The following is a 57,671-nucleotide window of genomic DNA, read 5'->3' as shown; positions in this document are numbered from 1 at the left end:
CATATTTCGACCGAAGGCCCGCTGGGACAAGCCGCACGCAAATATTGCCTGAAACGCGACCTGCCATTTTCAACGGCCTATCACACGCGGTTCCCCGAATATCTTTATGCCCGCACCAAATTGCCGCTATCAATTTCATATCGCGGCATGCGCCGGTTCCATGGCAAGTCACAATCGGTCATGGTGGCGACGGAAACCCTGCGGGATGAATTGGGGGAACGCGGGTTTAACAATCTTCATATCTGGTCCCGCGGGGTCGATCTTGACTTGTTCCGGCCACGCCCGGATGCCAGCTTTGGCGACTTTCCCAAACCGCATTGGCTGTTTGTCGGACGGGTGGCGGTGGAAAAGAATATCGGCCACTTCCTTGACCTTGATTTGCCGGGGACAAAATTTGTCGTCGGCGACGGCCCCCAATTGGCAGACTTGCGGTCAAAATATCCCAATGCGCAATTCCTTGGCAAAAAGATCGGCGAAGACCTTGCCATTGCCTTTGCATCGGCCGATGTTTTCGTCTTCCCCAGCAAGACCGACACCTTTGGCCTTGTTATCCTTGAAGCCTTGGCATCGGGCACCCCGGTTGCGGTCTTCCCGGTTCAGGGACCGGCTGATATTGTCCGGGGAACAAAGGCTGGCGCCATTGATGCCGACCTTCGCGAAGCCGCCCTTGCGGCCCTTGAACTTGACAGCAAGGATGCACGTGCCTTGGCCGAGCAATATAGCTGGCGCAACTCGGCCGCACAGTTTCTTCACAATCTTGCACCATTTTCCGGTGGATTTGACGGGATTGCGGTAAAACGCATGGCCGTTGATACCGTCGTAGCCCCGCACAATGCGCCTGAACCGGCACTTTCGCTGTCGATTAAACAACCCGCGGAATAAAACGGGCGAAAGAACCCGAAAGCCGAACCAAGATCACGCCCGGGGACAGAACCTAGGATCAGGCCCCGAGCCTGCTTCTAGTCTGTGGCCCGGGCCGCAATTGGCGGGGTACCCCGCCGCAGACTGCGGCGAAGGGTGCGATAGGCCAGCATCGCATTGATCGCATCCGTTCCCAGCCAGCGGCGAAATGGGGACAGCAGGATATATATCGGACGAATGATCCCGACAATATGCGTCAAGGGGGGCAATTGCGGTGCGTCACTGCCCGCTGCATCCAGATAGGTCGCCCAGCCGGACCGCAACAAATCAGGACGACGCTTAAAACCGCGCTGAATGGAAAACAAAAACAGCAAGACGTCACGGGCCTGCGCATCGGGCAAGGGCATCAAATCTTGGGGATCTTCTTCGAAATCGATGAAACCGATCATTTCGTCGTCGCGAATGGTCATGTTGCGCAAAAGCGGCGCGCCATGGGCAAACCCCGCCTTGTGAAGCGATGCCAGCGCAAGACCGGCCATACCAACCAATTGCGCGACACGGTTTTCATCCCCCGCCTTAACCGCATCTTCGATTACGGTTTGCAGGATGGCACCATTATCACCCGTCGCAATCCAATGATCTGTTTCCGCCACCAGATCAGGAACCAGAATTCCGGCACGCTTGAAGCGACACAGGGCTTTGGCTTCGTTGAACAACCCTTTTTCACCACCGGGTGATACGGTTGGACGCAACAACGCAACACCGGTCAGCGTCGCAGCAAGGCGTTGCAGGCGATGCCATCCCTTTGCCTTGGGAGGCACGGCTTGTTTGATCCAGATGCGACGATCCGACCAGCGCAACGGAAAGACCCGCGCACCGACACCTTGTGCAATCGTCTGCTCTACGAGCTTGTGCAGTTGCTCTGTCATTTTTTTATCTTATATGTCGTTTTTCGAGGTCTACTTTGCAGCAGACCCTATTAGTATTGGATATAACCTTGCTGCGGCTTGCCGCTCATGCCCGGGCATGCTAGCAACAGCCCGGAACGTTCAAGACATTCATGGCGTCATCCATATAGATAGTATCAATCTGATACAATTGGAAATGACGCCGCACGACCGGGAAGAATTCGTTGCCAAAAAATTCTCTAGACCACACGACAGAACATTGGGCCACTTGGCCTATGGTCAAGCGCATCGTGCAAGATGCGGTCGCACCCTATTTTGGCAAGATTGTTCTCGCCCTGATTTGCATGGCACTTATGGCCGCAGCAACCGGCGGCTATGCCTATTTGATGGATCCGGTGATAAACGAGGTCTTTGTCAAAAAAAATCCGGCGATGCTCGTACCTGTTGGCATGGCCGTTCTTGCGGCTTTTGCCGTGAAAGGCTTTGCGAACTACGGGCAATCCGTTTTGATGAGCTATGTTGGCGGTCGAATTTTAGCCGATATTCAGAACAAGCTTTATGAGCATGTCATCCGTCTTGATATTGGCTTTTTCCACAACACAAACACCGGCAAGCTGATCACGCGCTTTACCAGCGATATCAGCGCCATGCGTGCCGCCGTTTCAGTATCCCTGACGGGCTTTGGCAAGGACTTTCTAACCGCGATCGTCCTGATCGGTGTCATGTTCTATCAGGATTGGCAATTGGCGATCATTGCCTTCACGGTATTCCCGGCCGCGATCCTGCCAATCGCACGTCTGGGCAAACGCATGCGCAAGGTGTCTGCGAATACCCAACAACAGATTGGTGAATTTGCAACCCTTCTGGAACAGACCTTCCAAGGTGTCCGCCATGTCAAAGCCTATGGCATGGAGCCCTATGAATGTTCGCGGATGGAAAAGCTTGTCGAGACTGTTTTTGATCTCAGCTTCAAAGCACAAAAAGTAAGTGCCCGGTCATCCCCGATCATGGAAACACTGGGCGGAGCCGCAATTACGACCATTATCATCTATGGCGGTAGCCGGGTGATCGATGGGGCAAGTGATCCGGGGAGCTTCTTTTCGTTTATTACCGCTCTTCTCCTTGCCTATGAGCCGGTCAAACGCCTTGCGAATATCAACATCAACTTGCAGGCAGGCCTTGCGGCATCGCAACGCGTCTTCATGGTTCTGGATATCGAACCTGAAATTCGGGACGCAGATGACGCCACCGAACTTGAGATAAAGGGCGGTGCGATCCGTTTTGAAAATGTCGCATTTTCTTATAACGAGGAAATCACGGCCCTGCGCGCTGTCAACCTTGACATCGAAGCTGGCCAGACTGTTGCCCTTGTCGGTCCATCAGGTGCGGGCAAGTCGACCATCCTGAACCTGATCCCGCGCTTTTACGATATCAGTGCCGGTGCGATCACGATTGATGGTCAGGACATTCGCAATGTCACAATGGAAAGCCTGCGCAAGGCGACCGCATTGGTCAGTCAGGAAATCACCCTGTTTGACGACACTGTGCGCTCCAACATTGCCTATGGCCGATTCGGGGCAACAGATGCAGAAATCGAGGATGCGGCGCGTCATGCCGCCGCCCATGATTTTATCCTGCAACTTGAAAACGGCTATGACACCATTGTTGGCGAACATGGGGTCAAGCTTTCAGGTGGTCAGCGCCAGCGTATTGCGATTGCGCGTGCGATGTTAAAAAATGCACCGATCCTGTTGCTGGACGAAGCAACCTCAGCACTGGATACGGAATCAGAACGCCACATTCAGGGCGCTCTGACCGAATTGATGAAAGGCCGCACAACCCTTGTGATTGCCCATCGTCTTTCGACGATTATCGATGCGGACAAGATTTGCGTCATTCAGAATGGTCGCCTTTCCGAACAGGGAAGACACGACGAATTGCTGGCCCTTGGCGGGGCTTACGCCAACCTGTATAATTTGCAATTCGCCGATGAAGCATCGACGATAACGGATACAACAGCAGTCCGAGACTGACCGATTTGCGCTGGTATAAACGGATACTCAAAAGCGATCAAATGCGCGCCAGCCTGTGCTGGCTGGCAGCTAATTACATGCGTCTGGTGCATGCGTCTGGCCGCTGGCAGGTCAAAGGGAGCGATGTCCCGCGCCAGCTGATCAAGGATGGCAAACCCTTTATCGTCGCCTTTTGGCATCAGCGCCTGTTGATGATGCCCTATGCATGGCGATCAACGGTGGGGGATATCCCGTTTCGAATGCTGATTTCATCGCATCGCGATGGTCAGATCATTTCGCGAACCATTTCGCATTTTGATATCGAAACCATTGCCGGGTCGACCGGCAAGGGCAAAGGAGGGGCTGCGGCATTGCGCGCCATCCTGAGAACCCTGAAAGCTGGCAAAACCATCGGCATTACCCCGGATGGCCCGCGCGGACCACGCATGCGGGCCACCGACGGCATTGTCCAGGCTGCGCGCCTTGCCGAAGTCCCTATCCTGCCGCTGACCTATTCATCATCACGCCGCAAGATTTTTAACAGTTGGGATCTGTTTGTTCTGGGGTTGCCATTTTCCCGTGGAACCTTTCACTGGGGCGAACCGGTTTTCGTTGACCGCGATCTTGATGATGCCGGGATTGAGGCCAAACGCCTTGAAGTCGAAACGGCCCTGACGCAACTGACCCAAGACACAGACCGAAGCCTTGGCCTGCCCGTAATTGAACCGGCAGGTGCGGATGAAGGACCGAAACTTAAACGGTCAGAACGGCCGCCAGAGGATCGCAAGGCATGAGCCTGTTTTACGCTTATCGCGTGGCGACACGGCTTCTGGGTCCAGTCCTTGGTTTGTATCTTCTACGCCGCAAGAAACGCGGCAAAGAAGATGCCGGGCGCATTGGGGAACGATTTGGCCATCCAAGTGCATTACGCCCGAACGGCAAGCTTGTCTGGATTCATGGGGCAAGTGTTGGCGAATCACTTTCGGCCTTGCCGGTGATTGATGAAATCCGCAAACGGTTTCCCGATATATCCATTCTGGTGACGACCGGTACGGTCACCTCGGCCACCATGATGCATCAACGCCTGCCCAAGGGCGTGATCCACCAATTCATCCCGATTGACCGCCAAGTCTGTGTCGCGCGGTTTTTGCATCACTGGAAACCCGATGTGGCGCTTTGGCTTGAAAGCGATTTCTGGCCCAACATCCTGACCAAGGCAAAAAAGGCCGGTACGCGGCTAGCACTGGTCAATGGCCGGATTTCGTCACGCAGTTTCAAAAGCTATTTGCGGTTTCCGTCCTTTATCAAACCGGTGATTGCCGCTTTTGACCTGATCCTGACGCAGGGCAGCGAAGAAACCGACCGGTTTGTCGCGCTTGGTGCGGGCAATGTCCGTGCGGTTGGCAATCTGAAATTCGCCGCCCCGCCGTTACCGGTTGACCCCGATGCCTTGAACGAACTTTTGCAACAGATTGCAAATCGCCCGGTATGGCTTGGCGCCAGCACATTTGACGGCGAAGAAATGGCCTGTGCACAGGTTCATCAGGCGCTTGGCCTGCAACACAAGAACCTTTTGACGATTATTGTCCCGCGCCATCCTAATCGCGCCGACGCAATCGCAGAAGAACTCGCATCAACGGGATTACGCATCGCGCGCCGCAGTCTGGGACAAAAAATCACCGATGACATCGATGTCTATCTGGGCGATACGATGGGCGAGATGGGGCTTTATTACCGCCTGTCGCCGATCTGCCTGATTGGCAAATCGCTTTGCGCATCGGGTGGCGGACAAAACCCGCTGGAACCGGCCCGGCTTGGATGCGCCATCCTGCATGGCCCGGATATGAGCAATTTCGCCGACATCAGCCGCGAAATGTTAGCCGCCCATGCCTGCCGTCCGGTTAGCGATATTGACGATCTGGCACGTCAGGTCAGTTCACTTTTGGCACAGCCCGCAACCACGGCGGAACTGGCCAAAGCCGCCCGGACCTATGCCAATTCCAAGGCCGAAGTCCTTGACCGGACACTTGATGCCATCACGGTATTGCTCGACAAGGAGGCCGCCAATGCGCGCGCCTGATTTCTGGCAGACTGACGCGATGATGGCGCGCGCCCTCTCCCCCTTATCATGGCTTTGGCGTGCCGGGGCAGGCATTCGTGCCATGACAACCACCATGCGCCATCCGGGATGCAAGGTGTTCTGTGTCGGGAATTTCACCATCGGCGGGGCTGGGAAAACGCCAACCGCACAGGCTCTTTATCAGACCTTGCGCGACCTTGGCGTTGAAGCCCATTTCCTGAGCCGCGGTTATGGCGGCAAATTGGCAGGCCCCCACCAGGTTGATCCAACCAAGGATACCGCAAGCGATGTTGGGGACGAGCCATTATTGCTGGCGCAAAGCGGTCCGGCATGGATTTCACGCGATCGCGGTATCGGGGCCGAGGCCGCCTGTAACGCCGGGGCGCAGGCAATCATTTTGGATGACGGATTGCAAAACCCGTCGGTGATCAAGGATTGCAGCTTTGCCGTAATCGATAGCGGTTTTGGCATTGGCAATGGCCGGGTCATTCCGGCGGGGCCAATGCGCGAAACACTGGAACAGGGATTGGCAAAAATCCGGGCGATCATTTTGATTGGCGACGGCAATCCGGCATTTTTAGATACCCTCCCCGCATCAGTACCGATTTTACGCGCCCGTGTTGTTGCCCGTAATGGCCCGGCCTTTACCGGACGCCGGGTTGTGGCATTTGCCGGGATCGGCCGCCCGGCCAAATTTTATGACAGCTTGCGCGCGGTTGAGGCCAACATCGTTGAAACAGTCGATTTTGCCGACCATCATGTCTTTCACAAGGACGAGCTTGCGGCCCTTCGACACAAGGCAACATCACAAGATGCGGACCTTGTCACCACAGAAAAGGACCTGATGCGTTTGCCAAGTGCCGAGCGCGACGGCATAAGCGCGCTTGGTATCCGGTTGGAATTCGACGCCCCGGAACAGCTTGTAAACATAGTGAGTGCAGTATTATCCGATGGCTGAACGCAACACATTTTACAAGGCACGCCAGAAATACCTTTCCCATCCGATGCAGGGGATCGGGGCTTATTTTCTGTTTGGCGTTTTCCGGGTTCTGCCGATTGATCTGGCATCCGCCATCGGCGGCTGGCTGCTGCGCAAAATCGGGCCCAAGATTGGCCAGACCAAAAAAGCGCGCAATAACCTGATCAAGGCATTTCCGGAAAAATCACCGGAAGAAATCGAAGCCATCATTACCGATATGTGGGAAAATCTTGGCCGCAGTGTGGCTGAAATCCCGCATCTCCCCTATTTGAAATGCGGCACTCCGCGGCTTGAGGTTGTCGGCCTTGAAAATGGCCTTGCGACCAAGGATGACGACAAACCGGGATTGTTTTTCACCGGGCATATGGGCAATTGGGAAGTTTCGACCAAAATCAGTGACGCGCTTGATCTTGATATGATGACCATCTATCGCGCGCCGGATAACCCGTGGGTCGACAGGCTTTTCAAAAGCGTCCGCAAGGGATTTCGCGGTGAATTGGTCCCCAAAGGAGCGCCGGGAGCGCGCAAATACGCGGCCTTTTTGAAAAAGGGTGGCCATGCAGCCATGCTGGTTGATCAGAAACTTAACAACGGGATTGCAGTACCATTTTTTGGCCGGGATGCGATGACCGCACCGGCATTGGCACAATTTGCCTTGCGTTACGAATGCCCGGTCATTCCAGTACGGATTGAACGGCTTGACGGTGCGCATTTCCGCATGACGTTTTACCCCGATCTGAACATCACGAAAACCGATGATCCCAAGGCAGATAACCTGCGCGTTATGACCGAGGTCAACGCGATCATGGAAAGCTGGATCCGCGAACGTCCGGCACAATGGTTGTGGCTGCATAAACGCTGGCCGAGCTGATCATCATTTAGCTCCCTGGCGTTAACTGAATTGGAACGACCTTGCCCCAGACTGATGGGACAATATGATTTCCAGTGTGATTGTGAATACAATTGCCGTCGTGACCGCCATCTTCTGCAGGGAACAACCTTTTGCTGCGCTTCTTCGTCCCCGTTTTCGCCATCATCGCCGCATCGCTGTTTGCTGTCTGGCCATCATTTGCGCTGGAAGGGGACACCGGCAAGATCGAAAAAATTTCAAAACAAGTTCGCGTGCAAATTGCCGAACTTGATCAGCAATTGCAGGCATATCTTAGCGATGCGCTTGAACAGTTTGGCGACCGGCCGATTGAATGCGGTGGTAATATCGACAAGAAGTCGCTGTCTGATTGCATGCGGGAAGATTATGGCGATCTGGCACAACCCGCATTGTCGATTGTGCGCAACAACAAGGCTGACGACAACCCGATGGACGAACTGGCCGCAACCGAAGAACGGTTTGCCATGTTCAATGAGCGCCTGAACAAGATCAACGATCTGCTGTCACGCGCCGGTGCCAAACTTTATCGGACAAGTTTTGACATCACCCCGGAAATGGATCAGCTGCGCCGCCAGGTTATTGTCTATGTCGAACGCAAACAGGAATATAATTTACGCCTGAAACAGGCAATGTTGATCGGGGCTGTTGCCGTTGCGCTGATATTTATCTTTGCGCTGATATTTTTGCTTTTGCGCCGGGTTCGCGCCAATTGATCCGAAACAGAACTTTGTCCCAAGACAAATAACATTGATAAACCACGCAAAGCCCGTTACCGAATGACTTTGGAAATATCATCCAAGGAAAGCGCCATGACACAGGCCTATTGGCAGGACATTCTGGTCGCCCTGCGCCAGATCATCCGCGCCACAGATCTTCATTCCAAACGGATGATGAAGGTGTGCGGACTGACCATCCCGCAAGTCATGGTTTTACGCGCCATTGATGAATTACAGAACGTCACCGTCCGTCGGATTTCCAACCATGTATCGCTTAGTCAGGCGACCGTCACAACAATCCTGAACCGACTGGAACAGCGCAATCTGGCCGAACGACGACGCAGCACAACCGACAAGCGCGTGGTTAATACCGTTCTGACCGATACCGGTCGCGAAATCCTTCGGGCGGCGCCAACCATGTTGCATGAAGAATTCATTTCGCAGTTCGATGCCCTGCCCAATTGGGAAAAGACACAGCTTTTGTCATCCATGCAACGTGTCGCAACCATGATGAATGCCGAAAACATCGATGCTGCCCCGTTGCTTGATGTGCGGGCGGCCGATGAAATTCCGCGTCAATAAGCACCGATACCTACCCTGTACCGCCCAACGGGCTGCAGAAGGCAGCAGATATCAGAGGCAGAAAGCTCCAGCTACTGGCGCCAGAGGCGAAATCAATCTGGGGCAATCACGATCTGATGGCCATTGCGCCGGGCGTCGCCGACAGCACTGAATTTTTGTCCATCGGCACTGACCTTGGCGGCATGAACCCCGCCAAAAAACATGTCCTCGGCGTCCCAACGATGCTGGTCTTCAAGACCCAGCCCATCAAGCAACGCGGCATCAAAGCCCGGTTCAACCGATAGAAGATCGTCTTCGACATGCAGACGCGGCGCCGCCACTGCCCCATGCAGGGTCATGTCAAAAGCATCAATATTAAGCATCACCTGCATCATGGTCGATCGGATGCGGTTTGACCCGCCAGACCCCAGCGCAATCGCATCCCCATTCATCGCCAGATAAAGGGCTGGTGTCATCATTGATGTCATGCGAACCCCGCAGGGCCAGTGATGAAAACCATCAGGGGACAAATCAGCTTCGCCCAGCATATTATTCAACATGATCCCGGTTCCCGGCACCATCCGCCCGGAACTTGATCCGTTTGACAAGGTCGCGGATGCCAGATTGCCATCCCCATCAACCACCGAAATATGGGTGGTACCATTTTGGCTGAGCGGACGTTCACCAATCATGGTTCGATAAGATTCACAAAACTCGTCGGCAAGGATTGTCGGGCTGGCACCATATTCACTACGTACAAGGCCGGTCGCATGCAGAATACGTGAAATAGCTTCAAGATGGCGCAATGATCCGAATGCGCCCAATTCAACATCACGTGCCAGTTTAAGGCCAAATCCGACCAAAACCCCGCCCGATGCCGGTGGTGGATTTAAAACAAACCGGCCCTTGCGCCCGGCAATCAAGATCGGATCACGCAGCAGCACACGATAATCAGCCAGGTCCCGGCCGCTCAGATAGCCACCATATTCCCGGCATTCAGTAACAAGCGCATGGCCAAGATCACCGTGATAAAATCCATCCGCCCCAGTCCGCAGCAAATAGTCGATACTGTCAGCCAGATCGGGTTGGTGGTGCAGATCCCCCTCGTCCAGCAAGTCAAATCCATCTGCGTCCTGATGGCCGGGTTTGCCAAAGACCAAACGGCTATCGGCGGAAAAGGCTAAAAGCGGTGTCACGATCCCCATCACATAGCGTTGAAACGCATTCAGTTCGATGCCACCACGCGCCGCAACAAGGGCCGGTTCGCCAAGGGTCGCCATCGGCAACGTGCCAAGATCGTCATGAAGTTTGAACATCCCGGCGACAACGCCCGGTGTCGCAACCGAACCATATCCGCCGTGAAATTCCTGGGTGACGCCCCCGGCAAAGCTTGCAATGCAACTTTCAAATTCAAGTTCTTCGCGCGGGCGTTTGGCAAGCGGGGTTTCAACAAAGAAATCATAAAGTTGCGGCGGTTTTCCCGCCGGGCGGGTCATGACAAAACCGCCACCACCCAATGATGCCAAAACCGGTTCGGCAACACAGGCCGCCCACATCGCCGCAATCACGGCATCAAAAGCATTCCCGCCCGCGCCCAGCACATCCGCAGCCGCGCGTGCGGTAACATCATGTCCTGCGGCGACGGCCCCGTGCTTTTTCATCGCAAACGTTTCCTGTTGTTTCCCGATTGTCAGTTATTGGCCTTAATCACACTGGCGGCTTTTTCGGCGTCTTCCATTGGCGGCACCAAAAGGGCAGCATCGACCCGCGCATCGCCGACATTGATCCGCCAATCCAGATGCGGGCCGGTTGCGCGGCCACTTGCCCCGACTTTGGCAATAACATCGCCCTGATGCACAACATCGCCGACTTTAACGTCAATTTCCGACAGATGCAAAAAAGCCGAGACCATGCCAAGACCATGATCGATAAACAGGGTCGCCCCGGAAAAATACATATCGGGATGGGCAAGCGTGACAATGCCATCTGCCGGGGCAACAACCGGCGTCCCGGTCGGAACAGCAATATCAACCCCCCAATGCGGGGACCGCGGTTGACCGTTTAGAATACGTTGTGATCCGTAAACACCACTGATCCGGCCAAGAGCCGGCCAGATAAAACCATGGTCATAGAATTTCTGGGGAAACCGTTCAACGCGGGCTTCGCGGGCCTGTCGGGAATCATCCTTGATCCGCGCCATGACTTCCGGATCCGGCGTTACCATTTTGGGCGGCAGGCCGTCGATCCGCTGAATATCAAATTCGCGATCCCCGATGTCATAGGCGTATTCCTCGGCACTGCCATCCGGATTGTGCAAGATCAGTTTTGCCGGACCTTCGTAATCACGAGGAAAACCAAGAATAAAGGCGCCATCCGGGTTGATGGTATCAATCGCCTTACCATCAAGAAGGATGCTGGCCCCGGCATCAGCCTGACCAAAGACAATGCCGCCCTGAACGAATTGGCCCTGATAGCTCGGCTCGGCCGCCAGAGCCCCGAGAGACGAGGCCATTAAACCGGTTGCGGCCAAAAACGTGGTTAATCCCAAACGCATTACAGAAGGCTCCCTTGTCTGTCATCACCCTTTGGACGCGGGTCTTTTTTGCGCGCCGGTTTAGGATTGGTTTTGACAGATGATTTTGGCGGGGCCGTGGCAATCGCATCAGACGCTGCGTCAGACGAAACAGAAGTACTTTGATCTTGCGCTGGACTTCCAGACGGACCAGCGACACTTGGTGCTGATATACCGGCGGTCACATCGGCCCGGCCATCCTGCATTTCCAAAATGTAGTTATGCCCGGCAACCAAATCGCCCGCCGTGCCAATCAGGCCATCATCGGCCCCGCGCACAACCGCAAAGCCGCGTTTCAACACATTGCGATAGGAATAACTTTCAAGCAGCCGGTCATAGCGCACCAGCCCTTCGGTTTCGCGGGTCAGGACGTTTCCAACCGCCGCCGTCATACGCCGCCCAAGATCATCGATTTGTTTACGATCACGCGCGATATCACGTTTGGCATTTGCCGGGCGCAAGCCCGCAGCGGCCCTATCAAGCCGTGCCTTTTGCATCTGAATGGCGGATTTCACCGCACCATCCAGACGCAAACCGGCATTTTCCAGACGTCCGCGTTTTTCCGAAAGCTGTTCACGCGGACTAACAAGCCGTGCGGCGGTTTCGTTCAGGCGGGCACGGGCCTTTTGCATGACGCTGCTGGCCGCATGTGGCAGCCGGTCGGCCCAGTTATCAAGGGTCTGACTGCGTTCTTCGAGCATCCGTTTCGGATCACCAAGACCCCGTGCCAGACTTTCAAGCGCGGTTCGTTTTTCAACACCGAGACGACGCACCGCCTGGGTCAGGCGGAGCCCGTCTTCGTTCACCTGCGCGATCAAATCCATGCGTACCGGCACGACCTTTTCCGCCGCGCCGGTCGGGGTTGGCGCACGCAGGTCAGATACAAAATCAATCAGGGTGGTATCGGTTTCATGCCCCACCGCCGAGATCACCGGAATATCGGATTCCGCCACCGCACGGGCAATGATTTCTTCGTTAAAGGCCCAAAGGTCTTCAAGCGATCCGCCGCCACGTGCAACGATCAAAACATCCGGGCGCGGAATATTGCCATAGGGCAAAAGATCGTTAAAGCCGCGCACGGCATTGGCCACCTGTTCGGCGGCCCCGGTGCCCTGAACCACCACCGGCCATAACAGGACACGGCGCGGAAAACGTTCGCGCAGACGATGCATGATATCGCGGATCACGGCCCCGGTCGGCGAGGTGATGATTCCGATGACATCGGGCAGGAACGGGATCGGTTTTTTGCGGTCCGGGTCAAAAAGCCCCTCGGCGGCAAGTTTCTTTTTGCGGTCTTCCAGAAGTTTCAGCAGCGCACCTTCGCCTGCGACCTCCATTGTCTCGATCACGATCTGGTATTTTGATCGCCCGGGAAATGTAGTGATCCGCCCGGTAACGATAACTTCCATGCCGTCTTCGGGGGCCAGACCAAGTTTTGCCGCCTGCCCGCGCCAGCATACACCATCAAGCACGGCCTGATCGTCTTTCAGCGCCAAATACAAATGACCGCTGCCTGCGCGTTTTAAACCGGAAATTTCGCCGCGCACCCGGACAAAGGAAAACGCATCCTCGACCGTGCGCTTAAGCGCATTGGACAAATCGGAAACCGAAAATTCCGGCATATTGCCGGGTTTTTCCGAGGCTTCGGGCACGGGGGCGAACGGGTCGAACAAATCTTGCGTCATCAAGGGTACTTTATGCTAAAAGCCCGCTTAAATTATCAGGCACGGGATGACAGCAAGCCTAGTTCATCCCGGCTGGACCATCAAGCAGTCGGACAAGTAATCGAGGTTAAAAGTCATGAAGGTTCTGGTCGTTGGCGGTGGCGGACGTGAACATGCATTGTGTTGGGCGCTTGCAAAAAGCCCGCGCCTTACCAAACTTTGGTGCGCGCCGGGCAATGCGGGGATTGCCGATTCCGCGCAATGCGTTGCGATTGCCGACAGCGACATTGACGGCCTTGTGACATTTGCCCGCGAAAATCAGGTTGATCTGGTTGTTGTCGGACCCGAAGCACCGCTGGTCGCGGGCCTTGTTGACGCGCTTGACGCGGTTGGCATCAAATCGTTTGGCTGTTCCAAGGCTGCCGCCCAGCTTGAAGGTTCCAAGGGTTTCATGAAGGATATGGTGGCAAAGTTCGGCGTGCCGTCCGCTGCCTATGGCCGCTTCACCAAACCCGAAGATGCCCGTGCCTTTGTCGAAAAACACGGTGCGCCGATTGTGGTCAAAACCGACGGTCTGGCGGCAGGCAAGGGCGTTACCATTTGCCAAACAGTCGACGAGGCATTTGCCGCCATTGATGAATGCATGCTGGATGGCAAATTCGGGGCTGCCGGTGCGGAACTGGTGATCGAAGAATTCATGACCGGCGAAGAAGCATCGTTCTTTGCCATCTGTGACGGCGAAAACGTTATTCCCCTTGTTGCGGCCCAAGACCACAAAGCTGTTGGCGAAGGCGATACCGGCCCCAATACCGGTGGTATGGGGGCCTATTCCCCCGCCCCTGTATTCACCAAATCGGTTGAAGCCAAGGTTATGGAACAAATCATTGTGCCGACCGTCAAGGGCATGGCCGATGAAGGTCACCCATTCAAAGGCGTGTTGTTTGCCGGGTTGATGATTGATAATGCGGGCAACCCGAAACTGATCGAATACAACATTCGTTTCGGTGATCCGGAATGTCAGGTTTTGATGACACGCCTGAAATCAGACGTGCTTGATATCCTTGATGGGGCGGCGACAGGAACGCTTGATCGTGTCAAACCCGAATGGCATGACGAAACCGCAATGATCGTTGTCATGGCCGCCAAGGGATATCCGGGAAGTTACCAAAAAGGCACCGAGATCAAAAACGTTGCTGATGCCGATGCCATGGACAAAGTCAAAGTCCTGCATGCCGGGACCAAAATGGATGGTGACAAACTAACCGCAACCGGCGGGCGCGTTTTAGGGGTTACCGCGCGTGGCAGTTCGGTGACCGACGCACAAAAACGTGCCTATGCGGCAGTTGATGCAATTAACTGGCCGGATGGTTTTTGCCGCCGTGATATTGGCTGGCGTGCTGTTGCGCGCGAACAGGGCTGATCCCGTTCAACACCACCAAGATTACAAAAGACCGGGTTTACGCGACCCGGTCTTTTTTGTTGGCAACATTAATGCGGCGGGACCCGTGATATCGGACAAGGCAAAACCCGTCAGCGGTGTGTTCAATATTGGCATCAACACCAAAAACATCGCGCAGGTTTTCGGGTGTCAGGATATCCGCCGGACTTCCGATACCAACCAGTTCCCCATCACACATCATGGCAATCCGATCGCAATACATCGCCGCATGGTTTAAATCATGCAGGGCGGCAACCACGGTTACCGGCAACCGGTTAACCAGTTCAAGCAAGCCAAGCTGATGACGGATATCAAGATGGTTTGTCGGTTCATCAAGTAACAAGAATTTCGGTTCTTGTGCCAAAGCACGCGCAATGTGGATGCGCTGTTTTTCGCCCCCCGAAAGCGTATGCCAGAATCGGTCGGCAAGATGAGTCATATCAACATCGCCAAGGGCACGTTCAACAATCACATCATCACGATCCGACCATGGCGACAGCATGCTAAGGTACGGTGTTCTGCCCAAGGACACGGCTTCACGCGCCGTCAGGCGATCCGTTGTGTCGGCCTGTTGTTCGACAAAGCCGATCTGTTGGGCCAATTTCCGCCGACCATGTTTTTTCATATCCCGACCGGCCAGCATGGCACGCCCCCCAGCAGGGGCACGCACGCCCGATAAAACCGACATCAAACTGGTTTTCCCCGAACCGTTTGGCCCGATCAATCCCAGAAATTCGCCCGGTTCAACCCGGATCGAGACATTTTTAATGATCTTGCGATATCCCGCCGACCAGACAACATCCCGCAGTTCCAGCGTCATCGCAAAATCCTTCCATGACACAGGATCAAGGCAAAGGCCGGTGCCCCGACAAGGGCGGTAATCACCCCGATTGGCAAAACCTGCCCCGGTACAATCACCCGCGAAATGACATCGGCACAGACAAGGAACAAAGCCCCGATCAGGGCCGATAAAGGCAACACCAAACCATGGCGTGTGCCGACAAAAAAGCGGGCGGCATGCGGGATCACCAACCCGACAAAACCGATGGATCCGACAATACTGACCATCACCGCCGTCATCATGGCCGCCGATGCAATCAGCACGGCATAAACGCGCCGAACCGGTACCCCAAGGGATGCTGCCGATTCACGCCCAAAGGTAAAGGCATCAAGGGCGCGCGCATGCCAAAGGCAGATCAAAAGCCCGATAACCGCAACCGGCAGGGCAAGCCATACATCCGACCAGCGCACACCACTTAGATTGCCCAAAAGCCAGAACATGATGCCCCGCGCCTGTTCGGCACTGGCCGATTTGGTAACGATGAAGGATGTCAGGGCGTTAAACATCTGCGATCCGGCAATCCCGGCCAAAATGATCGCCCCGGTGCCGCGCCCGGCCTGCAAGGCCAAAAGCGCAACAAAGCCAAAGGCTGCCACCGCCCCGATAAAGGCACCAAGTGACAGCGACAACATCCCTGCCCCAAGGCCAAGGATCACGACACTGACCGCCCCGGTCGAAGCCCCGGCAGAGATCCCCAGCAAATAAGGGTCGGCAAGGCTGTTACGCAAAAGTGCCTGTAATACCGCCCCCGAAACAGCCAATGCCGCGCCGCAACTGGCCGCGACAATCGCGCGGCTTAGGCGATAGTTCCAAATAATACCAGCATCAATGACGTCAACCGAATACCCCGCATCCCAAAGATGATTGGCAATCGTATCCATCACGGTTTTGACCGGAATGGCGGTTTCACCGACCGATGCCGCAAAGGCAAGAACAATTGCCAGCAACAGCAGTGCGGCAAAAGCCGCACCACCGCGCATCAGAAATACCGGACTGGCAATAAGGCGCACGATCACTGTGCAGGCCCAAAGGACGTAATTGCCTTGGCCAGTGCTTCAATCCCGTCAATCGTACGGATGGTCGGGTTCATCGATTGCGCATCCATCACCACGATATGACCGGCTTTGACCGCCGCCATTTCGCGCACCACCGGATCGGTTTTCAAGAAATGCATTTTTAGTTCCCAGTCATCGGCCGGGAAACGGCGCCGGTCCATTTTACCGATTGCGATGATATCGGGATTGGCGCGCGCGATGGTTTCCCATCCGACGGTTGGCCATTCCTCGTTACTTTTGATCACATTATCCACACCCAGGATCGACATGATATAGCCCGGTGCCCCCTTGGCACCCGCGACATAGGGATCAACATCGATTTCGGCACTGGAAAACCAGAACAGGATCGACAGATCACGGCCTTGGATGGCGGTAACTTTTTCACGTGCGGCCTGTTCACGGATTTTCAACCGCGTGATCAGTTCCGCACCACGGGTTTCGACATCAAATATCTGCGAAAGATCATCAATCGTTTGATAAATCCGATCCATCGAAAAGGCATCAATCCGTGTGCCATCGCCGCCGGTTGTATTATCCTTGCCCTGACAATCGGCCGGTGCGGTATAGACGGGAATTGATAGCTCCGCAAACTGACCAAGGCTCCCGACCTTGCCATTCGGGCCGACATGCCATTGGAATTGTACCGTTACCAAATCGGGTTTTTGCCCGACGACACTTTCAAAACTGGGATCATTATCGGCCAGACGCGGGATGGTTTCATTGATTATCTGAAATTCTTCCTGAACCGGCCCCAGCCATACCGCTGTGCCAACCAGTTTTTCACGAAGCCCCAACAAGTACAGGATTTCGGTATTGCTTTGGCCGATGGATACGACCCGGTTTGGCGCGTGATCAAATGTCACGCTGTGACCGCAGTTTTCGATCGTTAACGGATAAGTAGTCGCCTTCGCGGGCGCGAAAAGTATTGTAATCCCGGCTGCAATCACCCCGGCAGCCAGAACAGAATTATAAAGTCTGGTCATGATGCGTCCTTTCACAGACAAACCAGTTAGCGCAAAACAACAAACCGATTTGGGGATCAGGGAAACATCCGACTGCGGGAATTACCTGTTATCGGGATCAGGGACAGGTTGTCCAACCGAAGAAAGGCTACCGCATATCCGAACATCTCCGGGGCACCCCGCCCGGTCAGTCGCTACGAATATCGGCAGGTCTCCTGGCTCACGGTTCAACGCATTTCCCGACCTTCCCAAGGCATTGGGAGCCTCAGTGGTATAGCTTTCGGGTAATGCTCACCGCCTACAGTTGCGGGGGCAGCTTCGGTTCACCAAATGCCCCAGACGGGGCAATCGGTTTCGAATTCCCTTTATCCGAATTTCGGATACCGATAATCAATTGATGTGACAGCTTGGCCTGTAAGGGTCAAGACAATTGCAACCGGATTACAATGATTGCAATTGTCTTAATATGCGTTTGTCGCTGCCATGCCATCAGAATCCAGCCGGCCCAGAATCGACGAAATATCGCGCATCGGCGGCGAACCAAACAAACGGGCGTATTCCCGGCTAAATTGCGACGGGCTTTCATAACCGACTTCATAGGCCGCGGTTGCCGCATCCTTCATTTCTGTCAGCATCATCTGGCGTGCCATGGTCAGGCGAAGACGTTTTTGATACTGAAGCGGGCTCATAGAGGTGACCTGCTTGAAATGATGATGGAAGGATGATGGGCTCATATTGGCCTTGGCGGCCAGATCATCGATCCGAAGCGGGGTTGCGAAATCATCCTTCATCTGGCGGATGATAGCGGAAATTCGCTGCATATTGCTGCCGCCCATACCAATCTGGGCGATCTTGCTGCCCTGAACACCGCGCAACAGTCGATAATGCAATTCGCGCAACAGCATCGGCGCCATAACCGCAATGTCATCCTTTTGATCGACAAGACGCATCAGGCGCAAAACCACATCCATCAACGCATCCCCCGCCTGATCGACATAAAGGCCCCGGTCACTGTCGGACCCGGCCCCGATATCAAGATCAATCTGGGTCACCAGATCGCTTAGCATCTGCCCGTCCAGTTCAAGTGATAAACTGCGATAGGGCTGTTCTGAACTTGCGGTTATCACACGACCGACAAGCGGCAGATCGACCGATGCCACCAGATACTGGCCGGGTTCATAACGAAAAAGATCATCACCCAGCGTTACCTCTTTGGCCCCGGTGATAATGATACACAGACAGGGCTTGTAGATGGTCGGGACTTTAAGACTGGGTCCGATCGCACGATAGAACCGCAACGGAGCAACTGGTGTGTCGGTCGGGCCTTCGTCTTTGCAGTATTTATCAATCAGGCCCGTCATTTCTTCAAACACAGACATCACCGAACTCCTTTGATTTCCTAATATACACTATAGCCGTTCAGTACCCTGTGAAAAAGTGGAATTCAGCCTGGCTGGAGAATCAGGCAATTGATCAAGAGTTCTGTGTATTCATCAAACGCCCCTTTGCGATCACATTAAGCGCCATGAACAAACACACGGAGGACGTCATGTCGCTTATGTCGCAAAATGTTAAAAACAAGGTCGTCGTTATCACCGGTGCCAGCAGCGGCATTGGCGAAGCGACAGCAAAATTGCTGGCGGAAAATGGTGCCAAGGTTGTTCTGGCCGCGCGTCGCACTGCCAAGCTTCATTCCATCGTTGCCGAGATTGAGGCCGAAGGTGGCACCGCCACCTGCCGCGCAGTTGATGTGACCGATGCCGACGATGTCGAAGCACTGGTTTACTTCGCCAAAAACACCTATGGCCGGGTCGATGTGATTTTCAACAATGCCGGGGTGATGCCGCTATCCCCACTGGCAGAATTGAAGGTTGATGAATGGAACAAGATGATTGATGTCAATATCCGTGGCGTTTTGAACGGCATTGCCGCGACCCTTCCGATTTTCAAGGAACAGGGCAGCGGCCATGTGATCAACACCGCCTCCATCGGGGCACACCGCGTTTCACCGACAGCAGCCGTCTATTGCGCCACCAAATACGCCGTCTGGGCGATTTCCGACGGGCTGCGTCAGGAAAGCGACAATATGCGTGTCACAACGATTTCGCCCGGTGTGGTCGAAACCGAACTGGGTAACGATATCACCGATGCCAATGCCAAAGGTTTCCTTAGCGAACTGCGCAAAACCGCCCTTAGCCCGATTTCCATTGCCTGGTCGGTCCTTTATGCGATTGCCCAGCCTGAAGACGTCGACGTCAACGAAATCATCGTCCGGCCGACAGCGACAGCATACTGATCGCAAACCGAAAGAAAACCATATGGTACGTCATATGTTTGCATCTTCGATCAGCAATCTTTTGATGCTTTTTTTCAGTTCTCCCACCGCACAGGAGGAACCCCATATGCCCGGCCCCGCATCAAACGATCCGCATCCCTATATCGGCATGTGGGTAACCGCAGATGGCAATATCCGCCAAGAGTTGCTTGCAAGCGGGCGCTATGACGAGGCACGCGGCAACCGCCAGTCGGCCTATCAGGGCCGTTACGAAATTTCCGGCAATCACATTGATTACTGGGATGATACCGGCTTTACCGCCGATGGCTATTTCGAAGACGGCATCCTGTATCACGCCGGAATGGTGATGTATCGCCAGCCGTTGCAGTAGGCATGACCTAGCTCCATGGCAACTGATCCGCCGGGTATAAAGAAAACACCTTCACGGGAATAACGATGCCTTATGCAGGCAAAGAGATTATCCGGTAATTTTCGGAACGGCACCCTTGTGATGCCGTTCCTTTTTTATGTGCTTAGGACACCGATGCAGCAGAACCGGCTGGCGCGCTACGGTTTGCATCACTGTCTGCACTGGCATCACGTCCAAAGGTATAAAGGTCAATCGGTTCGGCCAGGCCGCGTACGTCCATCTGCCCGATCTGTTTGAAATTGTAACCGCTCAGATGTTTGGTCGTCGTTGCCGCAATCAGCACATCGGTGCCAAGTTCCTTGTTCATTTCCTCCAACCGGGCGGCAAGGTTCACCGTGGCACCGTGCACGGTGTAATTCTGGCGTCCGCCCCCGCCGACACTTCCGGCGATCACCGTACCGGTGCAAATCCCGATCCGGGCACGAAGGGCGATACCGGCGAAATTACGGCTTTGAACAAGGTCGGCAATCTCACGCGCGGCCCGTACGCCACATCCGGCATGATCGGGGTCCTCGGCCGGGACATTGAACGTTGCCAGAATGGCATCCCCCTGAAACTGGGTTATCACCCCGTGATGGCGGGTAATGATCAGGGACACCGCATCGAAATAGGCATTCAGAACTTCGACAATGCCCTTTGGCCCGATGGTTTCCGTCAGTTTGGTGAAATCGGCCAGATCGGCAAACAGGATCGTGGCTTCGCGTTCGACCGGTGCCAGCGTCCCGCGTTTCGAAATCAGGACTTCGGCCACGGCCGCGGGCACATATTGCCCGAAAATATCGGAAATCGTGCGGCGTTCCTGTTCGGCTTCGATCTGGCGACGCACGGTATAGCGCGCGCGCCACATGACAAGCCCGATCAAGATGGCCACGACACCAAGCGCAAGGGCTTCCTGAAGGCGGCTCCATGTGCCGACAAAATTAGGGCTGAAGAAATAGGTCACAAAGGTCTGGGTATCGGGCATGGTCCCGATATCTTTCCAGTCAAAGGTCTGTTCCATGCCGCGAATGGCAAAGGCAAAGGCACCAAGCCACCCGGCCACGCCGCATGCCCCGGCCCATAACACAAGACCGGGCGAGAAACTGAACGCGGCCACGCCCAAAATGATAAAGTAGAACGGAAAGATCGGGGTTCGAAAAATCACAGCCTGAGGCAGATCAACAGTGTCAAAAACCGGCTGTGTTGCGATCAGCAAAGACAAAAATGCGATATCGAGCGCAACAAACAGGTATTTGACCCAACTGCGATCCCGCGATGTGCCAATGATCTTGTAATGAACAATGCCAAACCCGGCCAAGACACCAAGAACCAGCAGATATTCAATGGCACGCAACGGGTCGCTGGCACGGGTAACAACAAGCCAGCCGCCCATCAGGATCAGGGCAACCAACCGCCCTTTGATCGCCAAACGCAGCCCGGTTTGTTCGGCATCATGAAAAATGGCGGCCTGATCAGCCTTTGCGGCGACGGTTTCCTGCATCAAAACGCCTTTCTGCGTTGGCGACCCCGCCATTTTAAATCTTTGCAAGTGTATTTAGGCAGGGTTTGGGCATGCTGCCATGCATAAAATGCAGATATTATGATCTTGAATTCGCCATGTTTTATCCCGATTACCTCCACACTGTTCGGTATAGTTCCGGACAGCTTAAATTATCGGGACGTGATTGATGACGACTTCTGTGGAACGCAGACGATTTCTGAAATCCTTGGCTGCTGCCGGGCTGATCCTGCCGGGTATGTCGATGGTCAATGGTGCCAGGGCTGCGAACGAGAAACTTGATCTTGGCGATCCGCAAAGCTTCAGCTTTGACGCATTGATTGCGCGCGCCGAAACCATGGCGAAATCGCCCTATGAACCACCCGTCGCCCCCGATCCCGAAATTGTCGGCAAGATCGATTACGACACCCATGGAAAACTGCATTACAAGCGCGAGTTTTCGCCCTTTGCCGATGGGTCAGGCACCTATCCACTGACATTTTTCCATCTGGGTATGTATTTCGCCAAGCCCGTGCATATGCATCTGATTGACGGTGGCACATCCCGCGAGGTTGTCTATACACCCGATTATTTCGACATGCCCGAAGACAGCATCGCGCGCAAGCTTTCGGAAAATAGCGGCTTTGCCGGGTTCCGCCTGCATGAAGATGTCGAGCGCGATGACTGGAAGACCCAGGACTGGGCAGCGTTCCTTGGCGCATCCTATTTCCGTGCGATTGGCGATGAAGGGCAATATGGCCTGTCAGCACGTGGGATCGCGGTCAATACGGCAACCTCACTTCCCGAAGAATTTCCCGATTTTCGGGCGTTTTATATCGAACCGGCAAAATCGACCAATGCGCCGGTGACTGTCTATGCCCTGCTTGATGGGCCCAGCATCACGGGGGCGTATCGGTTTTACCTGACGCGCGGCGAAGGTGTGACGATGGATGTCGAAAAACATCTGTTCCTGCGCAAGGATATCGAACGACTTGGCATTGCGCCGCTGACCAGCATGTTCTGGTATTCTGAACAAAACAAATCGTTCCGGTTTGACTGGCGCCCGGAAGTCCACGATTCCGACGGGCTGGAACTTTGGACCGGCAATGGCGAACGCATCTGGCGGCAATTGAACAACCCGGAAGTCATTCGAGCATCGGCCTTTGGCGATAAAAACCCGCGCGGTTTTGGCCTGATGCAGCGTGACCGCGACGTCAGCCATTATCTTGACGGGGTGCGCTATCACCGCCGCCCCAGCCTGTGGGTTGAACCGCTTGGCGCGTGGGAAGACGGTTCGGTGCAGTTGATCGAAATCCCGACCGATGATGAAATCCATGACAATATCGGCGCGTTTTGGGTGCCGAGTGCCCCCGCCAAGGCGGGCAATCGCTATCAATTCCGTTATCGCCTGTATTGGCAGGCGCAGAACCCGTTCCCGATGGACAAATTGGCCCATGTTTCCGCCACCCGCATGGGCCGTGGCGGCGAACCCGGCACTGTGCGCCCGCACGACCTTTTGAAATTCTCGGTCGAGTTCGAGGGCGATATCCTTGGCACGCTGGCTTATGGCGAGTTTCCCGAAATCGTCGTTTCAACTTCGCGCGGGGAAATTGTCCGCACCAAAATCGAACCGATCATGGATACCCGCATCTGGCGGGCGGCATTTGATCTGCGTGTTGAGGGAACCGATCCGGTTGATCTGCGGATGTATCTAAAACGCGGTGACGCACCGCTTAGCGAAACCTGGATGTTCCAGCATTTACCGGGGATACGTGGTCAGCAGCAGGGATAAAGAAGACAAGGCCAAAAAACAAAGCCAGATGCAAACCTGCATCTGGCTTTTTGATTAAATCCGTTCAATGACGATAACGGTATCGGTCAAATCCATCGCTTTGCCATCCGGGCCGGTTCCGGGGCGATCTATTGTATCGACAAAGACCTCTCGCCATTTGGCAGGATCGAGATCAATCTGGTTCAGGGATTGGCGGGGGGACAGGAACACCCTGTCTTGACTATGCGCTGATGAATGCGGCATCGGTCCATGGGCAGCAATCAACAACATCCCGCCCGACCGCACGGCGGCGGCGGCCTGTTTCAAGACCGCCTCGCGCGGAAAGGTTACCGGGGACTCCAAAAACAGCGCCGAAACCAAATCATAGTCACCATCGGGAAAATCTGAGACCAGATCACAGGTCCTGAAATCGATCTTTGATGTGACATTGGATCGCTTTGCATTGGCCCGCGCATAGTCCAGTGCGGTCTTTGAAATATCAACAGCCGTCACCTGCCAACCCTCACTTGCAAGCCAAATCGCATCATCACCGCGCCCACATCCAAGTTCCAACGCCGTGCCTGTGGCCCTGTTTTCGACAAAACGCTTCAGGACAGCCGATGGTCGACCGCTCGGTTCCGAAGTCATTTTGCCGTAATGCTGTTCCCAAAAAAGAGGCGGTGCCATATTTGGGTCAACCTTCATAACGGGTTCCTTTTCATCAGGTGTGACACATTTTTCAGTAACGTAACTTTTGCTATTACATACAATGACGCATTCGTCAATTTAATGTATCTTAACTTGTTACATTATATTGCCATCAAGGAACGTTGGGGAAACGCAGAAGCCGCTTCACTTGAACGAACTGAACACAATGTGGTCCGCATGATTTTTTGAAATTCAGGACCAAACGCATGACAGATACTTTTCATCAGACAAAATAAAAGCCCGCCCATTGATCCTATGGGCGGGCTTTTCGTTCGAAAGCGAACAGGCGCTAGATCATTCCGAGCCAGCGCCAATAAGTTGCCGCAAACAACAAGGTCAGGAGATAAGCCAGAACCGTCAGGACAATCCCTGTGCGTATAAAGTCGCGCACTTCGAAGGCTCCCGTGCCATGCGCTACCATACCCTGCGGAGAATTAACCGGCAGGATAAAGCCAAAGCTGACGACAAACTGCAAAAGGATCGTCATGCCAAAAGCATTCATACCCACCGTATCGACCTGCCCAAGAACCGCGATTACAATCGGTATCATGGCAGATGCAAGTGCGGTCGCACTGGCAAAACCAAGATGCACGATAATCAGGAACAGCCCGAGAATGGCAAAGATCACAAGGGGTCCCAATCCATCCAAACCAAACTGAACAACCACGAATTTTGCAAGCCACGGCGCCGCACCGGTCGACAGCAAGGCCGTCCCCAGACTGATACCAATCCCGAACAGAACAATCGTCCCCCACGGATAGCCGGCATTCGCCTCTTTCCATTTCATCACACCAACGCCCGGCAAGAACAGCAACGCCACCGCAATCACCGTCAATGTCGGACTGTCAAAGGAATGCAGAACACCTTCTGTTGCCCAGCAAAACACAAGCAACAATGACAGAAAGAGCAATCTTTTTTCGCGGCCTGTCATTGGCCCGATTTCCTTAAGCGCTTTCTGAACGCTTTCCTTGCCCCCCGGGATGGTTTCATGTTCGGGTGGCATCATATACATCATGATGAAATACAACCCGATCGACATCAAAACCGAGAACGGCGCCGCGGCAATAAACCAATCCAACCAAGTGATATCGACACCAAAGGCACGCTGCAAAAATCCGACAGCAACCATGTTTTGTGCCGCCGCTGTCTTGATGCCGACATTCCATATACTGACAGCCTGAACCGTCGTCAGGATCAACAGCCCAGAAAAACGGCTTTGTTTACCCGCCCCGAACGTCGAAATGATGCCAACCATAATCGGTATCACTGCCGCAGCACGCGCCGTCGCACTGGGCACAAGAAAGGCAAGAAGTGTCGCCACAACAATCGACCCGATGACGACATGGCTTGTTTTCGTGCCAACCTTTGACAACACAAACATCGCGATCCGGCGATCAAGACCGGTAATCGTCATTGCTGCCGATAGCAAAAGGGCTGCGGCGACAAGTGCCAAACCCGAACTGCTGAAACCAGCCATTGTTGCAGCCAGCCCCTTGCGCGTTCCCAAAATCGCATCGGGATTGGCAACATCAGGCGAAAGCCCCAACGTAACCGCAATCAGAGCACCAATCACCACCGCACTTATCGCGTAATCAAGGGCCTCGGATATCCAAATGATCACGGCAAAAACAAAGATAGCCAGCATTCGCTGACCTGCCACAGGCAATCCTTCGGGAAGCGGAAGCAACATGATGACGATCAGTGCTGCTGTCGCGCAGATCAGGCCCGGATTAAACCAGACCGACCGTTTGGGCGTCTGGTTTTCCACCGGGTTACCGACCGTCGTTTGACGAGGCATCTTCTTCTCCTTTGTCAGGCACGTCATCCGAAATGAAATTCCATTTCAGACAGAAACCGACCCTAAACTTTTCTGACAAAAGAAAGAATGATCTATCTCAGCGACCCAAAGAAATCCTTCAAAAGCTTGCCAGCTTCGCTTTCGCCAATCCCACCATAGACTTCGGGGCGATGATGGCAGCTTGTGCTTTCAAATATGCGCGGGCCGTGATCAATGCCGCCGCTTTTGGGATCATAGGCACCAAAATAAACTCGGCGCAGGCGGGCAAATGATATGGCGGCGGCACACATCGGACAGGGTTCAAGCGTGACATAAAGATCGCAATTGGGCAGGCGCGGTTCGCCGCGCGCCCCGGCAGCCGCCCGGATCACAAGAATTTCGGCATGCGCCGTCGGATCATTAAGTTCCTCGGTCAGATTGCCTGCGCGCGCCAGAACTTCGCCGGTTTCGGTATCGACCAGAACCGCGCCAACCGGCACTTCGCCCCGCCGCGCAGCAGCGCGGGCTTCTTCAAGTGCCATGTCCATATAGCTATCTGCGCTCATGATGATGTCTTTCATCCCGGGAATATAAACCTTCGCGTGCCATGTCGCGTTACGGTCTTTTATAATTTTTTAGCTGTGTGACGTATACAAGAGTGCAATCTGTGCATTGTTGGGTCAAGCAGTGTTAAGATCATAGCCGATTGCACATATGCGCGAATTGCCGTTGCCCTTATCCGGGCACAGGGTTAGTTTCCGCGCGAAATAGATGTGTCATCAGACAAGACGCAGAATCACGAGCATCACCAACGGGAATACAAAGACCATGCGCGCCAACAAACCGATCATCGGCATTACCCTTGATTCCGAGGAACCGGGTGGTTATTCGAAATTTCCGTGGTATGCGTTGCGTGAAAACTATGCCAGTGCAGTAACAGCCGCAGGCGGCATTCCCATGCCGCTGCCCCACGAGGTTGATCTGGTTCCTGATTTGCTGGACCTGATTGACGGGCTTGTGGTCACCGGCGGGGCATTTGATGTTGATCCCAGCCTGTTTGGCGCAGAAGAACGCCATGACACGGTTGTTACCAAGGATCGCCGCACCAAGTTTGAATGGGCGATGGCAGATGGCGCGCTAAAACGCGACATGCCGGTTCTGGGGATTTGTGGCGGACAACAATTATTAAACGTGATCCTTGGCGGGTCGCTGATCCAGCATATCCCAGACAGTGTTCAAGATTGCCTGCCACATGAACAGCCCAATCCACGCGACGAAGCCGGGCATGATGTATCGGTTAAGCCCGATACGTTGCTGGCGCGGATCGTCGGGGATGTCAAAAGCCTGTCGGTTAACTCCGCCCATCATCAGGCGGTGAATAAAGTCGGCCCGGATGTCATCATCAATTCCGTCGCACCCGATGGCGTGATCGAGGGAATTGAACATCCGGCATATCGTTATTGTCTTGGGGTGCAGTGGCATCCCGAGTTTCATATCAGTTCGGGCGATGCGAAAATCTTCGACGCCCTGATTTCCGAGGCCCGCAAATGAGCGACCAGACCCCGACCCCAACCGACGACAGCGACGATTCCAAACCTGAACGCATTGCCAAACGCATTGCGCGGTCTGGTGTTTGTTCGCGTCGCGATGCCGAACGCATGATCGACGAAGGTCTGGTGAAACTGAACGGCAAGGTGCTTGATAGCCCGGCCGTGACTGTCACCGACAGTGACGAGATTTACGTCAATGGCAAGATGTTGCCACAAAAGGAAAAGCCGCGCCTGTGGCGTTTGTTCAAAAAGCGCGGCCTGGTTACCAGCCATCGCGACGAACAGGGTCGTGATACGGTCTTCGAACATCTGCCAAGCTATATGCCGCGAGTCATTTCGGTCGGACGTCTTGATTTGAATTCCGAAGGCATTTTGTTGCTGACCAATGATGGCGAATTGGCGCGTTATCTTGAACTGCCCGCCACCGGTTGGGCACGGCGTTATCGCGTGCGCGTCCATGGCCGCATTGACCCGGCAAAGCTTAAACAGCTTGCAGACGGTGTCACAGTCGACGGTGTGCATTACGGATCAATCCAGGCCGAAGTTGACGTTCAAAAAGACAGTAATGCCTGGATGACGGTAACACTTCGCGAAGGCAAAAACCGCGAAATCCGTCGCGTGATGGATCATCTGGGTTGGCCGGTAACGCGCCTGATGCGTGTGTCCTATGGCCCGTTCCAGTTGGGCAATCTGGCCCCCGGCGATTGCGAGGAAATCACCGGCAAGGTGATGAAGGAACAGCTGGCAGCGTTTTTCAAAGGTGATTACAGCAAGGTTTCAGAAAAGAAATCGGTTGCACGCGGTGGCACCGGTCGCCCCAAGGCACCCCGTACCGTTTTCGGCCAGCCTGCCGCACGCCGTCGCCCGCAAGGCACCAACCCGAATGCCGTTGCAACAGACGACAGTCAAACTGATAGCCGTCCGGTGGGGCGTCCTTCACATTCGGGACGTCCGGCGCGCCCGACACAATCAGAACGTCCGGGCAACCGTGCCAAACCGGCCTTTGGCCGTGGCGGACAACTGCGTGACGAACACAGTGATCGCAACGACCGGGCAGACCGTGGGGGTCGCGACGACCAGCGCAGCCAGTTTGGCGGCAATGATCGACCTGCCCGTGACGGTCGCAACGACCGCTCAGACCGTGGGGATCGTGACGACCAGCGCAGTCATTTTGGCCGTAATGATCGACCTGCGCGCGATGATCGCAACGACCGTTCAGATCGTGGGGGTCGCGACGACCAGCGCAGCCAGTTTGGCCGTAATGATAGACCTGCGCGCGATGATCGCAACGACCGCTCAGACCGTGGGGGTCGCGACGACCAGCGCAGCCATTTTGGCCGCAATGATCGACCCGCCCGTGATGACCGCAACGACCGTTCAGATCGTGGGGATCGTAGCGACCAGCGCAGCCATTTTGGCCGTAATGATCGACCCGCCCGTGATGATCGCAACGACCGCTCAGACCGAGGGGATCGTGACGACCAGCGCAGCCACTTTGACCGTAATGATCGCCCCGCCCGTGACGATCGCAACGACCGTTCAGATCGTGGAGGTCGCGACGACCAGCGCAGCCATTTTGGCCGCAATGATCGACCCGCCCGTGATGACCGCAACGACCGCTCAGATCGTGGGGGGCGCGACGACCAGCGCAGCCATTTTGGCGGCAATGATCGACCTACCCGTGAAGATCGCAACGACCGCTCAGACCGTGGAAGTCGGGATGACTGGACGGATCGAAATGATCGGGGTCCACGGTTCGAAGATCGCGATACCACCAACCGCCCGACCAATAAGGGCCGCGGTCGTTACGCCCCCGGAGGCAAGGTAAGAAGTGACCCGACCGGCGATAGCCGCAACGAAGGTAGAAAATCCTTTGGCAGCCGTGGCAAGCCCGGCGGAAATGCCGGTGGCCGCCCATTTGAAAAATCTGGTGGCAAGCCATCTGGTAATGTCGGCAACAATCGCGGTGCAATCGCCGATGGCAAACCGGGCAACCGTCCGACGGGGCGCAGTGGTTCCAAACCGGCGGGCAATCGCCCCCGTGGCAAAAAGGGTTAAGACAAAATGCGGATTGTTGGCGGCAGTCATCGGGGACGGAATTTAACCCCCCCGACCGGGCGTGATATACGCCCGACACTTGACCGGGTGCGTGAGGCACTTTTTAGCATTCTGAGCCATGCGTCACGCTGGTACGAGGATGAACACAACCCGCTTTATGACGGATTGGTGCTTGATGCCTATGCCGGGTCGGGCGCGCTGGGCCTTGAAGCAATTTCGCGCGGCGCGCAAAAGGCCGTATTTTTTGATACGGATCGTGGGGCACTGGCCACGATTGAACAAAACATCGCCAGTCTGAAACTTGGTGATCAAACGCGCGTCCTGCGCGCCGATGCCACCAAGCCACCCCGCGCAACCGAGCCCGCAAGCATGGTATTTCTGGACCCGCCCTATCAAAAGGAATTGCTGGGTCCCAGCATCACGGCTCTTACACAGGCCGGCTGGATCAATGCCGAAACCCTGATCATTGCCGAACGCGATCCACGTGATCCGCAGCCGGAAGTCGATGGGTTAGAATTCCTTGATAGTCGCAAATATGGCAAATGCCAGATTGATATCTGCCGTCTCAATTTATGAAGGAAATCAGGCCCAAAACCGGCCCTACACATAACGGCGCCAGAACAGGCTGTTTCTAAATTCGGTCGCAGCCTACGCCATTGGCAGCGCACCTGCGACATCAAGCAAGCGTATCCAATCAATAAGCTTGCATTACATCCTAACGAACCGAGCGGAATGCTCGAAACTCAAACCCGATCCGCCATGCGATCAAATCTTCGTCGGGTACCATCAGCATCCGCTTATCATTCCATATTTCTCAGGTTAGAGTGGAATAAATGCCAAGATACAACTCAAACCACCCTCAGACTTTCGCCTAATTTCCACTTGAAATTGTGTGCCGTTGCAAGCAAAAAATAAACATTGCATTATATTCAGTTAATATAATTTTTAGGGAGTAATAATATGGCAATCGACATACGACATATAGTGCAAATGATTGAGAATGGTTACCTTACGCGGGAGACTAGGTTCCTCGATATTGGCTGCTCTAATTTGTACAATGCAACTGAACAAGACATTTCAGATATTCTGAAAAAATTTGATGTAATTGATGTTGATTTCTGTCAACGTTTAGCAAGTATGTCTGTTGAGAAATCAGCCTTTGCTGGAGAACTAATTGATAGAATTGGCGCACACTACGATGCTATCGATTTTGCGATTGATTACAAGACGACTAAATTTGACCTTAACAAAGATAATCTTCCAAGCCGCTTTCGAGGAAAATTTGATCTTATCTGTAACTTTGGCACAACAGAACATGTTATCAATCAAGATAACTCATTTCGAGTCATACATGACGGTGCAAAGCATAACGGCTTGATATGGCATCAATTACCATGCGGGGGTTTCTTTAACCATTGTTACTTTCTATATACTGGACGATTCTTTTTCGATCTTGCAGGATACAATGAATATGAGGTAGTTGCGGCTTGGCTTGGGCAAGTAAATAATAGCTCAAATTTGATGAGTCCTTTCAAAGATTACAGCTCATACTTTAATGCACTGACCGACGTGCAGGAAGTACCCCACCCAACGATGCCAGATACCGTATTTAACATTATCTACAGGAAGGTGAAAAACGTTCCTTTCCGACGCCCGATGGAACTGAGTACATCGTACACTAAGCCGGATAATAGCCAAACCCAAAGCGCCAGAGAGTTTCTGAGAAAAACAAAAAGGCTTCTTGGAGGTCTAATTCGTCAATAATTACAAACAGCATCAGGCTTTTACTGATTTATGGACGATGCCCCTCAACAGTCTAATCTTGAGTTCGGTCGCCGCCTGCGCCAATGGCGCCGCGAAAGCGACATCAAGCAATCGCGCCTTGCCGATATCGTCGGCGTTACCCAGGCCACCGTATCGCGCTGGGAACAGGGGGTTCAGGCCCCGGCCCCAATTCAGCTTGGTATTTTGCGTCAAATGATGACGCGCAACCGCAATTTCAGGCTGGATCAAGCGATCAGGCGGCTGGTCATTCAATCACACCAGCGCGTGCATCTGATCGAAGATCGCAGCCACCGCCTGCTTTGCGCATCGGCCCCACGCGAAAAAGAATGGCAACGTAATTCAAGCGACCTTATCGGCATGTCGCTTTGGCGATTTGCCACCCCCGAAATTGCCCGGGCGGAGAAAAGCCTGCATGACTTGGGCTGGCACGACGATCAGGCCGATCACCTGACATTTGAAACATCCGGTCGCAATGGGCCACCAATGCCGATCATCGATAAATTCATTCTATGGGAACGGTTCTTCCTGTCAGACGGTACGGCCGTTCGCCTGACCACCGGTTTTGATCACGATCCCCGATAAGCCACGCATATTTCATTCGTGGATCGTTGCGGCAGGTTTCCGGTAAAAGGAACCCGCCATTTTTATGTGCCCTGACCACATCCATTGCCGGAATAACGGATTACCCCCATGCCACCGATTTCTGCCATTTGTGTTCTTTACGGACTGGGTCTGACCGCATCAATGCAGGTCGGATTGATTGGCCCGATTGCCCCCGATCTTCGGGCTGGTTTTGATCTGAGCCAGGCGCAATTTGGCCTTGTCGCATCGCTGATTACAGCCGCAGGCGCGCTTTTCGCCATTCCGACCGGGGTTTGGGCCGCACGTGCGGGATTGCGACAATCGCTTGTTCTGGGTGGGGTGATGATGATCATCGGGGCGGCGATCTTTGCCACGGCCCAAAGCACCGGGATGCTTTATGTCGGGCGTCTGGTGACCAGCATCGGGTATCTTTTGATCGTGGTCGGCGCGCCAAGCTGGATGGCCAACCTGGGCAATCCGAAAGTGGTCGCCATGGCCATGAGCATCTGGGGAACCTTTATCCCGGTCGGCGTTGCAATGGGCAACTGGACCAGTGCAGCGATTGTTGCCTGGCTTGACTGGCGAATGGCGGTTATTGCCTGCACCATTCCGGTTGCGTTTTTACTGCCCGCCCTGATGTGGATGTCAAAACCGGCCAAGGCCGGGTTTGACCGATCATTGATGTCGGGTATTTCCGGGGTTTTAAAATCGCGCCCGGCGATGCAGATCGCACTAACATTTGGTGCTTTTGCCGGGGCAACGTCGGCCGCCCTTGCATTCATGCCCACGATGATGGCGGACAACCTTGCCATTGGCATACCATTGGCAGCAGCAATTATCGGAATTACCGCGATTGCCGGCAACATCATCGGCAGCATCGGCGCCGGGATGTTTCTGGGCCGTGACATATCGGGGCGTCTTATCCTTGCCATCGGTCTTCCGGTGATGGCCCTCGCAATTGCCGTCTTGTTTACCAGCCAGAATATCGGCATCAGCATCATTGCCCTGATCCTGTTCAATATCGGGCAGGGATCGGTGGCCGGAACCTGTTTTGCCCTTTTACCCCGAATTGCCGGACGTGATCTTTCGATGCCTGCTCTTCAGGGTATGCTGGCCCAGTTCGCCGAGGTTTTCGTTGTTATTGTCCCGCCGCTTGCCGGTGCGATGATCGACTGGGCAAACTGGAAGGGGGCGGCATTTCTGCTGGCGGGGTTTTATCTTGCAGGTTTTATCATCTCGCTTCGATACCGCCAGCCGCACATCGCAACTCCTGGTTAGTTCGACTATACAAACCGCTGTCTTGACCTATCCCGCAAAGCAAGCGACCCTTCCGATCTGATCGCATGCAAGGGGCAAACAATGCTCTGCACAAGGGAAACGGAATGACCTGGATTAAAGCCACCTTTATCAGCCTGATATTGCTTGGCATCCTGATTATTTCAGCGTTTTTTATCTGGCTGGCACCGGTTGGTGCCGGTTACACAGCCAAGATCATGTGTTCGGCGATTTTTGTGAATGGCCTGCCATCGGACCGGGCACGGGATGAAGATATCCTTGCCGATAACAGTCCGTTGCTGTCGCTGATTACCGCTAATGTCGATTTGCGCCATCAAACTGTCAGTGCGCATGCTTTTGGTTTTCGCAAACGCATTGCGGTTTATCGCCCCAATCTTGGCTGTACACTTTCCGACGATGCGTCCCGGGTCGAACAGCTGCGTTCAATAAGCCCACTGGTTCGACCGATCCCGGCCCAACCATTACTGACCGCATCGGTTCCCGGCACGATTAACCGGCGCGCATTCAATAATATCCTGAGCGATGCCATGGACGAACCGGGCCCGCATGTTTCACGGCGCAGCCGGGCGATTGTCGTTTTGCACCAAGGCAAGATCATTGCCGAACGTTATGCCCCGGGCATCAATGCCACGACACCGCTTCCAGGCTGGTCGATGGCCAAAAGCGTTTTTAACGCCCTGATCGGTCGCCTGCAGAACGAGGGGGTCATTCCCGATGTCAACACACCGGTTCTGATCAATGAGTGGCAGGCGCAGGTCAGCGATCCACGCGCGGTAATCACCTATGACGATCTACTGCGTATGAGCAGCGGACTTGCATTTGATGAAAGCTATTGGAACCCGCTTTCGGATGTGGTGCAGATGCTGTTTATTGAACCGGCATCTGCGGGGTTTGCTGTTTCGCAGCCACTTGAACATCCGCCGGGAACGTTTTTTGCCTATAATTCCGGAACGACCAATATCCTGTCCGCAGCCATCCGTAATCTTAGCGGATCAATGCGGCGCTATCGACATGTCCCGTTTGATTTGCTGTTTCGCCCGCTTGGCATGCGCAGTGCCGTGATTGAGACCGATCAGGATGGCTATTTCATCGGCTCAAGCTTTATGCATGCCACGGCCCGTGACTGGGCCAAGATCGGGCAATTCTTCCTGCAAGACGGTGTCTGGAACGGCGAACGCCTGTTGCCCGAAGGCTGGGTCGATTACTCGGTGACCCCGGCACCTGCGGCACCAAATGGCACCTATGGTGCGCATTGGTGGCTTGAACTTCCGGGGTCACCCGATAACGACGGCATCCCGCACGAAGATGGCCCGTCGGTTCCAGGCGATGCATTTTTTGCCCTGGGTCACGACGGTCAATCGATCAGCGTTATCCCGTCAAAGGATCTGGTGATTGTGCGACTTGGCCTGACACGGGATCGCAGCGCTTTTGACCTGCGGCATTTTGTCGGATCAATTGCCACCCTGTTCCCCGATACTGTCGCCGATAACAGCGAGACAACGGTGGGAGCCCAAAGCACCGATCAGGTTGCCAAATAGCGCCCTGTCCGCTGCATTGCCTGTACCGTAATCCTACCAGCCCTAACCGATGGTTCCGGCAAGCCCAAACAGCCCCAAAATAGCACCACCGCCTGCCCCGGCCAGAACCAGTGCCCAGACCGGCATCAAACGCCATTGCAAAACACCAAAGGCAATGGTCGCAATGATCAGATCGGTGACATCATGAATTGTCCCGGTCCAGACAGGATCATACAGAACCGCTGCCAGTAACCCGACAACGGCGGCGTTAATCCCGGCCAGTCCGGCACGCATTTTTGGCACATGGCGTATCCGGTCCCAAAACGGCAACAGCCCGATCACCAAAAGAAACGCCGGCAGGAAAATCGCAATCAGGGCCACTATCGCACCTGAAATTCCGCCGACAATCCCGCCCACGCCGTTTTGCATAACGGCACCAAGATAGGCCGCAAAGGTAAAGATCGGCCCGGGGACGGCCTGTGTGGCACCATAGCCCGCCAAAAACACATCGCTGTCGACCCATCCGGGGGCCACGACGGCCTCTTGCAGCAGGGGCAGAACGACATGCCCGCCGCCAAAGACCAACGCCCCACTGCGATAAAATCCATCAAACACGGCAAGCCACGGTGCCAGCGATGCAAATGGTGACGATGTTGATGACGACGTGATTTGCGCCAGCACAGGCAACCCAATCAGCAACACAGCAAAAACGCCGAGCGCCGCAATCGCCCCGCGGGGCGAAATACCCGCCGCAAGACGGCCTTCGACCATCGCGGCATCACGGCGCAAAAACAACAAACCGGCAATCAAACCACCGACAATCACCACGGCCTGCATGCCAACCCCGTCAAAGGCTATCATCAAGGCCGCAGCCGTAATTGCCAATATCGCACGCGGCATATCGGGGCACAGGCTGCGTGCCATGCCCAAAAGGGCGTGGGCCACCACACCAACCGCCACCAGTTTCAGCCCCCAAATCATCGGACCAGTGGCCACCAGCCCCCCGCCATTCCCGGCGGCAAAAACCAGCCCCAGCACCGCCAAGACAACGGCTGATGGCATGGTAAAGCCAAGCCAGGCCACAAAAGCGCCACCAAACCCGCCCAGCGACATGCCGATCCCCATGCCCACCTGCGAACTGGCCGGACCGGGCACAAATTGGCACAGGGCCACCAGATCGCCATAAGTCGCATCCGAAAGCCATTGGCGGCGCGTAACAAATTCCTCGCGGAAATAGCTGATATGGGCGACCGGCCCGCCAAAGCTGGTTAATCCCAGCCGCAGGAAAATCAGAAAAATCTGCCAAAGTGACAGGTCAGGCTGTGGGGATTGCCTGTCGTGACTGGAATTCTGGTCGGCCATGTATTTCCGCCTTTTTGGTCTTGCGTTCCCGGTCTTTCTATCCGGGCGAAGATAAGCGATGGCCGCCAGCACCCAAAGCCCAAAACAATTGCCCCATCCGGTTTCATCAAACCATAACAAAACGCCCGCCACCTTGCGGCAACGGGCGTTTTGAAATCCTTGCAACCAGCCTAGCGGAAGGCCGGTTCATCCAGCGAACGCAATTTGCGTGAATGCAGTTGATTGACCTCGGTACGCAGGGTATCGATGGTATCAAGCCCGATCTGAAGATGCTGACCGATACGCTGACGATAGAAATTATTCGCCATGCCAGGCAGTTTCAGTTCCCCATGGACCGGTTTATCCGACACACAAAGCAACGTGCCGTAAGGAACGCGGAAACGGAAACCATTGGCCGCAATTGTGGCACTTTCCATATCCACCGCAATTGCCCGCGACTGATTTAAACGCCCGAACAGCTCGCTATAGCGCAATTCCCAGTTCCGGTTATCGGTGGTTGCCACTGTACCGGTCCGCATGCGAGCCTTCATTTCGCGCCCTCTAAGGCCGGTGATCTTGGCCACCGAATTGGCAAGAGCCACCTGGACCTCGGCGATTGGCGGCACGGGAATCCACAGTGGCAAATCCGAGTCAAGCACATGGTCGTCACGGACATAACCATGGGCCAGAACATAATCGCCCAAAAGCTGACTGCGGCGCAGACCGGCACAATGGCCCAGCATCAACCAGCAATGCGGGCGCAGCACGGCAATATGATCGGTTGCCGTTTTCGCATTTGACGGACCAATACCAATATTAACCAACGTCACCCCAAGACCGTCTTCACGGATCAGGTGATAGGCCGGCATCTGTGGCAGTTGTTTGACAGGTTCACCACTTTCGTCCCAGCCCTTTGGCGCATTTTTACGGACATGGACCTTTGGCCCAGGTTCAACAAAGGCGACATAGGGGCTTTTGGGATCTTCAAGCTGCAACTTGGCGAATTCGATGAATTCATCGACATAGCGCTGATAATTGGTGAACAGAACAAACTTCTGGAAATGTTCTGGCAAGGTTGCTGTGTAATGACGCAAGCGCGCCAACGAGTAATCAACCCGTTCGCCCGAAAACAGCGACAGCGGCTTTGGCCCGTCGCTGTTACCGTAATGCACCCCATTGGCGATAGCATCATCGGTGCGCGCCAGATCAGGCATATCAAACACCAATTGCAACTGCCGAATATCGGTCGGGCCGATATTGTCAGTTGCCGTTTCAACCATGAACGGTAACGGGATCGGGCGATCAGACACGCCAACCACGACCGGGACATCGTGGTTTTTCAGCAGAAGTTCAATCTGTTCGCGGTAATATTCTTCAAACAGGTCGGGGCGCGTGACCGTCGTGCCGTAAATGCCCGGATCACGCGGTGCGCCGTAGGACAATGTGCTTTCGACATGCAATTTCTCGGGCGGCACTTCTATCCCGAGATACGGGTAATAGGCGCGCACAGGCGAGCTTTGCTGGCCGTTTCCAAATCGGATGAATGCTTCGCGGACGGCCTCGGCACCAGTCGAATAAATATCCTTGATGCGGGCAATCGCCCTTTCGGCGTCGGTAAATTCAAACAGATCGCGAACCGATCCGTGAGCTCCGGATACCATCATAAATTGCTCCTTTTTCTTATTGTTGTATTGAGCAGGAGATTTATCACCGCCCGCCCGGACTCTGGCAACCCCCAATTCATGCATGGCCGGACACCAAAGCGGCATATCCGCCATACGCGATATAACCTTTCGCACCGGCAAGGGCGCATAAAACCGCGCAGCATGACGACATGCCGACCCTATATGCCCACACGATTTTCAAGATTTCCAAATGACAGTTTTGATGCGCGGACCATAACCCTGACGCGAGACAACCGGTCAGATGCTGGCCATGGTCGCCGATTCGCCACACGGCGTTCATTGCGCCACCCGGTACAATGCGGACAAAAAAAGGGCCGAAACCAAGCGGTTTCGGCCTATTTCGGAGAAGGGCCTTAGACGTTGAGGGAAAAGACGATCAACTCCGATACACACTTTATCTGACCATTGGTCATCAAAGTCAATAAAATTTCGAAACAATACTGTGTTGCGTTACACGCATCATTCCTGCAGGTGCCCAGCCTCAGAGGCCAAAGACTTCAATTTACAAAGCCGGCGGTAAAGCGTCAGGTCAACTGTCCCGCCGTCACCTAAATGGCCTTTTTCGATATCCCGGACAATTCCTGCTGCACGCGGATCGTTTTGGACAAGGTTTTCAATATCGCGCCTGTCCTCGTCATTAATCGATCCGCGCACATAATTTTCAATGTCGTCCTTGCCATATATAGCAAGCACATAAGTCATTATGCCGCCTCCGCCACGAACCGCGATGCATGCTCACGTGCTTCAATCCGACCAACCGACGCACGCAACTTGCGACGGGCACGGCCCACACGGGATTTGACGGTACCGATCTCGACATTCATGTGTTCTGCCGCATCCTGATAGGAAACATCATCAACAGCGGTCAGCAAGATCGCCTCGCGTTCCTGCTCGGGCAATTCATCAAGAATGCGATCCGCATCCCGCAATTGAAGACGGGCCATCTGGTTACTGCCGTGACCATAGACATCGCCCAGATCATCCCAATCAACGTGGTGACCACGAGTCTTTTCCCGACGTTTGGCCGAAATGAATGTGTTGAACAATATCCGATGCAACCACGCCTTAAGGCTAGTGCCTTCCTCGAACTGGTCCTTCTTGCTGATCGCTTTCAGCAAAGTGTCCTGCACGAGATCCTGCGCAAGGTCCATGTTGCGAGTCAGCCGATAAGCATGGCGACGCAACGCGGGTACATGATCTTCAATTTCATTCATCACTTGCTCAGACATCACAACCTCCGTTTTTGGATGTCCTCACCCTAACAAAAGAAAATAATATTTAAAGTAAAATCGTATACTTAATCATAGTAACACTATCACTTTACTTCATAAACACAACATGATGAAGAAACACAACAAACATACTTGGATCAAATTCATGAACACACATAATAAATATCAGTTGTTTACTTTACGTAATCTATGTAAAGTGTGTTGACGCCATCAGCACCGCAAGATGGTTGTATTACGGAGAGAACGCAGGTAACGTAAGTTACTCAAAAATTCTCGAATGCATTGAATATCAATGGCTTCAGGCGTCTTTCAGGACGCCTGAACTTGACAAGGAACTCCGAGTGCCAAACTCGAAACGTACAGAAAAACTTCAAATCATGCTTGATGATGAAGAGTTAAAAGTCATCGATGACTGGCGGTTTGATCATCGTATGCCGACACGTGCGGCCGCAATTCGCGAATTGATCCGTCGCGGGCTTGTTTCCGAAGATGTCGAAGCCCCCGATACCGAGGGCAAAACCACCACCGATTTCCGTGTCGAACCGCAATAGTTTCGAAAAATAGCCCCAGAAAAAAAGCCCGGTCAATTAAGCCGGGCTTTTTTCTGGCTATGTTCAATCATCTTTTTTGATCGAACAAGAACCACCTTTCGAGCTTTCCCCGGTAAAAATCCGCGCGACCCCGGCACCAAATCCAAGCACCAACACCCAAAGCCCGTAATAGCGCAAAGCACGCGATATGCTGATCGCAATTAAAAACAACCAAAACGGATATGCCGTTGCGCCCGCGGCAAGGGCAGCAAGCTGCATTGGAACCGGTGTGATGCTGATTGCAAAAACCACCCAAAAGCCGCCTGCCTGAAACTTCTGTTCGACTTCGTGAAAGACATCGCCCCCACCGACAAGATCAATCAGTGGGCGGGCAAGTTCATCAAACAGCCCAAAAGCCAAAAAATACAGAAATACCGCCCCCGCGATACTGCCGATCAATGTGACGGACGCCACCATCAATCCACGCTGGCGCGAAGCCGCCATCACCGGGGCAATCAGGACTTCAATCGGAACGGGAATGATGGTTGTCTCAAGAAATGATGCAATCCCGATCCCGCCAAGCCCCTTGCGCCCGGTGGCCAGTCTTTCAAGCCGTTGCTGCCATATTTTCCAAAACGTACGCACAGAACACCCACCATATATGTCATCACGTTTGAAATGCCCGGTTTCGGTTTGCATGTTTGCCTTTTAAAATGCGATCAAACACACAGCGGCCCGCCCAAAATGGGCGGGCCGCTGACACCCGGAACATCACTTCACCGAATTAAGGTTGTGATGTCTTATTCGGTGGCATGATCATCCGAGAGAGCTTTTTCGGCATTATTTATGGCCTCAAGAGTACTTGCCTTGACGTTTTCCCACGTATCAGCGGATGCGTCCTGGGCATCTTCAAATGCCTCGCTCAGATTTTCGCTGGCGCCATCCCAGGCATTGGAAAGCTCATCAACAGCATCCTCGCTGTCTTCGTTGACCTGCGCGGACATTTCGTCATATTTCTCACCAAGCTGGTCGGATTTTTTCTCGACCCATGCCAAGAATTCGTTTTTCTGTTCATAGGTATATTCTTTGGCCTCGTCATATTTTTCCGCGGCCTTGTTACCCATTTTTTTGGCGTCCGATTTCATTGCGTCGTCGGTTGCCATGGTACCGGTCTGATCGGGGTTTGTTTGCCCGTCGGCATAAGCCGGTGCAGTCACCGCAACAGACATCATAATAGTACCAGCCATCAGAACAGTTTTATTAAGCATCACAACCTCCTAGTTCGTGAACAACAGCCCTTTTTCTTTGGCGCTGCTTATAACCACAAACGGATAGCGCAAAAGAATGTTCCAATTATGTTGATTTTAATTACTGGAACTTTTGTTTTTTACCGACGTTTCAAGGGCAAGCGTTTCGGACATAAACGATGACCTGATACGAATACACGATCGGGATCACGGTACCGGGACGCGAAACAAAGACAGGAGTTCTCAAATGGCACAGAGCAAAATGCAGAACATCGCAAAAGAGTTCCCGGTAAAAACCGGCGTAGACCGCAAGGACCGCCGCGAATTGGCCAAAATGCTGACCAAGATCATTGGTTCATCGCACGTATTATATGCCAAAACGCGTGGCGTTCACTGGAACGTTGTCGGCCCGGCGTTTTATTCGCTGCATAAAATGACCGAAGAACAATACGAGGACCTGAACGAAGCAATTGACGAAATGGCAGAACGCATTCGCGCAATCGGCTTTCAGGCCCCGACCGGCCTTTCGGAAATGATGAACCATTCCGTAATTGCCGATCAGACCAAGCTTCTGCCGGCCAATGACATGGTCAAGGAACTGGTCGAGGATCATGACAAATTATCGCGCTTGTTGCGTGACGGTGTGGCCGAAGCCGATGACGCCGATGACGTCAAGACCGCCGACCTTCTGACCGAACGTCTGGGCGTTCACGAAGAAGCTGCATGGATGTTGCGCGCCACCATTTCCTAAAACCTGACAGGGCAAAACCGGCATCAAATTACTGCCGGTTTTGCGTCGCAATCTTGCCGTTCTGATCCATTACCCTGACAGGCAAGACTTCCCGATCACCCCCGACGGAGGCATTCAGGTGAAATCAACTGATCTGAGCGGCAAGGTTTGCATCCTTTTAACACGGCACAAGATGCCCGACGAATGGCGCAATAATGGTGCTGAACCATTGCGCGCCGTCTTTGAAGATGCCGGTTACACCGCCGAACTTGAATTATGCGACGATCCGGGTGCCATCAACGCATATATCGAAACGGCCTGTGTGCCGGGCGATGTTGTTGCGATTGGCGGCGGCGACGGCACGATCAATGCCGTAATTGATACCGTGATCAAGGCAGGCGTGATCATGATCCCCCTGCCACTTGGCACGGCAAATGACTTTGCGCGCAGTCTTTATATCCCTGACGATATCCTGATGGCGGCACGTGCAGCCATCAACGGCCAAATCGCGATGCTTGATATCGGGCGGGTCAATGGGCAAAGCTTTGTTAACGCCGCCAGCATCGGCGTTCCGGCCGATGCCCGCAAACGCATTGACCCCGATCTTAAGCGTTGGACCGGTGCCATCAGTTATGCGGTTGCCAATTGGCAAAGCTGGCACGAAATGAAGCCGCTTGATCTTACCGTCACTTGCGGCAATGCATCACCACAGGATTTAAAGCTGCGCCAATTGACCGTAACCAATGGCCAGTATTTTGGCGGTGGATTACGTCCACGTGAAAACAAGCGCCTTGATGACGGCAAGCTACATATGTTTGCGATTCAGGCCGATGTCGACACCCTTTCGGGGATGGATATTGCCGCCGAACTACTATTTGGGTCGGTTGACGACAGCCGTTATGCCATCTCGCGCGAGTGTGATCGCATTCAGGTCGACGGGGCAAAGGGGGAACCCATTCTGGCAGATGGTGAAATTATCGGTGAACTACCCGCCTGTTTTGAGTTGGAAGCAAAAGTTCTTCCGGTATTTGCCCCCAAAGCCTTTCAGAATGAAACGGATAAAACCGGCTTGTTCGACGGACATCAAATCGTCAATGACATTACCCTTGATGCGGTTGGGCTATCATTTAGGCTGTATGCAGTTTATCCGATGGCAAGCGACAGTCAGCTAAAATCAATCTGTCATGACGCGGCAAACCATCTGCGCGATATCAATCGACGGCTTGAGCTGGCATTGCGTCCTTATGGCTTGCCAACATCATCCCTCGATCCGGATTTACAAAGCCTTGAACAGCTTCGCGACCGGGCGATGTCTTGGATGCTAAGCGATGCCGATCAACGCCTTGCCCGTGGTTTATTGACCCAGTCTGGTCAAATTGCAGCGGCATTAGAAAATTGCCCGATGGACAAAATACCAGACGATATTTCGCAGCCCCTATCAGACATGCTGGCATTAATTGCGGATATGGAAAAACGACTGGAAACCATCGAGACATAATGTAAAAGGCGGGAAAACCTGCCTTTTACATATTCTATCAGCCGTTTTCCCGTCTCAACCTTCCCGGCCAGCAAGGCCGTTGGCAAAAGATTGGGCTTCGAACGAGCGCAGGCAATGTAATCACGTTCAAGCCACCGACTCCGGACACTTGCAGAGCCTCAGAACTTGCTTTTGCTGATAGCTTAAACTTCTAGGCCGTCACCCTACGAACTAAAGCTTTCTCAATGATGTCAGTATGTTCGGTGCCCCACTCGCACAAGGGGATCAAAGCGTCTGCCAGCGTAAAACCAAATGGCGACAGCTCGTAAACCACGCGAGGTGGAATTTCCTTGTAGTCCGTTCGCACCACAATACCGTCCACCTCAAGTTCCTTGAGTTGCTGAATCAACATTTTGTCACTCACCCCGCGTACACAGCGCTTTAGCTCGCCGTAACGTTTGGGATCTTTGGCAAGGAAGAACAAAATCAAGGGTTTCCATTTCCCTGAAACCACACGAAGGGCGGCATCAAGACCACAGATGAAGGGCGTGGTTGAAGAACGAACTGTTGACATAACCATACTTACCAAAAGGTGCATACTTGTTAAAAAGTATGTCGAATCGTATCGTTGGTCAACCCTAATGAAGGAAACCAGTGATATGACCAAACTTACAGGAAAGATCGCCCTGATCACGGGCGGAGCAAGCGGTATCGGCCTCGCCTCGGCAAAGCGTTTCGTCGCGGAAGGTGCTTTCGTCTATATATCCGGGCGACGCAAAGATATCCTTGATGCCGCCGTAACAGAAATCGGATCAAATGTTCGCGGCATTCAGGCAGACATCACCAACGCTGATGATCTCGACCGCCTGATAGATACGATCAAGGCCGAAAAGGGACATTTGGACATTCTATTTGCAAATGCAGGCGTCGGTGAATTTACCCCACTCGGAAAAATTACATCCGAACATTATGATTACACCTTCAATATCAACGTCAAAGGCACACTCTTCACCGTTCAGAAAGCCTTACCGTTACTCAGACCTGGCAGCTCAATCATCCTGACAGGCTCAACCGTTGGCGTAATGGGAACCCCCGCGATGAGTGTTTACAGTGCATCGAAGGCAGCCGTGCGCAATCTTGCTCGAAGCTGGGCACAGGATCTTCGGGGAACTTCAATCCGGGTGAACGTCCTAAGTCCAGGAGCGACAAAAACCGACAAGGTTATAGAGCTTCTAAACCCGGAAATGCTTGAAAGCCTCGCCAAAGGCGCCCCGCTTGATCGCGTCGGCGACCCAACAGAAACAGCCGCTGTCGCAGCGTTTCTTGCCTCTGATGACAGCAGCTTCATGACGGGAAGTGAAGTCTTCGTCGATGGTGGCTACGCACAAGTTTAGTGTTTGAGGAGCGATTTTCCGTTGATGAGGATCGCTCCTCAATTATTTTGAGAGTGGGAAACCACACCGTTGAACCTCAAAATAGCCTGGCCTCAACTGAGCACGATCTTAGGACGCTAGCCGTAACTCAAGCTGTTTTAATCTTCAAGCCCGGCAAGGCTGCGGGCAAAGGATTTGGCTTCGAACGGACGAAGGTCTTCGGCACTTTCGCCAACGCCAATGGCGTGAACCGGTTTGGCAAATTTTTCAGCCAATGCAACAACAACACCGCCCTTGGCGGTACCGTCAAGCTTGGTCACGATCAGCCCCGTAATATCGGTCGCCTGGGAAAAGACTTCGACCTGTGAATGGGCGTTCTGACCGGTGGTGGCATCAAGCACCAGCAAGGTGTCATGCGGGGCGGTTTCATCGCGCTTGTGGATCACACGGACGATCTTTTTCAGCTCATCCATCAGATGGGCCTTATTCTGCAAACGACCGGCGGTATCAATCAGCAAAAGGTCATAACCTTCGCGCTGGGCCTGATCAATGGCATCAAAGGCCAATCCGGCAGCATCCGCACCGGCATCACGTGCGATAACCGGGCAACCGGTCCGTTCGCCCCAAACTTTAAGCTGTTCGACCGCAGCCGCGCGGAATGTATCGCCCGCCGCCATCATGACCTTTAGTCCCTGATCACGATAGGTTTTGGCAAGCTTGCCAATCGTGGTGGTCTTGCCCGATCCATTGACCCCGACAACCAGAACCACATGCGGCTTCTTGCCCGGATCGATGACCAGCGGCTTTGCCACCGGCTCAAGGATCTTGGCGACTTCGTCAGCGATGAATTCTTGAATTTCTGCGCTATCGACTTCTTTGTCGAAACGGGTTTTAGCAAGCTCGGCACTAAGTTTGGCCGCCGTTGCAACACCAAGATCGGATGTGATCAGAAGATCTTCGAATTCTTCCAGCGCCTCGTCATCAAGACGGCGCTTGGTAAAGATATCGGCAATCCCGGTGGTCAGCTTCGAGGAGGACCGTTTCAACCCGTCTTTCAGTCGGGCAAACCAGTTTCTTTTCCCCTCTTCACTCATCCCGCAAGCTCCGCTTTCAATTTTCCGTCTTCAAGGCCAATAACCTTGGCCTTTGCAATTGTGCCCGGTTCTATCACGCGATCCAGCAGAACGGGAGCAAAATGCTCGGTGTGGCCGGTATTTTCCTTTTCCACCAAAACATTCTCGATCAAGCCGATGCGTGATTTCAGGAAATTGCTTAATTGTATTTCACCGGCATCGCGCAGCGCCCCGGCGCGTTCCTTGCGGATGTCCTTGGCCACCTGTGGCATACGCGCCGCTGGCGTCCCCGGACGCGATGAATAAGGAAAGACATGCAGGTAAATCAAACCGCATTCATCCACCAGACGCAGGGTGTTTTCCGCCATTTCATCGGTCTCGGTCGGGAAACCGGCAATGATATCGGCGCCAAATGTCACATCAGACCGAAGACCGCGCACTTTTTCACAGAAATCGATAACATCCTGACGCAGATGGCGACGTTTCATGCGTTTCAGCACCATATCGTCACCGGCCTGCAAACTGATGTGCATATGCGGCATCAGGCGTGGTTCGATGGCGATCAGACGAAAGATATCATCATCGACTTCGACCGGATCAACCGATGAAATGCGCAAACGCGGCAATTCCGGTACCTGTGCCAGCAGGCGACGTGTCATCTGGCCCAGTGTCGGCTTCCCCGGCAGGTCATGACCATAAGATGTGATATCCACCCCGGTCAGGACAACTTCACCATAACCATTGGCAACCAGTTCTCGGACCTGGGTGACAATCTCACCCATCGGGACACTGCGTGAATTGCCACGGCCAAACGGGATGATGCAAAACGTACAACGGTGATCACAGCCATTCTGGACTTGAACAAAAGCACGCGCGCGGCCTTCAAATCCCGACACCAGATGACTTGCAGTTTCTTCGACCGACATGATGTCATTGACCACAACACGCTCGTGCTCCGGCATCAGGAAGGTTTCAGCCTTCATCTTGCTGTCATTGCCAAAGATACGGTCGATTTCAGGCATCTTGGCAAATTTGTCAGGATTGACCTGAACCGCACAGCCGGTCACAAAAATCTTGGCATCGGGGTTTTCGCGACGCAGGCGTCGGATGCTTTGGCGCGCCTGACGTTCGGCCTCGGTCGTGACGGCACATGTATTGATAATGATCGCATCATCAAGACCGGCATTTTTGGCATGGTCGCGCATCACCTCTGATTCATAGGTGTTCAGGCGACAACCAAATGTTACGACGCGCGGCTCTTTCATGCTCGCCCTTTTGCTATCCGGAAAACGTTTCCGCAGGCGCGGCCCGATGATTTGCCTGCTGCCATTACGGAATGCCCGGCAAGGCCAATCACCTTGTCGAGCGCTGGTTACATACGCTTTTAGCCATTTTAATGCAAGCCCACCGGCTTCATAGCTCGCATGCAGTGAAAGCGGCGATTGCACCAAAGAACAGCATAGGGAAATTATATAGCAGCGAAAATACGATCCTGCCGCTTAGTGTTGCATGGTTTCATCATGCTAACACCATTGCGATACAATAACGCAAGTCATAGACCTGCGACAAGTTGTGAGAGCGCAAGGCAGTAACGGCTACCTCGACATAATCCTAATTTTTTGAAACCAAAGACGCGCCGTTATCATAACACCTGCGCCACATGCGTGGATTGCACTATGTTATCGAAAATGGATTCAACAGCAGAACGCAATCAAACGACTGTTTTTGGGGGATATGCCGGGGTTAGCTCCCCCGGATCATTGTCCCTGCCCCACGCTCGGTGAACAGTTCAAGCAAGACCGCATGCGGTGCACGGCCATCGACAATTACCGCGGCCTCAACCCCGTTGCGAACCGCATCCATACAGGTTTCGGTTTTCGGAATCATACCGCCCGAAATCGTGCCGTCGGCAATCATTGCGTTGATACTGTCGATATCGGCGTCACGCACCAGCTTCTTTTCTCCGTCAAGGATACCCTTGACGTCGGTCAGCATATAAAGGCGACGGGCACCAACAGCCTTTGCAATCGCACCGGCAGCCGTATCAGCATTGATATTATATGTCTGACCATCATCACCAACCCCGATGGGGGCAATTACCGGAATAATATCGGTATTGGTGAAACAGCTCAGCACATGCGGATTGACTTCAATCGGTTCACCGACGAAACCAAGATCAAGCACTTTTTCGATATTGCTTTCCGGGTCGCGCTTGGTGCGCTGTAATTTCCGGGCCTTGATCAAATGCGCATCCTTGCCGCAAAGACCAACGCTAACGCCGCCTGCCCGGTTGATATTCGAAACGATTTCCTTGTTGATCTTGCCCGCCAGAACCATCTCGACCACATCGATTGTCTGTTGATCGGTTACACGCAGACCATCAACAAATTCCGACTGGATGTTAAGCTGCTGAAGCATCTGGCCAATCTGAGGACCGCCGCCATGAACAACAATCGGGTTCATGCCAACTTGCTTTAAAAGAACCATATCCTGGGCAAACAGACGCGCCAATTCCGGATCACCCATGGCATGGCCGCCATACTTGACCACAATCGTCTGCCCGTTATAGCGCCGCATATAGGGAAGAGCTTCGGACAAAACCTTTGCGCGCGCCAATGTCCTATAGGCATTGGACTCCGAGTTTTCTTCCTCAGAACGGATTTCTTCGTTCATCTCTTTTCCCCAATCGTTATACGAGCGCTGTCGGGTTATTATAGCAACATTGCGATCTCTGCGCGAAGCGCCTCAAGTCCGGTGCTTTTTTCGCTTGATGTTGCAAAAAGCTTCGTCAGGGCGGCAGGATGTTTTTTCACCCCTTCGACCACTTCACGAATACGCTTTTCCATCTGACCTTTTTTAAGCTTGTCTGCCTTGGTCAAAACGATCTGATAAGACACAGCGGACTCATCAAGCATCTTCATCATTTCAAGATCGGCTTTCATAAAGCCGTGCCGGGAATCGATCAAAACAAACACACGACGAAGCGTCACACGCCCGCGCAGATATTGTTTGATCACCCCCTGCCAGGTCTCGACGATATCCTTGGGCGCCTGGGCAAAACCGTAGCCCGGCAAATCCACAATATTAAGCGCACCATCAAGATCGAAATAGTTCAACTGCTGGGTTCGACCGGGCGTGTTCGATGTCCGCGCCATATCCTTGCGGCCGGTCACGGCATTAAACAGGCTCGATTTCCCGACATTGGACCGACCCGCAAAGCAGATCTCGATTTTGTTTTCGGGCGGCAACTGTTCTAGGTTTGCAACACCCAACATGAAGGTAACCGGGCGGGAAAACAGTTTCCGCCCGGCTTCGATCTGTGCCGATTCAAATGTCGGAATTGCAGTTGCCGATGGCAATTTTTCTTCAGTCATTGTCGTTCCTTGAACCCCGCACAGGCGTTAAAACGCCCTGCGGGGAGGAGATGGGGGGATTAAACCCCCATCTTGTACATAATATAGCGCTGCTGCATGATCGACAGCGTGTTGTTCCATGCCCAATAGATCACAAGACCTGCCGGGAAGCTTGCCAGCATGAACGTAAAGATCAGTGGCAAGAACATCATAATCTTCGCCTGAGTCGGATCAGCCGGCGCCGGGTTCAGTTTCTGCTGCAGGAACATGGTGATTCCCATTATCAGCGGCCATACACCGATCATCAACATCTGCGGCGGATCAAACGGGATCAAACCAAACAGATTAAACAGCGACGTCGGATCCGGTGCCGAAAGGTCCTGAATCCAGCCAAAGAACGGTGCATGACGCATTTCGATGTTCACGAACAGCACTTTGTAAAGCGCAAAGAACACCGGAATCTGAACCACAATCGGCAGGCAACCCGAAGCCGGGTTAATTTTCTCGCGCTTGTAAAGCGCCATCATTTCCTGCTGCTGACGCTGACGATCATCCTTGAACTGCTCGCGCATCTTGGTGATCTGCGGCTGCAGCTTTTTCATCGCACTCATGGATTTGTACGATTTATTCGCCAGCGGGAACATCACGGCCTTTACCAGAACGGTAAAGATCAGGATGGATACGCCAAAGTTGCCAACCAGATGGTTCAGCCACTGCAAGAACAGGAAGAACGGTTTGGTCAGGAAGTAGAACCAGCCGAAATCAATTGCGAGATCGAAATTCGTAATCCCGAATTCATTGGCGTACTGATCCAGTACCGAGACTTCCTTGGCACCGGCAAACAAACGGGTTTCAGATGCCGCTTCGGCACCGACAGCAACCGTACGTGCCGCACCAAGATAGTCGGTCTGGAATTTGTCCGCATTATCTGCAACATGATGGCTAAAACGTGTCGTCAGCTCTTCATCCGAAGACGGTGCCAGCGCAACCAGCCAGTATTTGTCGGTAAAGCCAAGCCAGCCGCCGGTGGTTTTTTTCTCGACGTCACCATCCTCGACCAGATCCTGGTACTTCATTTCGGTCAGTGTGCCGTCGATCACGCCCAGCGGACCTTCGTGCAGAATATAGAAACCTGCGGTCTTTGGCTCCCCCTTGCGCGAGATCAGGCCGTACGGATACAGCGTAACATCCGAACCACCGTCGTTTTTCACCGACTGCTTGATCGAGAACATGAAGTTCTCGTCAATCGAAATTTCGCGTTTAAAGGTCAGGCCATTGCCGTTGTCCCAGCTCAGCGTCACCGGTGTTGCCGGCGTCAACTCGTTGGAACTTGCGGTCCAGCGGGTATCGCTGTTTGGAACACCAACGGTCTTATCCGCAGCAACCCAGCCAAATTCAGCGAAATACGCATTATCGCTGCCGGTCGGGTTCAAAACATGGATCAGCGGGCTGTTGGGTTCTTCAGTCTCACGGTAATCTTGAAGCTGAATGTCATCAATCATGCCGCCAACCAGACGAATCGAACCTTCGACACGCGGGGTTTCGATCTTGATACGCGGGGATTTGGCCAGCGCATCATCGCGATTGACAACCGGTGCAGCAAGTTGCTGCTGCCCACCGGGCACGCTTGGCGCATTCGACGCCGCCTGCGGGGTGTTGGTGCCGTTCACGTCAAGCTGTTCGCGAACCTGCGCTTCCTGAACCTGAGGATCAGGTTCAGGCGCAAAAAAGAATTGGAACCCGACAAGGATCACGACCGAAGCAGCAATCGCAATCCACAGGTTACGTTGTTCGTTCATCGCCTCTTTCCGCTTTCGTCCGGCGGCGCAGCACGCCTGACCGGTATTCTATTTACATGACGAAAGCGCCGTAATCCGGGGATTATGATCCTCCGACGGCGCTTTATTTTGTTCACAGCCACATCCGGGCACGGGATCATAACCATGACCACCCCATGGATGGCAACGCATTATCCGTTTAAAACCCATCCAGCCGCCTTTTATTGCCCCATGACGGGCAAGGGCCTCCATCATATAAGCCGAACAGGTCGGCTGATATCTGCAGGACCACCCGATATAGGGCGATAAAAAGAGCTGGTAGCCGCGAACAGCGAATTGAAGAAGGCGTGCCAAGAGGCCCACATCTGAACCGGGAAGATTACTCATTTCACCGAGTCTCCTGCCTTTGGTGCAGTACCGGATCGCGAACCGCGTCCCTTGCGGAAACGCGCGTTATCGACGGCAGAGGGTTTGGCATCCGGAATACGGCGCAGGGCAAATCGCATATCATCGACCAGTTTTTCAAATTCACGGTCAATGGTTTGGCTTCGACCAATCACGACATAATCCCAACCGGGCAATGCCATTTCGATCATCAGTTGATCTGCCACAGCACGCAAACGCCGTCGAACGCGATTGCGAACGACGGCTTTTCCCACCTTTTTGGTGACAGTGAAGCCGACTCGGGCGAGTCGATTTTCACCGGCGTATTCTGTGTCCGGTTTGATCCCGGGACGCGGTGCGCCTTGAAGGATCAATCCTTGTGTAACCCATTTCCGGCGGGTGCCTGCAACGCGAAGAAATTCTGCGCGCTTTTTCAAGCGTTCCACCGAAACGGTCACAACATTAGGCCGACAGACGCTTGCGGCCCTTGGCGCGGCGTGCGGTTAGCACACGGCGGCCACCGACGGTCGCGCTGCGGGAACGGAAGCCGTGGCGGCGTTTCCGTACGAGTTTGCTTGGCTGGTAGGTGCGCTTCACTGCACTTACTCCGTTCTAAAAGGTAATCCGATAAAATTCGAGGTCCGCTGTATAGGACTTCACACCATAGCTGTCAATCGCGACAGGGTGATTTCCCCCAGAAAACCGGCAATGTCGTCAAGATTGCGTCCCGACGGCATCCAAATCGTCTTTTCGTCACCACTCGATACGTTCGACATTGGAAAATGTCAACTCGCTTCCATCAGAAAACACAATGGTTCCCGACGAATCGGTGGAAAGTTCCATATAGTTGCTTTTTGATTTCGTTATGCTGCCCTCATCCAGAATCAAGGTCCAATCACTCGAATCGATATTGTTCCCGGTGGTGCTGTGCAACTCGATCACATCCGAGGTCCAACCACTTGCACCGCCGTCCACGTGATCTGATCCATCGCCCATATTAAAGATAAACAAGTCCGATCCGCCGCCGCCGTAAAGCTGGTCATCGCCGGCACCGCCGATCAAAGTGTCGTCATCATCCCCGCCCAACAGCATATCGTTGCCATCGCCGCCAAGTAGCGTGTCACGCCCGTCACCGCCTTGCAGGGTATCATTACCATCTTCGCCATAAAGCCGATCATTATCACCGCCCCCATCGATTGTATCGTCACCCGAACCGCCATAAAGCGTATCGCGACCCCAACCGGTGGTCAGCGTATCGTTACCCGCACCGCCATCAAAATAGTTGTTACCACCATCGGCAGCCAGGATGTCATTCCCATCACCGCCCAGGAAGGTGTCATTGCCCCATCCGCCATGGATGGAGTCGTTACCACCTTCACCCCAAACAGTGTTGTCACCGCTACCGGCATCTATGCGGTCATTTCCGCCGCCAGCTGCGATTGTATCGTTTCCGTCGCCTGCGGTGATGCTGTCATCACCGCTGCCGGTATAGATCCTGTTGCGGCCCTCGCCACCGGTTACCGTGTTATTGCCATCCCCGGCACTGATATAGTCATCGTCACTGCCGACACTGATGGTGTCGTTACCAGTACCAGTCCAAACCTTGTTATCGCCTTCACCGGCACTGACGATGTTATCGCCATCGCCGCCGACAATGGTGTCCCGGCCACTGCCGCTATTGATCGTGTCATTCCCGGCACCTGTCTGGACGGTATTATTGCCTTCATTGGCGTAAACGATGTTATCCCCACCACTGGCATAGATCTTGTCATCACCACTGCCGGCGGTGACATAATCGTTTCCTTCACCGGCATAGATGGTGTTTCGCCCCTCGCCGCCATGAACGATGTCATTGCCAGCACCGGCATCAATATAATCGTTCCCACCATCGCCGGTAATGCTGTCATTCCCGGCACCGGCATAAACAACATCATCGCCGTTCCCGGCCCAGATCGTATCATTACCTGCATTGGTCGAGATGGTGTCATTCCCACCCCCGGCCCCAACCGTATCGTCACCCGAACCGGTCACGAAGGTTTCGCTCCAATCGCGCCCCCATTTGACTTCGCCGGGGTCAACGACTTCCTTCTCAATCGTGACTTCCAGAATCGCTGTCGTACTCGCCGTATCCGAACCATCACGCGACTGTGCCGATACGACCAGTTCGAATGTACCGAAATAGTTACTTGCCGGGGACAAGGTCAAACCGGCCAGCTGAGCGACACTGAGCGTCCAGGTACCGTTGCAGTTATCCGTTCCGGCCGACAGACGGGCACCGCTAGGCACACCGGAAATGGTCACCGTCAGGGTCTCGCTGCTATCGGTCAGACCGGCATCGATATCAAGTGCAACCGCGTTGCCCATATCCGCATTTACATCGTCAACATCAAGTGTCGGCGCATCGGCCACACCCGCAACGGCCACAGTAATGGTATCGCTAACTGATGCGCTGTCATCGCCATCATGTGACGTCACCTTAACGGTCAGATCAAAGCTGCCGCTATAATCGTCGCTTGGGGTGATGCTTAATCCGTCAAGGTCGCCAGCATCCAGCGTCCATGTGCCATCACCATTGTTCGTACCAGACGACAGGACCGCACCGTCGGGAACACCACTGATCGTGACGGACATTGTTTCGCTATTGTCAGACAAGCTGGCATCAATATCGAGGCTGATCGCCGAGTCCTCTTGGCCCGAAACGTCCGAAACACTCAAGGACGGGGTATCGGCGACCGCGCTGATATCTACATTGACCACCTGACTGATCGACGTCGTTTGACCACCGACACTCGACGTTGCCGTCACGCTCAGATCAAATGCACCACTGAAATCATCCGCAGGCGTAATCGTCAGACCATCCAGATTGGCCGCTGCCAATGTCCATGTCCCATCGCCATTATTGGTCCCGGCAGACAGGGTTGCACCATCGGGAACGCCCGAAATCACGATACTTAGCGTCGCAAGTCCACCGGGCAGACCAGACAAACCAGCATCGATATCAAGTGCAATCGCACCACTGTCTTCGACACCGGTAGCGTCACTGACGGTCAGGACCGGTGTTGCTGTGGCTGACGGGTTATAAATTTCACCATCGACATAGATTTCAAGTCTTTCGACATTGTCGACTTCAATACCAAGCGCATCAAGCCGCAGGTTATCATTATGACAACCACCGGAACCGACATGAGACTTAAGGTCCTGCAAGGCTTCAAACACACCTTCGGCCGCCAACTGTTCCGACGTCAGATACAGTTTCAGCGTATCAGTCCCTGAACCGCCATCAATAACGCCCGTACCTTCGGCTGTCAGGTCAACGCTATAGCGAATTTCATCGTTATTGCCCTCGCCATACAGCTTGTCATCGCCCGATCCGATCAGGATATCGTCGGAACTGCCGCCATAAAGCGTATCAGTGCCTTCACCACCATCTAGCGTGTCGGCGCCACTCCCCCCCATGATCGTATCGTCACCGGTACCGCCGAAAATACTATCGTTCCAGCTACCGCCATCAATATAGTCGTCCCCGGCCCCAGCATTGATGGTGTCCCGGCCGCTCCCGCCATAAATGGTATCGTCTCCGGCCCCGGACGAAATCGTGTCCTTGTCGTTGCGCCCGCTGATATAATCATCACCGTCACCGGTCGTAATCTCATCCCTGCCATTAGTCCCGATGACCGTCTGGCCTTCTGTTTCACTAATCTCAACCGTCAGGCTTTGTGAAACGCTTTGGCTATCGCTGCCATCGGTTGCTGTTGCGGTTACCGTCAAGTTAAACGACCCGCTAAAGTCATCAACAGGCGTGATCGTCAGACCTTCAAGCTGATCGGCGTTTAACGTCCAACTGCCGTCACCATTATCAGTCCCGCCCGACAGGGTTGCCCCGCTTGGAACGCCACTGATCGTGACAGAAAGAACTTCGCTGGCATCAGTCAGGGACGCATCAATATCAAGCGCAACCGCTTGACCTTCTGCACCCGACGCTCCGGAAACCTCAAGCAAGGGTAAATCTGCAACGGCAGCAACATCGACCATCACCGTGTCAGAAACCGTCGCAATATCAATACCATCACGCGATGTCGCTGTAATATCGACATCAAAACTGCCGCTAAAGTTTTCAGGCGGCGTGATGGTCAATCCCGCCAGATCACTCGTCGTCAGCGTCCAGGTCCCATCACCATTATCCGTCCCGGCAGACAAGGTTGCCCCGTCTGGAACGCCAGAGATCGTGACGGTCAGAACTTCGGAGCTATCTGTAAGACTTGCGTCAATATCAAGCGCAATGGCTTTATCTTCTTTGCCAGAAGCATCCGCCACATCCAGCGTTGGCGTATCGGCAACACCGGCAACATCAACCGTGATGCTATCACTCATCGTTGCAACATCGCTGCCATCAGCCGATTGCGCCGTCACACCGAGATCAAACGATCCGCTGAAGTCATCGGCAGGTGTAATCGTCAGACCTTCAAGGTCAGCAGCAGATAGCGTCCAGGTGCCGTCACCATTATTAGTCCCGGCAGACAGGCTTGCCCCGTCCGGCACACCGGAGATCGTCACCGTCAGAACTTCGGAGCTATCCGTCAGGCCAGCATCAATGTCGAGTGCAATCGCGCTGTCTTCTTTGCCAGAAGCATCGGCAACATCAAGGGTTGGCGTATCGGCAACGCCGGTAACGCCAACCGTGATGCTATCGCTCACCGTCGCAACGTCTTCACCGTCCGCAGACTGCGCGGTGACAGCAAGATCGAACAACCCGCTGAAGTCATCGGCAGGCGTAATCGTCAGACCTTCAAGATCAGCAGCAGATAGCGTCCATGTCCCATCGCCATTATCGGTTCCGGCAGACAACGTCGCCCCATCCGGAACACCGGAAATGGTAACTGTCAGGACTTCACTGGAATCTGTCAGGTTGGCATCGATATCCAGTGCAATCGCAGAATCTTCGTTACCAGATGCATCCGAGACATTTAATGTCGGGGCATCGGCGGCGTCTTCAACGGTGATATTCTGTGTTTCAGTAACAGATTTGGTATCAGTTCCATCAGTCGCAGTAGCCGTGACAGTAAGATCAATGCTACCCCGGAAATCGGACGGAGTGGTCAGCGTCAAACCTTCCAGATCAGCTGGTGCAAGTGTCCAACTGCCATCCGAATTATGCGTCCCTGCGTTCAAGGTCGCGTCTTCAGGAACACCGGTGATGGTAATGCTGAGAGTTTCCGACCCATCTGTATCATTAAGGGCTGCATTGATGGTCACCGGATAAGCAATGCTCGCGGTTTCGGAGGACTGCACCAGATCAGAATTTCCTACCACAACGCCGTCACCAAACGAAATTGCTTCGATATGGTTTACAGTCAACATCTTGCCCGTATCGAGATCAATGATTTGGGTGTTGATAACGCCCTGATTGGCCGTGTAGTTCTGTAATGAATAGGACGTGGACGGCTTGCCAAGATACAGAACATCATCGCCAGAACCGCCATCAAGTGCGGAAGTTTGGCCAATGTCGCCATTAATCGTCAGACTGTCATTGCCATCACCCAAACGAATGTTATTGCCCAGATTGGTATCCCCGTTCAGGACGACATCATCGTTCCCGCTACCGAGATCAAACTGCTCATTCATGTTCAGATCACGGTCGATGACAAAGGTATCATCGCCATTCGTCCCATAGTGGTTCGAACCACCATTATCAACAAAATCGTTTGGTCCGGTGCCACTGTCCGTCCCAGTCGCTGTGCCCGCACCAATCGAAACGCTTAAGCTTGGAGCATCGGCAACAGCCGCAACATCAACCGTGATGCTATCGCTGACCGTCGCAACATCGCTGCCGTCAGCAGATTGAGCCGTCACACCAAGATCGAAGCTGCCAGAGAAGTCTTCAGCTGGCGTGATCTTAAGGCCGTCAAGGTCAGCACCCGACAGGCTCCAAGTGCCGTCACCATTATTGGTCCCGGCAGACAGGCTCGCCCCGTCCGGAACACCGGAGATCGTCACCCTCAGAACTTCGGAGCTGTCGGTCAGGTCCGCATCAATATCGAGCGCAATCGCAGTATCTTCTTTGCCCGAAGCATCAGCAACATCAAGCGTTGGCGTATCAGCAACACCGGCAACATCGACCGTGATGCTATCGCTCACCGTTGCAACATCGCTGCCATCGGCAGACTGCGCGGTCACGCCAAGATCAAACGATCCGCTGAAGTCATCAGCTGGTGTAATCTTAAGACCGTCAAGGTCAGAGCTCGACAGCGTCCAAGTGCCGTCGCCATTGTTGGTCCCGGCAGACAAGGTTGCTCCGTCTGGAACACCAGAGATGATCACCGTCAAGGTCTCGGAGCTGTCGGTCAGGCCAGCGTCGATATCCAAAGCAATCGCAGTATCTTCTTTGCCCGAAGCATCGGCAACATCAAGGGTTGGCGTATCGGCAACGCCCGCAACGTCAACTGTCAGCGAGCCTGTGGTGGTTGCTACATCGCTGCCATCGGCAGACTGCGCGGTAACACCAAGATCAAATGATCCGCTGAAGTCATCGGCTGGCGTGATCTTCAGACCATCAAGCTCAGAGCTCGACAGCGTCCAGGTGCCATCACCATTGTTGGTCCCGGCAGACAGGCTCGCCCCGTCTGGAACACCAGAGATGGTCACCGTCAGAACTTCGGAGCTGTCGGTCAGACCAGCATCAATATCGAGCGCAATCGCAGAATCTT

Annotated in this window: 50 protein-coding genes, 1 pseudogene and 1 riboswitch (1 of these 52 running past the window's edge); of the genes and pseudogenes, 23 read left to right on the top strand and 28 right to left on the bottom strand. The window is 53.9% G+C overall.

Annotated elements, in window-relative coordinates; translation table 11 throughout:
* A protein-coding gene (locus tag TALK_RS19410) for a glycosyltransferase family 4 protein (RefSeq protein WP_085620813.1) crosses the window boundary here: on the top strand, positions 1-882 show its 3' portion. It extends 228 nt beyond the left edge of the window; the window shows 882 of its 1,110 coding nt (coding positions 229-1,110); the start codon falls outside the window, past its left edge; it ends in the stop codon at positions 880-882.
* A gap of 77 nt (positions 883-959) precedes the next feature.
* On the opposite strand, the gene TALK_RS19405 is transcribed toward TALK_RS19410, so the two are convergent.
* Positions 960-1,790: a BUD32 family EKC/KEOPS complex subunit gene (locus TALK_RS19405; protein ID WP_085620812.1), complete on the bottom strand. Its 831-nt coding sequence runs from the start codon at positions 1,788-1,790 to the stop codon at positions 960-962.
* Positions 1,791-2,044: 254 nt separating this feature from the next.
* Here TALK_RS19405 and TALK_RS19400 point away from each other — a divergent pair, with 254 nt between their 5' ends.
* The 7 genes from TALK_RS19400 (at position 2,045) to TALK_RS19370 (ending at position 9,027) form a co-directional block, all read left to right on the top strand.
* Positions 2,045-3,802: an ABC transporter ATP-binding protein gene (locus TALK_RS19400; RefSeq protein WP_085620811.1), complete on the top strand. Its 1,758-nt coding sequence runs from the start codon at positions 2,045-2,047 to the stop codon at positions 3,800-3,802.
* A gap of 41 nt (positions 3,803-3,843) precedes the next feature.
* Positions 3,844-4,575, top strand: a complete 732-nt coding sequence (locus TALK_RS19395) for a lysophospholipid acyltransferase family protein (protein WP_085620810.1) — start codon at positions 3,844-3,846, stop codon at positions 4,573-4,575.
* On the top strand, positions 4,572-5,861 hold the full coding sequence (locus tag TALK_RS19390) for a 3-deoxy-D-manno-octulosonic acid transferase (protein ID WP_085620809.1): 1,290 nt from the start codon (positions 4,572-4,574) through the stop codon (positions 5,859-5,861). The genes TALK_RS19395 and TALK_RS19390 overlap by 4 nt, the downstream gene beginning before the upstream one ends.
* On the top strand, positions 5,848-6,819 hold the full coding sequence (lpxK, locus tag TALK_RS19385) for a tetraacyldisaccharide 4'-kinase (protein WP_085620808.1): 972 nt from the start codon (positions 5,848-5,850) through the stop codon (positions 6,817-6,819). Before TALK_RS19390 ends, lpxK begins: the two co-directional genes overlap by 14 nt.
* Entirely contained in the window at positions 6,812-7,711 is a 900-nt protein-coding gene (locus TALK_RS19380; protein WP_085620807.1) for an LpxL/LpxP family acyltransferase, read from the top strand. Before lpxK ends, TALK_RS19380 begins: the two co-directional genes overlap by 8 nt.
* 131 nt (positions 7,712-7,842) lie before the next feature.
* Entirely contained in the window at positions 7,843-8,442 is a 600-nt protein-coding gene (locus TALK_RS19375) for a hypothetical protein (RefSeq protein WP_085620806.1), read from the top strand.
* 96 nt (positions 8,443-8,538) lie between these two features.
* Entirely contained in the window at positions 8,539-9,027 is a 489-nt protein-coding gene (locus tag TALK_RS19370; protein WP_085620805.1) for a MarR family winged helix-turn-helix transcriptional regulator, read from the top strand.
* A gap of 92 nt (positions 9,028-9,119) precedes the next feature.
* Here the strand turns inward: TALK_RS19370 and TALK_RS19365 are convergent, their stop codons facing one another.
* From TALK_RS19365 to xseA, 3 genes are read right to left on the bottom strand one after another with little or no spacing between them, the layout of a single operon-like run.
* Positions 9,120-10,667 (bottom strand): gamma-glutamyltransferase family protein, encoded by a 1,548-nt coding sequence (locus TALK_RS19365; protein ID WP_085620804.1) that lies wholly within the window; start codon positions 10,665-10,667, stop codon positions 9,120-9,122.
* Positions 10,668-10,696: 29 nt separating this feature from the next.
* The gene (locus tag TALK_RS19360; RefSeq protein WP_085620803.1) at positions 10,697-11,560 is read right to left on the bottom strand and encodes a M23 family metallopeptidase; all 864 of its coding nucleotides are present in this window, start codon (positions 11,558-11,560) and stop codon (positions 10,697-10,699) included.
* Positions 11,560-13,263 carry an exodeoxyribonuclease VII large subunit gene (gene xseA / locus TALK_RS19355; RefSeq protein ID WP_085620802.1) on the bottom strand — a complete coding sequence of 568 codons (1,704 nt, stop codon included), beginning with the start codon at positions 13,261-13,263 and terminating at the stop codon, positions 11,560-11,562. The genes TALK_RS19360 and xseA overlap by 1 nt, the downstream gene beginning before the upstream one ends.
* 115 nt (positions 13,264-13,378) lie before the next feature.
* On the opposite strand from xseA, the gene purD reads away from it, so the two are divergent.
* A complete protein-coding gene (gene purD, locus TALK_RS19350) occupies positions 13,379-14,662 on the top strand; it encodes a phosphoribosylamine--glycine ligase (RefSeq protein ID WP_085620801.1) in 1,284 nt (427 codons plus the stop codon).
* Between the two features lie 37 nt (positions 14,663-14,699).
* On the opposite strand, the gene TALK_RS19345 is transcribed toward purD, so the two are convergent.
* The 4 genes from TALK_RS19345 to TALK_RS19330 all read right to left on the bottom strand — a co-directional run bounded on the left by TALK_RS19345 (position 14,700) and on the right by TALK_RS19330 (position 18,917).
* Entirely contained in the window at positions 14,700-15,500 is an 801-nt protein-coding gene (locus TALK_RS19345; protein WP_085620800.1) for an ABC transporter ATP-binding protein, read from the bottom strand.
* Entirely contained in the window at positions 15,497-16,501 is a 1,005-nt protein-coding gene (locus TALK_RS19340; RefSeq protein WP_085620821.1) for a FecCD family ABC transporter permease, read from the bottom strand. Before TALK_RS19340 ends, TALK_RS19345 begins: the two co-directional genes overlap by 4 nt.
* Before the next feature lie 32 nt (positions 16,502-16,533).
* On the bottom strand, positions 16,534-17,559 hold the full coding sequence (locus TALK_RS19335) for an ABC transporter substrate-binding protein (RefSeq protein WP_085620799.1): 1,026 nt from the start codon (positions 17,557-17,559) through the stop codon (positions 16,534-16,536).
* Between the two features lie 167 nt (positions 17,560-17,726).
* A riboswitch (cobalamin riboswitch) is annotated at positions 17,727-17,941 on the bottom strand.
* A 58-nt stretch (positions 17,942-17,999) separates the two neighbouring features.
* Positions 18,000-18,917: an AraC family transcriptional regulator gene (locus tag TALK_RS19330; RefSeq protein ID WP_085620798.1), complete on the bottom strand. Its 918-nt coding sequence runs from the start codon at positions 18,915-18,917 to the stop codon at positions 18,000-18,002.
* A 170-nt stretch (positions 18,918-19,087) separates the two neighbouring features.
* On the opposite strand from TALK_RS19330, the gene TALK_RS19325 reads away from it, so the two are divergent.
* Together TALK_RS19325 and TALK_RS19320 are read left to right on the top strand one after the other, a co-directional pair.
* Positions 19,088-19,834 carry an SDR family oxidoreductase gene (locus TALK_RS19325; RefSeq protein WP_211274853.1) on the top strand — a complete coding sequence of 249 codons (747 nt, stop codon included), beginning with the start codon at positions 19,088-19,090 and terminating at the stop codon, positions 19,832-19,834.
* Between the two features lie 106 nt (positions 19,835-19,940).
* A complete protein-coding gene (locus TALK_RS19320) occupies positions 19,941-20,204 on the top strand; it encodes an Atu4866 domain-containing protein (protein WP_245830052.1) in 264 nt (87 codons plus the stop codon).
* 142 nt (positions 20,205-20,346) lie between these two features.
* Here TALK_RS19320 and TALK_RS19315 read toward each other — a convergent pair whose 3' ends face one another.
* Complete coding sequence (locus TALK_RS19315; RefSeq protein ID WP_085620796.1) at positions 20,347-21,756, bottom strand: adenylate/guanylate cyclase domain-containing protein; 1,410 nt, start codon at positions 21,754-21,756, stop codon at positions 20,347-20,349.
* A gap of 154 nt (positions 21,757-21,910) precedes the next feature.
* Here TALK_RS19315 and TALK_RS19310 point away from each other — a divergent pair, with 154 nt between their 5' ends.
* Positions 21,911-23,512, top strand: a complete 1,602-nt coding sequence (locus TALK_RS19310; protein ID WP_085620795.1) for an OpgD/OpgG family glucan biosynthesis protein — start codon at positions 21,911-21,913, stop codon at positions 23,510-23,512.
* 54 nt (positions 23,513-23,566) lie between these two features.
* Here TALK_RS19310 and TALK_RS19305 read toward each other — a convergent pair whose 3' ends face one another.
* The 3 genes from TALK_RS19305 to TALK_RS19295 form a co-directional block, all read right to left on the bottom strand.
* Positions 23,567-24,196 carry a class I SAM-dependent methyltransferase gene (locus tag TALK_RS19305; RefSeq protein WP_085620794.1) on the bottom strand — a complete coding sequence of 210 codons (630 nt, stop codon included), beginning with the start codon at positions 24,194-24,196 and terminating at the stop codon, positions 23,567-23,569.
* 292 nt (positions 24,197-24,488) lie between these two features.
* A complete protein-coding gene (locus tag TALK_RS19300) occupies positions 24,489-25,997 on the bottom strand; it encodes a DASS family sodium-coupled anion symporter (RefSeq protein ID WP_085620793.1) in 1,509 nt (502 codons plus the stop codon).
* A 92-nt stretch (positions 25,998-26,089) separates the two neighbouring features.
* The gene (locus TALK_RS19295; RefSeq protein ID WP_085620819.1) at positions 26,090-26,542 is read right to left on the bottom strand and encodes a nucleoside deaminase; all 453 of its coding nucleotides are present in this window, start codon (positions 26,540-26,542) and stop codon (positions 26,090-26,092) included.
* A gap of 262 nt (positions 26,543-26,804) precedes the next feature.
* On the opposite strand from TALK_RS19295, the gene TALK_RS19290 reads away from it, so the two are divergent.
* The 7 genes from TALK_RS19290 (at position 26,805) to TALK_RS19260 (ending at position 34,785) form a co-directional block, all read left to right on the top strand.
* Positions 26,805-27,527 (top strand): gamma-glutamyl-gamma-aminobutyrate hydrolase family protein, encoded by a 723-nt coding sequence (locus tag TALK_RS19290; protein WP_085620792.1) that lies wholly within the window; start codon positions 26,805-26,807, stop codon positions 27,525-27,527.
* Positions 27,524-29,584: a pseudouridine synthase gene (locus tag TALK_RS19285; RefSeq protein WP_085620791.1), complete on the top strand. Its 2,061-nt coding sequence runs from the start codon at positions 27,524-27,526 to the stop codon at positions 29,582-29,584. Before TALK_RS19290 ends, TALK_RS19285 begins: the two co-directional genes overlap by 4 nt.
* Positions 29,585-29,590: 6 nt before the next feature.
* Positions 29,591-30,160 (top strand): 16S rRNA (guanine(966)-N(2))-methyltransferase RsmD, encoded by a 570-nt coding sequence (gene rsmD / locus TALK_RS19280; protein WP_085620790.1) that lies wholly within the window; start codon positions 29,591-29,593, stop codon positions 30,158-30,160.
* Between the two features lie 384 nt (positions 30,161-30,544).
* On the top strand, positions 30,545-31,348 hold the full coding sequence (locus tag TALK_RS19275) for a class I SAM-dependent methyltransferase (protein WP_085620789.1): 804 nt from the start codon (positions 30,545-30,547) through the stop codon (positions 31,346-31,348).
* Positions 31,349-31,378: 30 nt separating this feature from the next.
* Positions 31,379-31,951 carry a helix-turn-helix domain-containing protein gene (locus TALK_RS19270; RefSeq protein ID WP_085620788.1) on the top strand — a complete coding sequence of 191 codons (573 nt, stop codon included), beginning with the start codon at positions 31,379-31,381 and terminating at the stop codon, positions 31,949-31,951.
* A gap of 108 nt (positions 31,952-32,059) precedes the next feature.
* The gene (locus TALK_RS19265; protein ID WP_085620787.1) at positions 32,060-33,229 is read left to right on the top strand and encodes an MFS transporter; all 1,170 of its coding nucleotides are present in this window, start codon (positions 32,060-32,062) and stop codon (positions 33,227-33,229) included.
* Between the two features lie 104 nt (positions 33,230-33,333).
* On the top strand, positions 33,334-34,785 hold the full coding sequence (locus TALK_RS19260) for a serine hydrolase domain-containing protein (protein WP_085620786.1): 1,452 nt from the start codon (positions 33,334-33,336) through the stop codon (positions 34,783-34,785).
* A 42-nt stretch (positions 34,786-34,827) separates the two neighbouring features.
* Here the strand turns inward: TALK_RS19260 and chrA are convergent, their stop codons facing one another.
* The 4 genes from chrA to TALK_RS19235 all read right to left on the bottom strand — a co-directional run bounded on the left by chrA (position 34,828) and on the right by TALK_RS19235 (position 39,019).
* Positions 34,828-36,126, bottom strand: coding sequence for a chromate efflux transporter (chrA, locus tag TALK_RS19255; RefSeq protein WP_085620818.1), 1,299 nt, complete (start codon positions 36,124-36,126; stop codon positions 34,828-34,830).
* 170 nt (positions 36,127-36,296) lie between these two features.
* Complete coding sequence (locus TALK_RS19250) at positions 36,297-37,766, bottom strand: AMP nucleosidase (RefSeq protein ID WP_085620817.1); 1,470 nt, start codon at positions 37,764-37,766, stop codon at positions 36,297-36,299.
* A gap of 483 nt (positions 37,767-38,249) precedes the next feature.
* Positions 38,250-38,492, bottom strand: a complete 243-nt coding sequence (locus TALK_RS19240; protein ID WP_085620784.1) for a hypothetical protein — start codon at positions 38,490-38,492, stop codon at positions 38,250-38,252.
* Entirely contained in the window at positions 38,492-39,019 is a 528-nt protein-coding gene (locus TALK_RS19235; RefSeq protein WP_085620783.1) for a sigma-70 family RNA polymerase sigma factor, read from the bottom strand. Before TALK_RS19235 ends, TALK_RS19240 begins: the two co-directional genes overlap by 1 nt.
* A 344-nt stretch (positions 39,020-39,363) precedes the next feature.
* Between TALK_RS19235 and TALK_RS19230 the strand changes: the two genes are divergently transcribed.
* Complete coding sequence (locus tag TALK_RS19230; protein WP_085620782.1) at positions 39,364-39,573, top strand: hypothetical protein; 210 nt, start codon at positions 39,364-39,366, stop codon at positions 39,571-39,573.
* Between the two features lie 63 nt (positions 39,574-39,636).
* Here the strand turns inward: TALK_RS19230 and TALK_RS19225 are convergent, their stop codons facing one another.
* Together TALK_RS19225 and TALK_RS19220 are read right to left on the bottom strand one after the other, a co-directional pair.
* Complete coding sequence (locus TALK_RS19225; protein WP_085620781.1) at positions 39,637-40,251, bottom strand: YqaA family protein; 615 nt, start codon at positions 40,249-40,251, stop codon at positions 39,637-39,639.
* 101 nt (positions 40,252-40,352) lie between these two features.
* The gene (locus TALK_RS19220) at positions 40,353-40,820 is read right to left on the bottom strand and encodes a hypothetical protein (protein WP_085620780.1); all 468 of its coding nucleotides are present in this window, start codon (positions 40,818-40,820) and stop codon (positions 40,353-40,355) included.
* Between the two features lie 226 nt (positions 40,821-41,046).
* On the opposite strand from TALK_RS19220, the gene TALK_RS19215 reads away from it, so the two are divergent.
* Positions 41,047-41,550, top strand: a complete 504-nt coding sequence (locus TALK_RS19215; RefSeq protein WP_085620779.1) for a Dps family protein — start codon at positions 41,047-41,049, stop codon at positions 41,548-41,550.
* 118 nt (positions 41,551-41,668) lie between these two features.
* A complete protein-coding gene (locus TALK_RS19210; RefSeq protein ID WP_085620778.1) occupies positions 41,669-43,027 on the top strand; it encodes a diacylglycerol/lipid kinase family protein in 1,359 nt (452 codons plus the stop codon).
* Between the two features lie 190 nt (positions 43,028-43,217).
* Here the strand turns inward: TALK_RS19210 and TALK_RS19205 are convergent, their stop codons facing one another.
* A complete protein-coding gene (locus TALK_RS19205) occupies positions 43,218-43,580 on the bottom strand; it encodes a winged helix-turn-helix transcriptional regulator (protein WP_085620816.1) in 363 nt (120 codons plus the stop codon).
* Between the two features lie 85 nt (positions 43,581-43,665).
* Between TALK_RS19205 and TALK_RS19200 the strand changes: the two genes are divergently transcribed.
* Entirely contained in the window at positions 43,666-44,400 is a 735-nt protein-coding gene (locus tag TALK_RS19200; protein WP_085620777.1) for an SDR family NAD(P)-dependent oxidoreductase, read from the top strand.
* Positions 44,401-44,537: 137 nt separating this feature from the next.
* Here TALK_RS19200 and ftsY read toward each other — a convergent pair whose 3' ends face one another.
* The 9 genes and pseudogenes from ftsY to TALK_RS19155 all read right to left on the bottom strand — a co-directional run.
* Positions 44,538-45,473, bottom strand: coding sequence for a signal recognition particle-docking protein FtsY (ftsY, locus tag TALK_RS19195; protein ID WP_085620776.1), 936 nt, complete (start codon positions 45,471-45,473; stop codon positions 44,538-44,540).
* On the bottom strand, positions 45,470-46,717 hold the full coding sequence (gene mtaB / locus TALK_RS19190; RefSeq protein WP_085620775.1) for a tRNA (N(6)-L-threonylcarbamoyladenosine(37)-C(2))-methylthiotransferase MtaB: 1,248 nt from the start codon (positions 46,715-46,717) through the stop codon (positions 45,470-45,472). The genes ftsY and mtaB overlap by 4 nt, the downstream gene beginning before the upstream one ends.
* Before the next feature lie 478 nt (positions 46,718-47,195).
* A complete protein-coding gene (gene argB, locus TALK_RS19185; RefSeq protein ID WP_085620774.1) occupies positions 47,196-48,125 on the bottom strand; it encodes an acetylglutamate kinase in 930 nt (309 codons plus the stop codon).
* Positions 48,126-48,163: 38 nt separating this feature from the next.
* A complete protein-coding gene (yihA, locus tag TALK_RS19180; RefSeq protein WP_085620773.1) occupies positions 48,164-48,826 on the bottom strand; it encodes a ribosome biogenesis GTP-binding protein YihA/YsxC in 663 nt (220 codons plus the stop codon).
* 59 nt (positions 48,827-48,885) lie between these two features.
* The gene (gene yidC / locus TALK_RS19175; protein ID WP_085620772.1) at positions 48,886-50,604 is read right to left on the bottom strand and encodes a membrane protein insertase YidC; all 1,719 of its coding nucleotides are present in this window, start codon (positions 50,602-50,604) and stop codon (positions 48,886-48,888) included.
* A 48-nt stretch (positions 50,605-50,652) separates the two neighbouring features.
* The gene (gene yidD / locus TALK_RS19170) at positions 50,653-50,970 is read right to left on the bottom strand and encodes a membrane protein insertion efficiency factor YidD (RefSeq protein ID WP_085620771.1); all 318 of its coding nucleotides are present in this window, start codon (positions 50,968-50,970) and stop codon (positions 50,653-50,655) included.
* The gene (gene rnpA / locus TALK_RS19165; RefSeq protein WP_245830051.1) at positions 50,967-51,413 is read right to left on the bottom strand and encodes a ribonuclease P protein component; all 447 of its coding nucleotides are present in this window, start codon (positions 51,411-51,413) and stop codon (positions 50,967-50,969) included. The genes yidD and rnpA overlap by 4 nt, the downstream gene beginning before the upstream one ends.
* Positions 51,414-51,429: 16 nt before the next feature.
* Positions 51,430-51,564, bottom strand: coding sequence for a 50S ribosomal protein L34 (gene rpmH, locus TALK_RS19160; RefSeq protein WP_007091264.1), 135 nt, complete (start codon positions 51,562-51,564; stop codon positions 51,430-51,432).
* Between the two features lie 156 nt (positions 51,565-51,720).
* A pseudogene (locus TALK_RS19155) lies at positions 51,721-57,671 on the bottom strand (hypothetical protein); the annotation flags it as partial.

Origin of the sequence: Thalassospira alkalitolerans, assembly GCF_002115745.1 — a bacterium.
GTDB lineage: Bacteria > Pseudomonadota > Alphaproteobacteria > Rhodospirillales > Thalassospiraceae > Thalassospira > Thalassospira alkalitolerans.
Note: the sequence above shows the minus strand (reverse complement) of the source record. Positions and strands in the feature narration are given on the sequence as shown.

What these genes read in the sequence shown, in the direction of transcription:
- TALK_RS19370 (WP_085620805.1), top strand. Translation starts at nt 8,539, where the DNA reads ATGACACAGGCCTATTGGCAGGACATTCTGGTCGCCCTGCGCCAGATC.
- TALK_RS19240 (WP_085620784.1), bottom strand. Translation starts at nt 38,492, where the DNA reads ATGACTTATGTGCTTGCTATATATGGCAAGGACGACATTGAAAATTAT.
- lpxK (WP_085620808.1), top strand. Translation starts at nt 5,848, where the DNA reads ATGCGCGCGCCTGATTTCTGGCAGACTGACGCGATGATGGCGCGCGCC.
- TALK_RS19330 (WP_085620798.1), bottom strand. Translation starts at nt 18,917, where the DNA reads ATGTCTGTGTTTGAAGAAATGACGGGCCTGATTGATAAATACTGCAAA.
- TALK_RS19200 (WP_085620777.1), top strand. Translation starts at nt 43,666, where the DNA reads ATGACCAAACTTACAGGAAAGATCGCCCTGATCACGGGCGGAGCAAGC.
- TALK_RS19325 (WP_211274853.1), top strand. Translation starts at nt 19,088, where the DNA reads ATGTCGCTTATGTCGCAAAATGTTAAAAACAAGGTCGTCGTTATCACC.
- yihA (WP_085620773.1), bottom strand. Translation starts at nt 48,826, where the DNA reads ATGACTGAAGAAAAATTGCCATCGGCAACTGCAATTCCGACATTTGAA.
- TALK_RS19310 (WP_085620795.1), top strand. Translation starts at nt 21,911, where the DNA reads ATGACGACTTCTGTGGAACGCAGACGATTTCTGAAATCCTTGGCTGCT.
- TALK_RS19215 (WP_085620779.1), top strand. Translation starts at nt 41,047, where the DNA reads ATGGCACAGAGCAAAATGCAGAACATCGCAAAAGAGTTCCCGGTAAAA.
- rsmD (WP_085620790.1), top strand. Translation starts at nt 29,591, where the DNA reads ATGCGGATTGTTGGCGGCAGTCATCGGGGACGGAATTTAACCCCCCCG.
- TALK_RS19265 (WP_085620787.1), top strand. Translation starts at nt 32,060, where the DNA reads ATGCCACCGATTTCTGCCATTTGTGTTCTTTACGGACTGGGTCTGACC.
- yidD (WP_085620771.1), bottom strand. Translation starts at nt 50,970, where the DNA reads ATGAGTAATCTTCCCGGTTCAGATGTGGGCCTCTTGGCACGCCTTCTT.
- TALK_RS19270 (WP_085620788.1), top strand. Translation starts at nt 31,379, where the DNA reads ATGGACGATGCCCCTCAACAGTCTAATCTTGAGTTCGGTCGCCGCCTG.
- argB (WP_085620774.1), bottom strand. Translation starts at nt 48,125, where the DNA reads ATGAACGAAGAAATCCGTTCTGAGGAAGAAAACTCGGAGTCCAATGCC.
- TALK_RS19205 (WP_085620816.1), bottom strand. Translation starts at nt 43,580, where the DNA reads ATGTCAACAGTTCGTTCTTCAACCACGCCCTTCATCTGTGGTCTTGAT.
- TALK_RS19340 (WP_085620821.1), bottom strand. Translation starts at nt 16,501, where the DNA reads ATGCGCGGTGGTGCGGCTTTTGCCGCACTGCTGTTGCTGGCAATTGTT.
- TALK_RS19220 (WP_085620780.1), bottom strand. Translation starts at nt 40,820, where the DNA reads ATGCTTAATAAAACTGTTCTGATGGCTGGTACTATTATGATGTCTGTT.
- TALK_RS19300 (WP_085620793.1), bottom strand. Translation starts at nt 25,997, where the DNA reads ATGCCTCGTCAAACGACGGTCGGTAACCCGGTGGAAAACCAGACGCCC.
- TALK_RS19360 (WP_085620803.1), bottom strand. Translation starts at nt 11,560, where the DNA reads ATGCGTTTGGGATTAACCACGTTTTTGGCCGCAACCGGTTTAATGGCC.
- purD (WP_085620801.1), top strand. Translation starts at nt 13,379, where the DNA reads ATGAAGGTTCTGGTCGTTGGCGGTGGCGGACGTGAACATGCATTGTGT.
- TALK_RS19315 (WP_085620796.1), bottom strand. Translation starts at nt 21,756, where the DNA reads ATGGCGGGGTCGCCAACGCAGAAAGGCGTTTTGATGCAGGAAACCGTC.
- TALK_RS19405 (WP_085620812.1), bottom strand. Translation starts at nt 1,790, where the DNA reads ATGACAGAGCAACTGCACAAGCTCGTAGAGCAGACGATTGCACAAGGT.
- chrA (WP_085620818.1), bottom strand. Translation starts at nt 36,126, where the DNA reads ATGGCCGACCAGAATTCCAGTCACGACAGGCAATCCCCACAGCCTGAC.
- TALK_RS19320 (WP_245830052.1), top strand. Translation starts at nt 19,941, where the DNA reads ATGCCCGGCCCCGCATCAAACGATCCGCATCCCTATATCGGCATGTGG.
- TALK_RS19395 (WP_085620810.1), top strand. Translation starts at nt 3,844, where the DNA reads ATGCGCGCCAGCCTGTGCTGGCTGGCAGCTAATTACATGCGTCTGGTG.
- TALK_RS19260 (WP_085620786.1), top strand. Translation starts at nt 33,334, where the DNA reads ATGACCTGGATTAAAGCCACCTTTATCAGCCTGATATTGCTTGGCATC.
- mtaB (WP_085620775.1), bottom strand. Translation starts at nt 46,717, where the DNA reads ATGAAAGAGCCGCGCGTCGTAACATTTGGTTGTCGCCTGAACACCTAT.
- ftsY (WP_085620776.1), bottom strand. Translation starts at nt 45,473, where the DNA reads ATGAGTGAAGAGGGGAAAAGAAACTGGTTTGCCCGACTGAAAGACGGG.
- TALK_RS19305 (WP_085620794.1), bottom strand. Translation starts at nt 24,196, where the DNA reads ATGAAGGTTGACCCAAATATGGCACCGCCTCTTTTTTGGGAACAGCAT.
- TALK_RS19380 (WP_085620807.1), top strand. Translation starts at nt 6,812, where the DNA reads ATGGCTGAACGCAACACATTTTACAAGGCACGCCAGAAATACCTTTCC.
- TALK_RS19225 (WP_085620781.1), bottom strand. Translation starts at nt 40,251, where the DNA reads ATGCAAACCGAAACCGGGCATTTCAAACGTGATGACATATATGGTGGG.
- TALK_RS19295 (WP_085620819.1), bottom strand. Translation starts at nt 26,542, where the DNA reads ATGAGCGCAGATAGCTATATGGACATGGCACTTGAAGAAGCCCGCGCT.
- TALK_RS19345 (WP_085620800.1), bottom strand. Translation starts at nt 15,500, where the DNA reads ATGACGCTGGAACTGCGGGATGTTGTCTGGTCGGCGGGATATCGCAAG.
- TALK_RS19275 (WP_085620789.1), top strand. Translation starts at nt 30,545, where the DNA reads ATGGCAATCGACATACGACATATAGTGCAAATGATTGAGAATGGTTAC.
- xseA (WP_085620802.1), bottom strand. Translation starts at nt 13,263, where the DNA reads ATGACGCAAGATTTGTTCGACCCGTTCGCCCCCGTGCCCGAAGCCTCG.
- yidC (WP_085620772.1), bottom strand. Translation starts at nt 50,604, where the DNA reads ATGAACGAACAACGTAACCTGTGGATTGCGATTGCTGCTTCGGTCGTG.
- TALK_RS19235 (WP_085620783.1), bottom strand. Translation starts at nt 39,019, where the DNA reads ATGTCTGAGCAAGTGATGAATGAAATTGAAGATCATGTACCCGCGTTG.
- TALK_RS19390 (WP_085620809.1), top strand. Translation starts at nt 4,572, where the DNA reads ATGAGCCTGTTTTACGCTTATCGCGTGGCGACACGGCTTCTGGGTCCA.
- TALK_RS19285 (WP_085620791.1), top strand. Translation starts at nt 27,524, where the DNA reads ATGAGCGACCAGACCCCGACCCCAACCGACGACAGCGACGATTCCAAA.
- TALK_RS19335 (WP_085620799.1), bottom strand. Translation starts at nt 17,559, where the DNA reads ATGACCAGACTTTATAATTCTGTTCTGGCTGCCGGGGTGATTGCAGCC.
- TALK_RS19250 (WP_085620817.1), bottom strand. Translation starts at nt 37,766, where the DNA reads ATGGTATCCGGAGCTCACGGATCGGTTCGCGATCTGTTTGAATTTACC.
- TALK_RS19400 (WP_085620811.1), top strand. Translation starts at nt 2,045, where the DNA reads ATGGTCAAGCGCATCGTGCAAGATGCGGTCGCACCCTATTTTGGCAAG.
- TALK_RS19290 (WP_085620792.1), top strand. Translation starts at nt 26,805, where the DNA reads ATGCGCGCCAACAAACCGATCATCGGCATTACCCTTGATTCCGAGGAA.
- TALK_RS19365 (WP_085620804.1), bottom strand. Translation starts at nt 10,667, where the DNA reads ATGAAAAAGCACGGGGCCGTCGCCGCAGGACATGATGTTACCGCACGC.